We start from the raw sequence: 54,953 nt of genomic DNA, 5'->3' as shown, positions 1-54,953 counted from the left end.
TTTTCCCGGATGAGGCGCGTGACGCGCGACTGCACCTCGGTGTTGGTGATGGGCTCGGAATTGACCAGTGCGACGATGTATTCGGCCGAGCGCTGCACCGGCGCGGCGGTGGAAGGCGCGGTGCGCGGCGCCGGCGGCGCCAGCCGGGGACCGGCGCGCATGATGTCGGTGATGCCGCTGCCGCCACCGGGATGCAGGCCTTGTGCGCCCGAGGCCGCGGCCAGTGCCGCTAGGCAGCCCAGGGTCAGGATGGAACGGATGTGTTTCATGGCGTTGCTCAATCGTCTCAGTCGTAATTGGTGAAGCGGCTCGGCCCTTCGGTGGGCTGGCGAAGGGGCTGGTAGCGCTGGATGTTGGTCCGCAAGGTCTGCATCGGGCTCGACCCGATGCTGGAGAACCCGACGAATTCGAGCTGGAACATGATGCGCGTGTTGGCCGTCACCGTGCCGGTCGTGATGCGCTGCAGCACCACGCGTCCGATCCAGCAGCAGCCGTCGTACTCGAAGCCGAGCACGCCGTCGGTGAGTTTCTTGTCCTGCAGGCTGTAGTTGAGCCGGCCGACCGCGTACCAGCGCCCGCCGCCCTGGCCCTTGCCCGGGCCGAGGTCCTTGCCCTTGTCGCCCCACAGGTCGTTGAGCGGCCACTGCCAGCCCACGTCGAAGGACTTGTTGCCGTCGGTGGCGAGGGGGGTGGTGGGCGCCTGGTAGCGGAAGGCCGCGCTCAGGTTGCGGTACGGACCCGGGTTGTAGCGCGCGGTGATGGCCGAGCGCTCCGACTTGCGCGTGTCGGGGTTGTACTGGACGACCGTGTCCAGGCTCCACTTGGGCGTCCAGTTGATCTGGGCGCCCAGCAGCAGGTCGCTCGCGCGGTCGGTCACCGGCGTGCCGCCCGGCAGCGTGACCCTCTGGTCGCTGAAGCGCAGCCGCTGCGCAACGCCGAAGCGCGCCGCCTCGACGCCGGTGTCGGGGTCGATCAGGCGCGAGGTGACGCCGAGCGTGAGCGTGTTGGTGTCGGAAATGCGGTCGTTGCCCGAGAAGGCGTTCTCGGTGTAGATGGTCGCGAAGCTGAAATCGTTGGCCGCCGAATCGTAGTTCGGCAGCATGCTCTGGTTGCGGAACGGCGTGTAGACGTAGTAGGCGCGCGGCTCCAGCGTCTGACGGAAGGCACGGCCGAAGTAGTTGGCGTCGCGCTCGAAGATCAGGCCGCTGTCGAGGCTGAAGGTCGGCACCGTCCGGTTGCTCGAGGTCGGGAAGAAATACAGCGAATTCGGGTTGTAGGGCACGCCGTTGACGTACTGGGTTCCGTTCACGGTGAGCCTGGGAACGTCCGACTGCGGCAGGTAGTAGTTGTACGAAGCCGTGTTCAGCTGCAGCTTCGGGATGACGAAGGAGCTCGGTGTGATGAACGGCCGGCTGATGGTGGCAATGGCCAGGGCGCGGTCGCCGTCGGGCTGCGACTGCTGGTTGATGTCGAAGCCGGGCTGGCCGGCCAGGATGGTGTTGACGCGAAAGCGCGTGTAGTCCAGGTTCAGCGAAACGTCGAAGCCGTGCCAGTCGTACTTGTTGTAGTTGGCCGTGATCTGCGGCATCCGGTCATAGGACGGAACGATCGGCGACAGGCTGTATTGCAACGTCTGGTAGCGCAGCGCACGGATGCCACCGTTCCAGTCGCCCTTGCTCCAGTTGAGCGAGGCGTCGTTCGACAGCTGGCGCTGTGCCAGCGTGGGCGTGCGCGTGAAGTCGCGCCAGTAGTCGTTGTCGCTGACCCGGTTGATGTTGATGCTGGCCGAGAGCGAATCGAGCCCCAGCGCCTTGGCATTGAAATCCTGGTGGTGATTGGCCCAGATGCCCCAGCGCTTGCTGCTGGGCGGCGCGCCGAAGCTCAGGGCCGAGGCCTGGATTTCGCCGTTGGCGAGCTGCTGCAGCTGCGCGGCGCGCGTTTCGTTGTAGCGCTGGCCCACGAGGCGGTCGCTGCCCATCAGGTCCAGCCGGATGCTGCCGCTGTATTCCTTCTCGAGGTAGCGGAATTCCGAACCCAGGTTGAGGCCGCGCTTGCTCATCAGTGTGGGCGTGAACGTGGCGTCGCGGTTGGGCGCGATGTTCCAGTAGTACGGCTGCGAGATCTCGATGCCGTTGGTGTTGTCGACGCCGATCGTGGGCGGCAGCAGGCCGCTCTTGCGCTCGTTCGACAGCGGAAAGCTCACGCTCGGGATCGGCGGCGTGCTGATGCCCATGAAGCTCAGCCGCGCGTCGGTGGCCACGCCGACGTTTTCCTCGGTGTCGGTGGTCAGCGTGGCCGCGGACAGCAGCCAGGCCGGCATCCAGCCCGGGAAATCCTCGCGGCGGCAGGTGGTGTACGTGGCGGTGCGGGCCACCGACACGTTGCTGTCGACGAAATCGATGCGCTGCGCCTCGCCATGCCCGCCGGTGGCAAGGAAGGAGTAGCGCACGTTGTTGAAGAAGCCTTCGAAGGTCTCGAGCTTGAGCTCGAGCTCGGGGCCTTCGTACACGTTGCCGGCCTGGTTGACGCGCACATTGCCGCGCGCCTTGGCGCGGTCGTCGGGCTGGTAGTACTCGAGCCGGTCGGCGGTGATGGCGACTTCGCCGCGACGCAGCGTGGCATGGCCTTCGACCACGGTTTCGAGGTCCTGGCGGCCCGACAGGCGGTCACCGGTGATCAGGCTGGGCAACTGGCTGCGCTCGGCGGGCGGCAGCGATTCAGTCAGCTGCGGCGTGCGCTTGAGCGTGAGCGGGCCATCGAGGCCTCCGGCCGGCTGGGCCGAGGCGCCGTGCGCGTGCAGCAGCGCCAGCGACAGCACGGCCAATGGCAGGGGCGGTCCGGAACGCCGCAAGGCAACGCGCCGCCTCATCAGGCCTCCCGCCGCATCGTTCCGGCGGAGGTCCGCAGTCTTCCCGAGGAAGGCTGCGAGTGCACAGGGTGCCAAGCGTGGGGGCTTTGGATCGTAGGCATCGGTCAGGAACGAAGGATCGTCGGGAGGACGGCGCGGCAGGCCGGCAGGTTGCAGGAGCCGGCGGCAACTCTGTTCGACCAGGGAGGACCGCAGGAGTTGCCGCGCCAGGCGGATTTGTAGAATCGATTATCCATGACAGCACCCCCGCTCCCGGCCTCCGAGCCCATCCCCTCCGCCACGGCCATTCTCTGGACAGATCCGCAGCGGGCCGCGGCGTTCCAGAACTGGCTGGCCGGCATCGGCGCCGCGCACGGCCTGCTGCCCGAGACGGTGCGCCTTGCCTCCGCCGATGCGAGCTTTCGCCGCTACTTCCGCATCGACGCCACGGGGAGCGCCGCCAGCCGCATCGTGATGGATGCGCCGCCCGACAAGGAGAACAGCGAGCCCTTCGTGCAGGTTGCCCGCCTGATGGCCGAGGCCGGCGTGACCGCGCCGCAGGTGCTCGAGTGGGACCGGACCCACGGCTTCCTGCTGCTCGACGACCTGGGCCGCGAAACCATGCTCGACGTGATCGACCCGGCCCGGCCCGACGCCAGCCGTCCGCTCTACGACCAGGCGATCGATGCGCTGATCCGCTGGCAGCTGGCTTCCAGGCCGGACGTGCTGCCGCCCTACGACCGCGCCTTGCTCGAGCGCGAACTGGCGCTTTTTCCCGAGTGGTACATCGGGCGCCACCGCGGCATTGCCGTCGAAGGCCAGCTCAAGGAGCGGCTGGAACGCAGCTTCAGGCTCATCGTCGAGAACAACCTGGCCTCGCCGAGCGTCTACGTGCACCGCGACTTCATGCCGCGCAACCTGATGGTCCGCAACGATGCCGATTTGGGCGTGCTCGACTTCCAGGACGCGGTCTACGGCCCCATCACCTACGACATCGCGAGCCTGATGCGCGACGCCTTCCTGAGCTGGGACGAAGAGTTCGTGCTCGACGTCACCATCCGGTACTGGGAAGCGGCGCGCAAGGCCAAGCTGCCGGTCGATGCCGATTTCGGCGCGTTCTACCGCTCGGTCGAATGGATGGGACTGCAGCGCCACCTCAAGGTGGCCGGCATCTTCGCCCGCCTGACGCTGCGCGACGGCAAGCCGCGCTACCTGGCGGACACGCCGCGCTTCATCGCCTACATCCGCTCCACCGCCAGCCGCTACATGGAACTCACGCCGCTGCTGCGGGTGATCGACGAGATCGAAGGCACGTCGGCGCTGACCGGCTTCGCCTACGGCAGGGTTTAGGGCTCTAGATGCCCCGCTTCCACTGCCCGGTGCCTTTGACCGCGGGTGCCACGCTCGAGCTGCCTCCCGGTCCCGCGCGCCACGTGCAGGTGCTGCGCATGCAGCCCGGGGACGCGCTCACCTTGTTCGACGGCTCGGGCGGCGAATACGCGGCAACCGTGGAGCGCATGGGGCGCAGCGATGTGTCGGTGGCGATCGGCGCCCATGCGCCGGCCGAGCGCGAAGCCATGCGCGCGGTGCACCTGGCCGTCGGCATGCCCGCCAACGAGCGCATGGACTGGCTGGTCGAGAAAGCCACCGAACTGGGCGTCGCGAGCATCCAGCCGCTGGCCACGGCCCACGGCGTGCTGCGGCTCTCGGGCGAGCGCGCCGAGAAGAAGAGGACGCATTGGGAAGCGATTGCCATTGCCGCCTGCGAGCAATGCGGCCGCAACCGCGTGCCGCGGATCCATCCGGTGCGGCCGTTCTCGAGCCCCTCGGCATGGACCGACGCAAATGCGGGCGCCGCCACGCTGCGCCTTGTCCTGAGCCTCGCCCAAGGCACGCGGGGCCTGGCCGATGCCACCGCCTCGGCGCCGGCCGGCGGCAGCGTGCTGGTGCTGAGCGGACCCGAGGGCGGCCTGAGCAGCGCCGAGGAACAGGAAGCGCTGGCATGCGGCTTTGCGCCGGTCACGCTCGGGCCACGCGTGCTGCGCGCCGAAACCGCAGCACTCGCCGCGCTGGTATTGCTCGCCGCCCCTTGAGGAATGCTTTCCGCGAAGGCTTGCCACACCCACTCCCCATCACAAGAAAAGGATCTCCACGCCATGCCTCGTTCGCCCCGCGCCCTCCGGCTCGCTCCCCTTATGCTGGCCATGCTCTGCGCCGTCCACGGCGCGCAGGCCCAGAACACCGCCGTGGCGCCCACGCCGGCACAGGTCACGCCCGAGGTGGACAAGACCTTCACCCAGCTGATGGCGGCGCCCGCGATCCAGAAGCTGCTCGACGCGGTCAAGGCCGACCATGAGCGCTCGGTCGAAGACCTCAAGATGCTGACCGAGATCGAAGCGCCGCCGTTCAAGGAAAGCAAGCGCGCCGAAGCCTTCCTGGCACGCATGAAGGCGCTCGGGCTCGCCGACGCGAGGATCGATGCCGAAGGCAACGTGATCGGCCTGCGCAAGGGCACCGGAAACGGCCCCAAGCTTCTGGTGTCGGCCCACCTGGACACCGTGTTCCCCGCCGGCACCGACGTGAAGGTGAAGGAGCATGAGGGCAAGCTCCACGCGCCCGGCATCGCGGACGATACGCGCGGCCTGTCGGTGCTGCTGTCGTGGCTCAAGGTGCTCAACGACAACAAGATCCAGACCGTGGGCGACCTGCTCTTCGTCGCCAATGTCGGCGAGGAAGAGCTGGGCAACCTGCGCGGCATGAAGGCCATCTTCCGCGACCATCTCGACATCGACGGCATGGTGGGGCTGGAGCCTTCACCCGACGGCAACGTGCTGGTCCTGGGCACGGCGAGCCATCGCTATGAAGTCACGTTCAAGGGACCGGGGGGCCACAGCTTTGCCGCGTTCGGCCAGGTGCCCAGCGCCATCCACGGCATGGGCCGCGCCATTGCCAAGATCGCCGAAGTCCGCACGCCCAGCTTTCCCAAGACCACCTTCACCGTCGGCACCGTGGGCGGCGGCACCTCGGTGAACACCATTGCGCCCGATGCCCGCATGGCCATCGACATCCGCTCGGACGACATGGCGTCGCTGCTGGAAACCGAAAAGAAGATCCTCGCGGCCATCGACGAAGCGGTGGCCGAGGAGAACAAGCGCTGGAACGTGGCGACGCTGAGCGCCAGCAACAAGCTGATCGGCGACCGGCCGGGCGGGCGCACGCCGTCCGATTCGGTGATCGTGGAGGCGGCCGTCCGCTCGAACACCGCCTTCGGCCACAAGACGCTGCTGCGCGGCGGCAGCACCGACGCCAACGTGCCGATGTCGTACGGCATCCCGGCCATCATCATCGGCGGCGGCGGAAAGTCGACCGGCTTCCATGCCCTGAGCGAATCGATCGACGTGACAGATGCCTGGAAAGGCGCGCAGAATTCGCTGGTGACAGTGCTGGGTCTGGTCGGCGTGCAAGGGGTAAGCCCCGCATTGCTGCCGAAACGCGCACCGCGTCCCAGGTAATTTGTCACGCTGCGGGCTTAAAAGTAAACAAGCTTGCTCGCCCGGGGCCCCTCGCGCTGGGAAAATGCCAGCGGTTCTGTCACACACCAAGGAAACGTCCATGGGAATGCTCGATTCGGTACTCGGCCAGGTTCTCGGGGGCGCCGCCCAACAGCAGCAGCCGCAAGGCGGCGGCATCGGCGGGCTGGGAGACCTGGGAGGCCTCGCTGGCGCGCTGGGCGGCCTGCTCGCCAACAACGGCGGCACGGGTGGCCTTGGAGGCCTGGTCTCGAAATTCGAGCAGGCCGGCATGGGCGACGTGATCGGCTCCTGGATCGGCAAGGGCGAAAACCAGCCCGTGTCCGGCGGCCAGTTGGAGAACGCGCTGGGCAGCGACACCATCGCCAGCATCGCCTCCAAGCTTGGCATCAATGCGCAAACGCTGCTGCCCATGCTGGCCACCATGCTGCCGGCCCTGATCGACCAGCTCACGCCGCACGGCAAGGTGCCGGAGCAGGGCCTGGACAACCCGAACGACCTGCTGGGTACGCTCGGCAGCCTGCTGCAGAACAGGCAGCCTTGAGCGAACTGTTTGCTCATCGGAAATTCCGGCGCCCGCGAGGGCGCTTTTTTTTTGCCTGCCGCATTTCGGCTGGCGCATCCAGGGCGATTCGCGTAGAACCGCAGCCTTCCATGCCGCAACACGCCTTCGCCGCCATTTCTCCATGAACCGCAACCTCTGGCTGCTCGCCATCTGCCAGGGCCTATTCCTGACCAACAACGTCACCTTCATTGCCATCAACGGGCTGGTCGGCCTGGGCATCGCGCCGCGCGGCTGGATGGCCACGCTGCCGGTCATGGGCTATGTGGTGGGCGGGGCGCTCACCACCGGGCTGGTGGCGCGCACGCAGCAGCACTTCGGGCGGCGCGGGTCGTTCCAGATCGGGCTGGCGGTGGGGCTGGGCTCGGCCTTGCTGTGCGCCTTCGCGGCCATCTCGAAGAACTTCTGGCTCCTGTGCCTGGCCACGCTGGTGGCGGGCTACTACAACGCCAACGCCAACCTCTATCGCTTCGCGGCCGCCGAACTCGCGGCCCCGGCCTGGCGCGAGAAGGCGGTGTCGCTGGTGATGGCCGGCGGCTTGATCGGCGCGGTGGCGGGGCCCAACCTCGCGGCCGCCACGCGCGAAGCGTTCGCGGTGCCGTTCGCGGGCGCCTACATCGCGCTGGCGGCGGTGGCGCTGGTGTCGATGGTGGTCATGCGCTTCATCGAGTTTCCCGCCACGCTCACGCGCCAGCAGGCGCTGGGCGGGCGGCCGCTGTCTCAGATCATGCGCCAGCCGGTGTTCATTGTGGCGGCCGCGGCGGGCGCGCTGGGCTTTGGCGTGATGAACCTGCTGATGGCCGCCACGCCCATTGCCATGCAAATCTGCAGCCTGCCTTTTTCCGACGCCGCGCTGGTGCTCGAATGGCATGTGATCGGCATGTTCGCGCCGGGCTTCTTCACCGGCCACCTGATCCGCCGCTTCGGCGCGCTGCCGGTGATGGGCGTGGGGCTCGCGCTGAACTTTGGCTGCATCGCCGTTGCGCTGTCGGGCGTGACGCTGCAGCACTTCCTCGTGGCCCTGTGCCTGCTGGGCGTGGGATGGAATTTCCTGTTCACGGGCAGCACCACGCTCTCGCTCACGGCCTACACCGCGGAAGAGCGCGACCGGGCGCAGGGCGCACTCAATTTCTGCGTGTTCGCGACGCTCGCGCTGACTTCATTCGCCTCGGGCGTGCTGGTCACGACGCAGGGCTGGCAGCTGCTGAACTACGGCTCGCTGGTGCCGGTGGCGCTCACGGGCGCGGCACTGCTCTGGCTCGCGCAGACGCGCCGGCGCGCGGCTGCGGCCGCGAGCGCCTGAAGCGCTTCCTCCTTCTTCAGTCCGGCGGAAAGCGCTTGCCGAGCCAGCGCTGCAGCGCGGCGAACACGGGTTCAGCCTCGAGCTCGTTGAATATCTCGTGGTACATCGATTCGAAGCACTGCGCTTCGACCATGCCGCCGGGCGCGGCGGCAGCCGCGAAGGCCCGGCTGGCGGCCGGCGCCACCAGGCGGTCGTCGCCTGCATACAGCAGCAGGGTCGGCACCGGCCAGTGCGCCGCCGCCTGCTGCACTATCGCCCCTTCGTGCGCCAGAAAGCGAGCGAGCCGGCTGCCGATGCGGTCGTGCGTGAGCGGATCGTCGCGGTAGGCCTGCACCACCGCCCGGTCGTGCGAAAGAAAGTTGTCGTCCAGGCCGTTGCCGACGCGCAGCCCGGGCGCAATGCGCGGCAGCACCGCGAGCAGCGCCTTCTGGAACCAGTTCAGGCCCGGGTCGAGCCCTGGCGAGGACAGCACCAGCCCGTCGACCGGCCGCACACCGCGCGCCACCAGGCTGGCCGCGACCAGCCCGCCCAGGCTGTGGCCGAGCAGCAGCAGCGGCAAGCCGGGGTTCTCGCGCCGCGCATCGTCGATAACCAGCGCGAGGTCTTCGACCAGCCGCAGTTCGCCGGGCAGCACGCCGCGCGCACCGGACGATCCGCCGTGGCCATGATGGTCATGGGCCCACACTGCGAAGCCCCATGCGTGCAGGCGCGCCGCAAGTGGGTGATAGCGCCCGGCATGCTCGCCGAGCCCATGCACCAGCACGACGACGCCGCGCGATGCGCCGGCCGCCGGAAGGCGGCGCAGCAGCAGTGTTTCGCCGTCCGGCGTGGGCAGCGAAACCCGCTGCGGCAAAGGCAGCAGCTGCGCCGCCGCCGGGCTCAAGCGGCCGCCGGCTCCGCAGCCGCGGCGCGGTGCGCGGCCGGCAGCGCCGCAATCACCTCGGCCACCGCAGCCGTGAGCTTCTTGGCGTAGGGCACGTGCAGGAATTCATTGGGGCCATGGGCATTGCTCTTCGGACCCAGCACGCCGCAGACCATCATCTGCGCCTTGGGGAAGCCGGCGCTCAGCATGTTCATCAGCGGAATGGTGCCGCCCTGGCCGATGTAGCCGCAGGATGCGCCGAAATGCGCCCGCGAGGCCTTGTTGAGCGCATCCTCGAACCACGGCGTGATCGTCGGCGCATTCCAGCCGGTGGCGCCGCCGCCGCTTTCGAAGGTCACGCGTGCCTGGTAGGGCGCGTTGTCCTCGAGCAGCGTCTTCAGCTGCTGCACCGCTTCGGCCGCATCGACCAGCGGCGGCAGGCGCAGCGACAGCTTGAACGCGGTGTAGGGGCGCAGCACGTTGCCCGCGTCCTTCAGCGCCGGAAAACCCTCGGCGCCGGTCACCGAGAGCGTGGGCTTCCAGGTGCGGTTGAGCAGCGCCTCGACCGGATCGGTGGTGGTCGGCAGCGCGAACACGGTCGAGCCGCCGCAGTCGTAGTGCGCCCACGGGAAACGCTTGTAGACCTCGTCGCCCAGGATCGCCGCGGTGGCCCTGGCCTGCGCCAGGCGGTCGGCCGGCACTTCGCAGTGGAAGCTCGCGGGCAGCAGGCGGCCGGTGGCGCTGTCCTCGAGGCGGTCGAGCACCTGCCGCATGATGCGGAAGCTCGAGGGCACGAGACCCGACGCATCGCCCGAGTGGATGCCTTCGGTCAGCACCTCGACCTTGAGCGTGCCGCTGGCCATGCCGCGCAGCGAGGTGGTGAGCCACAGCTGATCGTAGTTGCCGGCGCCGGAGTCGAGGCAGATCACCAGTTCGACATTGCCCAGCCGCGGACGCAATGCGTCGACATACGGCAGCAGGTCGTAGGAGCCGCTTTCCTCGCAGGTCTCGATCAGCCCGACGATGCGCGGATGCGCCGCGCCCTGGTTCTTGAGCGCCTGCAGCGCGGCAATGCTGGCGTAGACCGCATAGCCGTCGTCGGCGCCGCCGCGGCCGTAGAGCAGGCCGTTCTCGTACTTGGGCGTCCAGGGGCCGAGGTCGTTGCGCCAGCCGGTGAATTCGGGTTGCTTGTCGAGGTGGCCGTACATCAGCACGGTCTCGCCCATGTCAGTGCCGGTGGCCGGCACTTCGAAGAACAGCACCGGCGTACGGCCTTCGAGGCGCACGATCTCGAGCTTCAGCCCCTCGACCTTCTGCGCCTCGACCCAGGCCGCCGCATTGCGCAGCACGGTTTCAAGGTAGCCGTGGGCCGACCAGTCCTTGTCGAAGCCGGGCGACTTGGCGGGAATCGCGATGTAGTCGGTGAGTTGCTTGAGGATGTCGCCATCCCACTGGGCGGTGACGTCGGACAGGGCACGCTCGGCATCGAGCAGGCCGGTGGGCATTTCGCGGTGCAGGGGGGCGTTCATCGGGTTCTCCGCGGGGAAGGAAAAAAACGCATTTTGCGCCCTTGGGCGAGCGCGCGTAGAGTGCGGCGATCTCAACCCGGAGCGCAATGTGAGCAAGGCAGCATCGACTCGGATCAAGGTGGGCATCGGCGGCTGGACCTACGAGCCCTGGCGCGACAATTTCTATCCCAAGGGGCTCGCGCAGGCAAAGGAGCTGCGCTATGCAAGCCGCCAGGTCAGCGCCATCGAGATCAATGGCACCTACTACAGCACCTTCAAGCCCGAGACCTTCCGCAAATGGCACGACGAGGTGCCGGAGGACTTCATGTTCTCGATGAAGGCCTCGCGCTTCGCCACCAATCGCAAGGTGCTGGCCAGCGCGGGCGATTCGATCAAGCGCTTCATCGACAGCGGCGTGAGCGAACTCGGCGACAAGCTCGGCCCGATCGTGTGGCAGTTCATGCCCACGAAGCCCTTCGATGCGGAAGATTTCGAGGCCTTTCTCGAGCTGCTGCCCAAAAAGGAAGGCAGCCGCGCGCTGCGCCACGTGATGGACGTGCGGCACCCGAGCTTCATCACGCCCGGCTACCAGGCGCTCGCGAAGAAGCACAAGGTCTCGACCGTGTTCACCGACGCGGACAAGTTTCCTTCGTTCGAGGAGCCCGAAGGCGACTTCGCCTATGCGCGGCTCATGATGGCCGACGCCAAGCTCAAGACCGGCTATGCGCCGAAGGCGCTCGACACCTGGGCCGAGCGCGCGCGGCAATGGGCCGAAGCACCCAGGAAGCGCGACGTGTTCGTCTACTTCATCAACGGCGCCAAAGAGAAAGCACCGGCCGCGGCCGGTGCCTTGCTGGAGCGCCTGGGTTGGAAGCCGCCTGAAGAGGCGGCCTGAGCCGAAAGAGCCTGATCGGTCAGGCTGCGGCTTGCAGCGACGGCTTGGCGCCGAAGCTGATTTCGCCGGACAGCTGGCCGCCTTCCTCGATCACGATCTTGCCGTAGCGGATCTTGCCGGTGACCTTGCCGGTCGAGTGGATCACGAGCTTTTCGCGCACCGTGAGGTTGCCGTCGAACACGCCGCGGATCTCGGCGATGTCGATCTCGGCCGAGCCCTTGAACTCGCCCTGTTCGGCGATCTGCATCAGGCGCGAGTCCATGGTTGCTTCGACCAGGCCTTCGACCACGAGCGTGTCGCAATCGGTGATCTCGACGCCCTTGAGCTTGATGTTGGGGCCGACGGTGAGCTTGCTGCCGCCTTCCTTGGCCGGCGCGGTCGCTGCAGAGAGGCCCCCTTGCTGCGCGGTCAGCGACGAAGGATTGACGGGCGAGCCCGAGAGATTGGTGCCCGAGCCCACCAACGGCGCGGGACGAGAGGTCAACGAGTCGGTGTCACGATCACGCTTGCCGAAAAAGGGGGACTGTGTGGCCAATGGGGAGCTCCTCAACAAAACGACTATCGTAAGAACCCGCTCGCGGCCTGCGGCACTTCATTGCGCAATAAACGTAACCGAATAAGTCCCGCAGCACGCCGCCAATGCCGCTTCCCCGTGCCCCGGCCACCGAAAAGATGACCCGATCGAACACCGCACCTGCCGCCCGGACCCTCGCGATCTCCTCGACCATCGATTCGCGCTTCGACAAACCTGCGAGCGGCTGGCGGCGCCGGCTGTTCACGGTGATCTTCGAGGCCGACACGCGCGCGGGTCTGCTGTTCGACCTCGCCTTGATCGCCGTGATCGTGGCCAGCGTGCTGGTGGTGATCCTCGACAGCGTGCAGTCGATCCGCGAACAGTGGCGGCCCGTGTTCAACGCGCTCGAATGGATGTTCACCATCCTGTTCACGCTCGAATACATCGCGCGGCTCGCCTGCGTGAACAAGCCGCTGCGCTACGCGCTGAGCTTCTATGGCGTGATCGACCTGCTCGCGCTGCTGCCGACCTTCCTGGTGGCGCTCGCGCCCGAGCTCGCCTACCTGATCGACGTGCGCGTCCTGCGGCTTTTGCGCGTGTTCCGCATCTTCAAGCTGTCGCGCTATTCGGTGGAATACCGCGCGCTGGTCTCGGCCGTGGCCGCGAGCCGGCGGAAGATCACGGTGTTCGTGGGCTTCGTGATGCTGGTGGTGCTGGTGATGGGCACGCTGATGTACGTGGTGGAAGGCCCGCAGCACGGCTTCACGAGCATTCCGGTGGCGATCTACTGGGCCATCTCGACCATGGCCACGGTGGGCTTCGGCGACCTCGTGCCGAAGACGGATCTCGGCCGCGCGATTGCCTCGGTGATGATGCTGCTGGGCTGGGGCGTGCTCGCGGTGCCGACCGGCATCGTGACGGCCGAGATGGCCCGGCGCGGGCCCGACGACGACATGGCAGGGCCCGTAGCGCTCGCATCGCGGGGCGTGCTGGCGATGACACCGCCCTCGGCCGTGGCCGTACCGGTGCGCCGGCTCACGCCTGCGGCCAGACGGCGCGCCCTTGCGCAGCATCGTCGAGGCGGGCGATGAAGGCATTCGCGTCGGGCTCGGGCAGCGTGAATGTGAAGTCCACCGCATCGCCGTGCCGCACATCGACCAGCGAGGCGCCGGCCACGGCAGCGATCTCGCGCCGCACCAGTCCTTCGAGCGCATAGGGCACGGCGCATTGCAGCAGCCGCTGGCGCACCAGCGGCACCAGCGCGGCCCCGACGCAGGCCTGCGCCACCGCGTCGGTGTAGGCCCGCACGAGTCCGCCCGCGCCCAGCTTGATGCCGCCGAAGTACCGCACCACCGTGGCAAGCACGCCTTCGAGCTGCTGGTGCCGCAGCACCTCGAGCATGGGTCGCCCGGCCGTGCCGCCCGGCTCGCCGTCGTCGTTGGCGGCCGACTGGCCACCCGCCATCAGTGCCCAGCAGACATGCGCGGCGGCGGGGTGCTCGGCGCGAAGGGATGCCACCACGGCCAGGGCCGCGGCCCGGTCGGCCACCGGCTGCACGCAGCCGATGAAGCGGCTCTTCTTGACCAGCAGTTCGCTGTGTACCGGTTGCGCAAGCGTGAAGCTCATGGAGCTGCCGTTTTCAGTCGGGGCGCGGAAGCGCTCAGCGCTCCCGCTCGAACTTGAACACGGCCGTGCCCGCGCGTGCATTGGGCAGCCAGCGCACGCTGCGGCCTTCCTGCACGCCGAAGGCATCGAGCACGCTCAGGCTGTTCTTCTGCGCCAGCACCTCGAAATCCTTGAAGGTGCCGACCCGGATGTTGGGCGTGTCGTACCACTGGTAGGGCAGGCGGCGCGTCACCGGCATGCGGCCGCGCGCAATGCTGATGCGGTTGGGCCAGTGCGCGAAGTTGGGAAAGGCCACGATGCCGATGCGGCCCACGCGCGCGGTTTCGCGCAGCATGATCTCGGCGTTTCGCAGATGCTGCAGCGTGTCGATCTGCAGCACCACGTCGAACGAGGCGTCGTCGAACATCGCCAGGCCTTCGTCGAGGTTCAGCTGGATCACGTCGACGCCGCGGCGGATGCACTGCAGCACGTTGCCGTCGGCAATTTCCACGCCGTAGCCGCTGCAGCCGCGCTCACGCTGCAGCAGGTCGAGCAGCGCGCCGTCGCCGCAGCCGAGGTCGAGCACGCGCGCGCCCTCGGGCACGAGGTTGGCGATGAGGCGCTGGGTCTCGATGTCGCTCACGATGCACTCCCTTCGGCCAGCACCTCGTGCGCCACGCGCTCGAAGTAGGAACGCACCACGCCCATGTAGCGCACGTCGTCGAGCAGGAAGGCGTCGTGCCCGTGCGGTGCGTCGATTTCGGCGTAGCTCACGTTGCGGCGGTTGTCGAGCAGCGCCTTCACCAGTTCGCGGCTGCGCGCGGGCGAGAAGCGCCAGTCGGTCTTGAAGCTCACGAGGAGGAACTTGGCGGTGGCGCCCGCGAATGCCGCGCTGAGGTTGCCGCCATGCGAACGCGCGGGGTCGAAGTAGTCGAGCGCGCGCGTGATCAGCAGGTAGGTGTTGGCGTCGAAGTATTCGCTGAACTTGTCGCCCTGGTAGCGCAGGTAGCTCTCGATCTGGAATTCGATCTCCTGCGTGGAGTAGCGGTAGTCGAGCGCCGCCGCCTCGCCCTCGACCGCGCTGCGCAGGATGCGGCCGAACTTGGCGTTCATGACGTCGTCGCTCAGATAGGTGATGTGGCCGATCATCCGCGCGATGCGCAGGCCGCGCTTGGGGATCACGCCGTGCTCGTAGAAGTGGCCGCCGTGGAAGTCGGGGTCGGTGACGATGGCGCGGCGCGCCACTTCGTTGAAGGCGATGTTCTCGGCCGTGAGGTTGGGCGCGCTGGCCACCACCACGGCATGCCGCACGCGATCGGGGTACTGCAGCGTCCACGACAGCGCCTGCATGCCGCCCAAGCTGCCGCCCATCACCGCCGCGAGCGTGCGGATGCCGAGCGCGTCGAGCAGCGCGGCCTGCGCATCGACCCAGTCTTCGACCGTGACCACCGGAAAATCCGCGCCATAGACGCGGCCGGTGGCGGGGTTGACATGCATCGGGCCGGTGGAGCCGAAACAGGAGCCGAGGTTGTTCACGCCGATCACGAAGAAGCGGTCGGTGTCGACCGGCTTGCCCGGACCCACCATGTTGTCCCACCAGCCTTCCGACCGCGCCTGGCCTTCGTAGGTGCCGGCCACGTGGTGCGAGGCATTGAGCGCATGGCAGACCAGCACCGCGTTGCTGCGCTCGGCGTTCAGGGTGCCGTAGGTTTCGTAGGCGAGCGTGTAGCTGCCGAGCGACGCGCCGCTGCGCAGGGCCAGCGGGCCCTCGAACTGCATCGACTGCGGAGTGACGACCAAGGGAGGTGACGACATCAATGAAAAACCCGGCCTCGCCAAAAACGAGCCGGGTTGCTTGTTCGCCAACTTGACTGTCTTTAGCTGAATTTATTAAGCGCCCGCAAGCTGAAGCAAATCGGCGCAGCCGGCAGTATATCGCCCCGCCGCGCTACCAGCCGACGACCATCACGAGGCCGAGCACGAGGAAGATCGCGGCCGAGACGCCGTGCACCAGCTTGATGGGCACGCGCCGCACGATCTTCTCGCCGAGCCACACCACCGGCGCGTTGGCCAGCATCATGCCGAGCGTCGTGCCGGCGACCACCCAGAAATACTCCTGCGTGAAGCGCGCGGCCAGCATAACGGTCGCGATCTGGGTCTTGTCGCCCATTTCGGCCAGGAAGAACGCGACCAGCGTGGTGACGAAGACCCCGTGGTGGGTGGCCGCGGGGGCGTCGTCCTCGTCGAGCTTGTCGGGGATCAGCATCCATGCCGCCATGGCGATGAACGAGCCGCCCAGGATCCAGCGCAGCACGTCGGGCCCGAGCCAGTGGGTGATCCAGTTGCCGACCGCGCCGGCCAGTGCGTGGTTGACGATGGTGGCCGCGAAGATCCCGAGCACGATCGGCCAGGGTTTCCTGAAACGCGCCGCAAGCAGAAGAGCCAGCAGTTGGGTCTTGTCGCCCATTTCGGCGAGCGCAACCACGCCGGTTGCAACGAGAAAAGCTTCCATGAAAGAGAGGGGTTCCTTGGGCCGAAGGACGCAATTGACCGTGCAACACCTTCGGCCATATTCCCGAAGTTGCACGGTCAAAGGTCTCGCCAGGTGTGTCCACTGCACGCGCCATGTCCTGTGTGGGGCAGGACAAGTCTGTTGACGCGGGCCCTTCTCGCGATGGAAGGCGGCTACTCCCCAATGACGGGTGGGATTCTACCTGCTGCGCCGCAGCCAACGGCCGGTTTTGTAAGCGTGCGCTAGCTTTCCCTAAATTTTTCGAGGCCCTACAGGATGCAGCAAATTACTGCTTGCATTTCACGTATTTCACCCATAATGCACGAGCCTCCCTCTTCATTTTGCCGGGGAGGAAGTTCGGTGATCGGTCAGTTTCGCGCGACTCGACGGCTCTCGTTTGAGTGATGCTTTCGGGACTCCATCGCTTTTCTTGCTATGTGTTTATAGGAGTCCCTTGATGGGCAACAAACTGTATGTCGGCAACCTGCCTTACTCGGTGCGCGACAGTGATCTCGAACAGGCTTTTGGACAATTCGGCGCGGTGACCAGCGCCAAGGTCATGATGGAACGCGACACGGGCCGCTCGAAGGGCTTCGGCTTCGTCGAGATGGGCAGTGACGCGGAAGCGCAAGCAGCCATCAATGGCATGAACGGCCAGCCGCTCGGCGGCCGCAGCGTCGTCGTCAATGAAGCACGTCCCATGGAAGCACGCCCCCCGCGCAGCGGTGGCGGCGGCTACGGCGGCGGCGGTGGTGGTTATGGCGGCGGTGGTGGCGGTGGCTACGGCGGCGGTGGCGGTGGCTACGGCGGCGGTGGTGGCGGCTACGGTGGTGGCGGCGGTGGCCGCTCCGGCGGTGGCGGCGGCTATGGCGGCGGTGGTGGTGGCCGCTCCGGCGGCGGTGGTGGTGGCGATGGCGGCTTCCGCAGCCCCTATGGCGCCGGCCCCCGTGGCGGTGGCGGCGGTGGCCGCTCCGGCGGCGGCGGCGGCTACGGTGGTGGCGGCAACAGCGGCTACTGAGCGCTGCAGCCAGGCACGGACAAGTAAAAAGGGCTCCTCAGGGAGCCTTTTTCATTGGGGCCGCCGCCCCGGTGAATTCATCAGCTTTCGCCGCTGCGCTTCTTGCGGGCGCGGCCCTGCACGGCGCGGTCGAGCAGCGCGTTCGGCAGCATGCGCATCAGCTTGGCGACCACGCCCATCTGCCAGGGAATCACGCGGTAGCTGGTGCCGGCCTCGATCGCGCGCAGCGCCTGGTCGGCAAAGTCCCGGGCCTTCATGAGAAAGGGCATGCCGTAGCGGTTGCCCTGGGTCAGCGGCGTGTCGATGTAGCCGGGGCACAGCGTGACGACCTTGACGCCGCTGTTGTGCAGTTCGCCGCGCAGGCTCTCGCAGTACGCGACCACGCCCGCCTTGCTGGCGCAATAGGCGCCGTGCCCCGGCAGCCCGCGAATGGCCGCGACGCTCGCGATGCCGACCAGCCGGCCGCTGCCGCGCTGCCTCATCGCCGCCACGAAGGGATGGAAGGTGGCCATCAGGCCCACGTTATTGGTGGCGAAGGTCCGGGCCATCACCTCGATGTCCTCGCGCTGTGCCGTGTCGATGCCCACGCTGATGCCGGCGTTTGCAATCACCACGTCGGGCAGGCCCTGGCGTTCGATGCAGGCGGCGCCCGCGGCCACGATGCTGTCGGTTTGCGCCACGTCGGCGCCATAGACCTGGTAGCGGGCGGGGTCCAGCTGGCGCTCACCGGCCCAGGATTCGATTTCCGCGGTGCGCCGCGCCACCAGCGCGAGGCGGTAGCCCGCCTCGTAGAAGCTGGCGGCCAGGGCCTGGCCGATGCCGCTCGATGCGCCGGTGATGAAGACAAGCGGGGAGGGGCTCATGCGCGGGTTCAGCGCGGCTTGCCGGCCGCCGAGGGAATCAGGACGCCGCGCACCCGGCCGGTCAGGTTGGCAACGCCGCTCAGGTTGTCGTAGTCGAGGTTTTCGGCGGTGAACTGGTCGGCGCCGCGGATGAGCGTGACCGGCTTGTTCGAGGTCACGCGTTCGGTGTCGAGAAAGGCGTGCAGGAAATCGCCGCGGAACTCCAGCCGCGGCGTCGACTTGCCGTTGGGCCCCACCACCGGATCGCGGATGACGATGGCGTTGCCGAAGAGCTGGATCTCGCTGCCGTCGGAATTGGAGATGCCGCGATTGGCGGTGGCGTGGGTCGTGAAGCCCTGCGGCGAAACCGAGCGCATGCGCACGTCGTCGACCTCGACGGTGTCGGTGTCGGGGTAGTGCCGGCCTTCCTTGCCATGGAGTTCGCTGCGCAGGTCGCCGTTTGGCAGGAAGTTCTTGATCACGAAGCCGCGCATGAAATAGTCGGGCTCGTGCGTGGGCGCGGCCTTGGCCGTGGGTGCGAGCAGCTTGGGCGCGTTGCGCACCAGCCAGTAGGTGCCGAGCGCAACGGCCGCCGTGAGAATGATGGGCAGGTAGATCGTGGCGCGGTCGAGCACGTCGCGCAACAGGTTCCAGGCACGCTTCATTGCCTGGGACCCCGGGCGGCGTCGAGCAGGCGGCGGTATTGGCCGCAGGCCGTCAGCAGCAGATCGCAGAATTCGCGCGCCGCGCCTTCTCCGCCGCGTGCGCGGGTGACGTAGTTGACCGCCTCGCGCACTTCGGCATGCGCATTGGCGGGCGCGGCCGCAAAGCCGACGCGCGCCAGCACGGGCAGGTCGGGCCAGTCGTCGCCGATGGCCGCGGCCTGCAGCCAGCTGAAGCCGAGCTCCTCGAGCATGGCCTGGGCCGCGGGCAGCTTGTCTTCGGTGCCGTAGCGCACGTGCTGGATGCCCAGCGCTTCGAGCCGCACGCGCAGCGGCTTGGAGTCGCGGCCGGTGATCACCGCGGGCGTGATACCCGCCAGGCGCAGCAGCTTGAGGCCGTAGCCGTCCAGGATGCTGAAGCGCTTGAGGGTTTCGCCGTGCTCGGTGAAATACACGCCGCCGTCGGTCAGCACGCCATCGATGTCGAAGAACGCGATGCGCACGTCCTGCGCCGCGAGCAAGGTCTCGGCCTGAAAGTCGATCGGCATCAGATGACCTTCGCGCGCATCAGGTCGTTGATGCTGAGCGCGCCGATCAGGAGCCCCTGGGGGTCGACGATGAGCACGCTGGTAATGCGGTGTTCTTCCATCAGCTCGGCCGCCTCGACCGCCAGCGCCTCGGCGCGCAGCGTGCGCGGGCCGGGGTGCATCACGTCGGCGGCGGTGAGGCCGCGCAGGTCGCCGCCGGTCTCCACCTGGCGGCGCAGGTCGCCGTCGGTGAAGATGCCGATGGCACGGCCTTGCGCATCGACCACGGCGGTGGCGCCCAGGCCCTTGGAGCTCATCTCGCGCATCAGTTCGCTGAGCGTTGCGGTGGGCGCCACGCGCGGCACCTCGTCGCCCGAGCGCATCACGTCGCTCACGTGCGTGAGCAGCTTGCGGCCGAGCGCGCCGCCGGGGTGCGAGCGCGCGAAGTCTTCGGAGCCGAAGCCGCGCGCGTCGAGCAGCGCCACCGCCAGCGCGTCGCCCATGGCCATCTGGGCGGTGGTGCTCGCGGTGGGGGCGAGGTTGAGCGGGCAGGCCTCCTTGGCCACGCCGGCGTCGATCACGATGTCGGCGTGGCGCGCGAGGGTGGAGTCGGTGCGGCCGGTCATGGCGATGAGCGGCACGCCCTGGCGCTTGACCACCGGCAGGATCACGGTGAGTTCGTCGACCTCGCCGCTGTTGGAGATGGCCAGCACCAGGTCGACCGGCTTGATCATGCCGAGGTCGCCGTGGCTCGCTTCGGCCGGGTGGACGAACATGGCCGGCGTGCCGGTGGAGGCCAGGGTCGCCGCAATCTTGCGGCCGACATGGCCGCTCTTGCCCATGCCCATGACGACCACGCGTCCGCGCACGTCCAGGATCTTGCGCACGGCGTCGACGAAACTCGGACCCACGCGCGACTTGAGGCCGAGCACGGCATCGGACTCGATGTCGAAGGTGGCGCGCGCTCGCGCCAGGATTGCGTCGGCGTCGACCACGGGGGGCAGGGGAGCTGAACTCATCGGCGGATTTTACGGGCCGGCCGGCGCGCGCCGCCGCTCGATACAAGCCGCACGTTCGGGGCATGGACATTGCTCTAGCATCCGGCCATGTCCTCGTTCGATCTCACGCTGATGTATTTGCTGGCCGCAGTGCTCGGCGTGGTGGTCTGCCGTTCGCTGAAACTGCCGCCGATGCTGGGCTATCTGTCGGCCGGCGTGCTGATCGGGCCGCATGCGCTGGCATTGGCGCAGAACTCCGAAGCCATCCGCCACCTCGGCGAGTTCGGCGTGGTGTTCCTGATGTTCGTGATCGGGCTGGAATTCAGCCTGCCCAAGCTGCGCGCCATGCGCAAGCACGTGTTCGGCCTGGGCCTGCTGCAGGTGCTGCTGACCATGGCCATTGCCACCGCCGGGGCGCTGCTCATCGCCTCGCAGCTCCCGCCGGCCTGGCGGCTCGGATGGCAGACGGCGCTGGCGCTGTCGGGCGCACTCACGATGAGCAGCACCGCGATCGTCGTGAAGCTGATGGCCGAGCGTCTCGAACTCGAAAGCGAGCACGGCAAGCGCGTGATGGGCGTGCTGCTGTTCCAGGACCTGGCGGTGGTGCCGCTGCTGGTGCTGATTCCCGCGCTCGGCGCACCGCCCGAGGCCCTGGCCAAGGCCATCGGCCTGGCGCTGGTGAAAGCCACCCTGCTGATCGGCGTGCTGCTCTACGGCGGTCCGCGCATCATGCGCTGGTGGCTCACGCTCGTTGCGCGCCGGCGCAGCGAGGAGCTCTTCATCCTGAACGTGCTGCTGGTCACGCTCGGCCTGGCCTGGCTCACCGACCTGGCCGGCCTGAGCCTGGCGCTGGGCGCCTTCATCGCCGGCATGCTGGTGTCGGAAACCGAATACAAGCACCAGGTCGAAACCGACATCCGGCCGTTCCACGACGTGCTGCTGGGCCTGTTCTTCATCACGGTGGGCATGTCGCTGGACTGGCACATCGTGGTGGAGCGCTGGGCGCTGGTGGCTGTGCTGCTGGTGCTGCCGCTGGCCTTCAAGCTGGCACTGGTGACGGTGCTGGCGCGGGTGCTGGGCGCCACCGCGGGCGTCTCGCTGCGCACCGGCCTCTACCTGGCGCAGGCCGGCGAATTCGGCTTCGTGCTGCTGGCGCTGGCGCAGGAGCGCAGCCTGCTGCCGCCGTGGCTGGCCAACCCGGTGCTGGCCTCGATGGTGCTGTCGATGCTCGCCACGCCCTTCATCGTGATGTACACCAACGCCATCGTGCGCAAGCTGGTGGCGAGCGACTGGCTGCAGCAATCGCTGCAGATGACCAGCATCGCGCGCAAGACCATCAATACCGCCAAGCACGTCATCATCTGCGGCTACGGGCGCTGCGGCCAGAACCTGGCGCGCATCCTGGAGCATGAAGGCATTCCCTACATGGCGCTGGACCTCGACCCCGATCGCGTGCGCCAGGCCGCCGCGGCGGGCGATTCGGTGGTGTTCGGCGACGCGGCGCGGCTGCAGGCGCTGATGGCGGCCGGCCTGGCCCGCGCCAGTGCGGTGGTCGTGACCTATCTCGATGTGCCGGGCGCCATGAAGGTGCTGGCCAACATCCGCTCCCACGCGCCGCAGGTGCCGGTGATCGTGCGCACGCAGGACGACCTCGACCTCGAGAAGCTGCAGGCGGCCGGTGCGACCGAGGTGGTGCCCGAGGCCATCGAGGGCTCGCTGATGCTCGCGAGCCATGCGCTGGCGCTGGTCGGCGTGCCGATGCGGCGCGTGATCCGCGTGGTGCAGGACCAGCGCGACGCGCGCTACAACCTGCTGCGCGGCTACTTCCACGGCGCGGACGACGACAACGCCGACGAGCTCGACCACGAGCGGCTCAACACCTTCACGCTCACCCCCGGCGCCCGCGCCGTCGGCCAGACGCTGGCGCGGATGGCGCTCGAAACCCTGGGCGTGCGCGTCGCCAGCCTGCGCCGCCACGACGGCCAGAACCAGGTGTTCACCGGCGACACGGTGCTGACCGACGGCGACACGCTCGTGCTGTGCGGCAAGCCCGCCGCCCTGGCCGTGGCCATCGAGCGGCTGCAAAAAGGCTGAGCCGGTGCGCCGGAGCGCGTACGCTCAGTTCACCAGGGTGGGATTGCGCTTTTCTTCCTCGAGGCGCTGCTGCCGGCGTACGGCTTCGCACTGCGCATGCGGCTTGTGTTCGGGCTTGAGGCACTGCGCAGCCATGCATTGGGCCTTCGCGATGAAGTTCCGGTCGCCGCAGAGGGCCAACGGATCGGCAGGCGCCGCCGCTGCCGGGGACGAAGGTGCCGCAGCGACGGGAGCCGGTGCGGGTTCGGTCGCGCCAGACTGCGAAGGTGCCGCCGGAGCGGGCTTGCGCGGCTTGGCCGCGGCGGCCGGCGGCTTGGGATTGGCAGCGGCCGGCGCGTCCATCGCCGAAGCCGATGCCGCCGCGCCCGCGGCGGGCATCTCGGCGGCAGGTGCCTCAGGCGCGGCTGCGGCCGGCTCGGGCAGCAAGGCGGGCGCAGGGGCCGGCATGGGAGCCACCGCGGCCGGAGGAGTCTCTTCGGACGGCTTGCCGGTTCCGTAGCCGTACCAGCCGGCGGTGATCATGAGCAAGCCCACCGCCAGCAGCGCCCCCCACAGCCACATGCCTCGGGAGCGCGAAGGCTTCTTCTGCGCCTCGGCGCCGGCGGACCGCCGCGTCCTGCTCCCGGAAGAAGAAGAAGAAGAAGAGGACTTCTTCCTCGCACGCCCCTCCCGCGGCCGCGAAGGCAGCCGCTCGGAAGACCCCGGCGCAATGATGACGGTCTTGTCCTCGTTCGGCAGGCTCGCGCTCGCGGAAGAAGCGGCGGAAGCCGCGTAGGCGCCGGTTTCGAACAGCCCGCCCGGAATGGTGGGCGCGCGCAGTTGCGCGGGTGCCGTGGCGGCCCACTCGCGCTCCGATCTGCTGCCGGGGGCCGGAAGCGGCGCCATCGGCGCGGGTGCCGCAGGCGCCAGCTTGCCGCCGCAGCCGCGGCAGAAATTGGCGCCCGCGCGGTTCTCCGCGCTGCACACCGGACAGATCAAGGCCATGACGACGGACTTCTAGGAGAAAACGATTTCAGAAAAAACTGGCGGCGAAGAGCCGTCGAGGCCGAATTCGAGGCGCGAAGCGGCAGGCCGGCGCTCAGGTCACTGCAACGCGCTTGGACCGGTGAGCCATGCGTTTGGCGATCACCGCGCCGAGCCCCATCGCGATCTCCAGGGCCAGGTTGGGCTGCCGGTTCGACATTTCGGCGAAGCGGATCGCCGTGAGGCGCCACACCCGGCCCGCGCCGGTGACCACCACATTGGCGGAATGCGGCTGGCGCGAGAAGAAGGAGCCCTCGCCCACCACCGATCCAGGCATGAGCACGGCCAGCTTCATCTGTTCCTTGCTGCTCACGCGATGCACGCTGATCGCGCCGCTCTCCAGGAAGTACACCGACCGGTCGTGCGTGCCCTGTTCGATGAGAACGTCGCCCACACCCGTCTCGATGGGCTGCAGGTAGCCCGCCAGCGTTTCCCACTGCTGTACGTTGAGCGTCAACGCGAAGGCGTCGGTGCTGCTGTTGTTGTCCGCGATTGCGCGGCTCAGGTTCTGGATGGACATGCTTTTCTCAACCCCCGCATCTGTGCCGGAGTATCCGCGAAGGGCGCGGTTTTCGACTACAACTCTTTACGTTTTTCGGACGGGCTGTCTCTATTTGCCGATACAGAAGCGAGAAAAGATGACCCCGAGCAGGTCGTCGGCGCCGAACTCGCCGGTGATTTCATTCAGTGCGTTCTGCGCGAGGCGCAACTCCTCGGCCAGCAGGTCGAGCAGTTGCGCCTGCGCCGCCAGATGGTCCGCGGCCAGCGCCAGGTGGATCTCGACCTGGCCCAGCGCCTGCACATGGCGCGCCCGCGCCAGGTAGACGCCCTCGGGCACCGCCTGCCAGCCGGCCATGGCCAGCAGCTGTTCTCGCAGCGCCTCGATGCCGACGCCGGTCTTGGCGGACAGGGCGATGCCTTGGGCCGCGCCCGCCGCATCCGGCACTGGCGCGGCATCCTGCTTGTTCCAGACATCGAGCACCGGCACGCTCGCGGGCAGCTTCTGTTGCAGCCCGCGCAGGATCTCGGCGTCGGCGGCTGCGTAGTCGGGCTGGCCGGCACGCGTCAGGTCGTGCAGGAACAGCACGGCATCGGCGCCCTCGATCTGGCCCCAGGCGCGGGCCACGCCGATCTGTTCGACCTCGTCGCTGCTTTCGCGCAGGCCGGCCGTGTCCACCACATGCAGCGGCACCCCGTGGATCTGGATGGTCTCGGACACCACGTCGCGCGTCGTGCCCGCCACCGCGCTCACGATGGCCAGCTCGGCGCCCGCCAGGGCGTTGAGCAGCGAGCTCTTGCCCGCATTGGGCTGGCCCGCAATGACCACCTTGATGCCTTCGCGCAGCAGCGCGCCTTGTCTTGCGCGCTGCTGCACGGCCGCGAGCTGCGCCTGCAGCTTCGCCAGCTGCCCGGCCGCATCGGCCTTTTGGAGAAAGTCGATTTCCTCTTCCGGAAAGTCGAGCGTCGCTTCCACCAGCATGCGCAGGTGGATCAGCGCATCGCGCAGCGCGTGGATCTCGCGCGAAAAGGCGCCCGACAGCGAACGCCCCGCGCTGCGCGCGGCCGCCTCGGTGCTGGCGTCGATCAGGTCGGCAATGGCTTCGGCCTGAGCGAGGTCGATCTTGCCGTTGAGAAAGGCGCGCTGGCTGAACTCGCCCGGCTCGGCCACGCGCAGGCCGGGCAGGCGCGGCCGCCCGGTGGCCGGATCGGCCTCGGCAGCGGCCTCCAGGCAGCGCGCCAGCAGCAGCTGCAGCACGACCGTTCCGCCATGGGCCTGCAGTTCGAGCACGTCTTCGCCCGTGAACGAATGGGGCGAGGGAAAGTGGATGGCCAGGCCGTGGTCGACCGGTTCGCCGGCCGCATCGCGGAAGGGAAGGTAGGTGGCTTCGCGCGGCTTCAGCGGCCGGCCGCAGAGCGCGTCGACCAGCGGCGCGAGCCGGGCGCCCGACACCCGCACGATGCCCACCGCTCCGCGCCCCGAGGCGGTGGCGATGGCGACGATGGGATCGGTGGTGCGGGCGAGCATGGTGCGGATTCTTTCAGCAAAAAGGGCCGCTGACGCGGCCCTTCGGGGATGGCTCGGAACGCGGGCCGGCTACTTGGTGCCCAGCACGCCCAACCGTTTGTTGATGAACCACTGCTGCGCGATCGACAGCACGTTGTTGGTGATCCAGTACAGCACCAGGCCGGCCGGGAAGAAGATGAACATCACGCTGAACGCGAGCGGCATGATCCACATCAGCTTGGCCTGCATCGGATCGGGCGGCGTCGGGTTGAGCCAGGTCTGGAACAGCGAGGTGAGCGTCATCACGATCGGCAGGATATACCAGGGGTCCGGTGCCGACAGGTCGGTGATCCAGCCGATCCACGGCGCGTGGCGCATTTCGACCGACGACAGCAGCACCCAGTACAGCGCGATGAACACCGGGATCTGGATCACGATCGGGAAGCAGCCGCCCATCGGATTGACCTTCTCGGTCTTGTAGATCCGCATCATTTCCTGCTGCATTTCCTGCGGCTTGTCCTTCAGCCGCTCACGCATTTCCATGATCTTGGGGTTGATGGCCTTCATCTTGGCCATGCTCGCGTAGGCCTTGGCATTGAGCCAGTAGAAGGCCGCCTTCAGCAGCACCACCAACGCCACGATGGCCCAGCCCCAGTTGCCCAGGATGCCGTGCAGCTGCGTGAGCAGCCAGTACAGCGGCTTGGAGATGATCGCGAAGATGCCGTAGTCCTTGACCAGGTCCAGGCCGGGGGCGATGGCTTCGAGCTTCTTTTCTTCCTCGGGACCGGCGAACAGCGCGCTGTTCACGACCTGCGTGGCACCCGGAGCGATCTTCGGCAGCGTCGCCACCATGGCGACGGTGAAGAGGTTGTCGCCCAGGTCCTTCACGCGGAATTCGCGGCGCAGCTGTTCGCTGGCCGGGTCGCCCTTGAGCAGCCAGGCCGACGCGAAGTAATGCTGCACCATGGCGATCCAGCCGTCGTTGGCAGGCGGCGGCGGCTCGATCTTGCCCTTGGCAATGTCCTTGAAGTCGAGCTTGTGGAACTTCTTCTCGTTGGTGTAGGCGGCCGGGCCGGTGAAGGTGTTGGTGCCGAACATGGTGCCGGCGGCCACGGTGCCGTGGCGCAGCAGTTGCATGTAGAGCTGCGCATCGCGCGGCTGGTCGCTCACGTTGACGACTTCGTGGCGCACGCCGATGGCGTAGTCGCCGCGCTTGAAGACGTAGGTCTTGACGTATTTCAGGCCGCCGACCGGCGCGCTTTCGAAGCTCACCTCCAGCGTGTTCTGGCCTTCGGCCATTTCGCGCGGACCCGCCTTGGGCGCCATCGGCGTCAGGTGGTTGGGGAAGCGCTCGCCCGAATCGACGGGGTTCAGCAGGCCGGTCTGCGCCACGTAGCGGGTGGCCGGCGAGGTGTTCTCGAACAGCACCACGTGCTTGGTGCGGTCGGCCTCGTCGTACTTGAGCAGTTCGAGGTAGTTGACCGTGGCGCCTTCGCTGTCGATCACGGCCTTGAACAGGTCGGTGGTCACGTTGACCTGCTCGCGCGGCGCGGCCGCGGCGGCCTGCGTGGGCACGGCGCCCGCGCTGCCGCTGGCGGCGGACGCGCTGGGCACGCCATTGCTGGCAGCGGGTGCGGCGGCGCCCGCCGGGGCGGAGGCCACGGCGGCCGGCTTGCTCGAGGGCAGGAAGGTCGGCTTGTTGCCGTTGAAGACCTGCCATTGGTCCCACAGCAGCACCAGCGAGAAACCAAAAATCACCCACAGGATCGTGCGGCGGATATCGTTCATGACGAAGACTTCTTGTCGGAGGAGAGGAGAGACGAAAACAGTGAGCCTGACTTGTCAGTACGACACTGTGATGCCGGTGGAACCGGATCGTGCCCGCCCTGGCACCAGGGCTGGCAGCGCGCGATGCGGTGCAGCGTGAGATAGCTGCCCTTGAGCGCACCGTGCACTTCCAGCGCCTCGATCGAATACACGGAGCAAGTCGGCGTGAAGCGGCACGACTGGCCAAGCCAGGGGCTCAGCAGCAGGCGATAGCCCTTCACGAGGCCGATCAGCAGGCGTTTCATGAGGAGGAGGGAGAAGAGGGCGAGGCCGGAGGCACCGGCGCACGCGCTGCGCGCGCCAGCAACTGCTGGAGTTCAGCCCGAACGGCACCCTTGAGCTTGTCCGAAGAGGCGCTCACGAATTCCTTGCGGTCGAAACCCGCGCGCAGACGCACCACGTGCGCAGCACGCGGCAGGCCGGCGTCGGGCGCGGCGCTCACGGTGTAGATCTGGCGCTTGATGGCGTTGCGCGTGACCGCGCGGCGCGCCCAGCGCTTGGGCACCATGGCGCCCAGCCAGACATCGTCGGACGCGAACAGCGGCTGTGCGCTCGACGAAAGATCGAGCGCACAGCGATGCAATGCGAAATGAGCAGTGCGCGCCACGGTGGCACCTGCGAGGACGGCCTGGAATTGCGCGCGGGTCTTGAGCCGCTGCATGGAAACCGAGCCGAGTCCGCCGTTACGGGTCGGGCCGGAAGCGCTGGCTGCAGGAGCTGGCGCTGGCGGTTCGGCTGCTGGCAACGGCAGGCGGGCTGCCGTCAGACGGCCAGGCGCTTGCGGCCCTTGGCGCGGCGTGCGTTGATGACGGCACGGCCGCCGCGGGTCTTCATGCGGACCAGAAAGCCGTGGGTACGGGCGCGGCGGACTTTGGATGCTTGGTATGTGCGTTTCATGATGGTTCCTGATTCCCTGTTTCCGCAGGCGAAAAAGCCGCGGGCGCCGGAGAGCGTGTTTCGGATTGGCCCCCGAAAGACGCAATGAGGTTTTCAGGGAAACCCGCAATTATCGCAAACATTCGGCCCCTCAACAATCTTCGACTGGATTTGCGGGCCTTTCGCCGCCGCCGGCAGCGTGTGGATAAGGTTTTGACAAGTTAGAATGCCGAGCGCCTTCAGCAGAGAATATCCACAATACATATACCAAAAAATGCCCGAGGGTCTCACCATTTTTTCAAGCGCCCATGTCCACTGACGGCATCGGCGAAAGCCTCTGGCAAGCCTGCGTCGACCAGCTCGCGCAAGAGCTGTCCGAGCAGCAGTTCAACACCTGGATCAAGCCCCTGACAGCGCAGGTCGCGGACGACCTTTCGCGCATGACGGTGTTCGTTGCCAACCGCTTCAAGCTCGACTGGATCCGGGCCCAGTACGCCGGCAAGATCGCCGCCATGGCCGAGAAGATGTACGGCCAGCCGGTAGCCGTTGAGTTAGCGCTTGCTCCGCGAGAAGCGCCCGTGCGTTCTGCCCCGGTTGCCGTGCTGGCCGAAACCGACGTGCCGCGCGACGTGGCCGGCCCGGGCGAGGAGCCCGCCAACGCCGGCTTCAAGAACCGGCTGAATTCGGGCCTCACTTTCGACACCCTGGTGGAGGGCACGGCCAACCGCATGGCGCGCGCCGCCGCCATGCACGTGGCCGGCATGCCGGGCCACCTGTACAACCCGCTGTTCATCTACGGCGGCGTCGGCCTGGGCAAGACCCACCTGATGCACGCGGTGGGCAACCGGCTGCTGGCCGACCGCCCGGATTCCAAAGTTCTCTACATCCATGCCGAGCAGTTCGTCTCGGATGTGGTCAAAGCCTATCAGCGCAAGACTTTCGACGAGTTCAAGGAGCGCTACCACTCGCTCGACCTGCTGCTGATCGACGATGTGCAATTCTTTGCCAACAAGGACCGCACGCAGGAAGAATTCTTCAATGCGTTCGAGGCCCTCCTGGCCAAGAAGTCGCACATCGTGATGACCAGCGACACCTATCCCAAGGGCCTGGCCGACATCCACGAGCGGCTGGTCTCGCGCTTCGATTCGGGCCTGACGGTGGCGATCGAGCCGCCCGAGCTCGAAATGCGCGTGGCCATCCTGATCAACAAGGCGCGCGCCGAATCGGCCGAAATGCCGGAGGAAGTGGCCTTCTTCGTGGCCAAGAACGTGCGCTCCAACGTGCGCGAGCTCGAAGGCGCGCTGCGCAAGATCCTGGCGTATTCGCGCTTCAACCAGAAGGAGATCTCGATCGCCCTGGCGCGCGAGGCGCTGCGCGACCTGCTGTCGATCCAGAATCGGCAGATCTCGGTCGAAAATATCCAGAAGACGGTGGCCGACTACTACAAGATCAAGGTCGCCGACATGTACAGCAAGAAGCGCCCGGCCAGCATTGCGCGGCCGCGGCAGATCGCGATGTACCTGGCCAAGGAGCTCACGCAGAAGAGCCTGCCCGAAATCGGCGAGCTGTTCGGCGGGCGCGATCACACCACGGTGCTGCACGCGGTGCGCAAGATCTCGGGCGAGCGCCAGCAGCTCACCGAACTCAACCAGCAGCTGCACGTGCTCGAGCAGACGCTCAAGGGCTGATCCCGGATGTCATCAGGCATGCCCCTCGCAACAGCGGAGAATGGCGTCTCAATGGCGGATTCAAAGAGATAAGAGAAGAGGAAGAAGACATGATCGTTTTGAAGGCTACCCAAGACAAGGTCCTCGCCGCGCTGCAGTCGGTGGCTGGCATCGTGGAGCGGCGCCACACGCTGCCGATCCTGGCCAACGTGCTGATCCGCAAGACCGGCGGCCAGCTGCAGCTGACCACCAGCGACCTCGAGATCCAGATCCGCACCACGGCCGAGCTCGGCGGCGATGAAGGCAACTTCACCACCACCATCGGCGCGCGCAAGCTGATCGACATCCTGCGCACCATGCCGGCCGACCAGACCGTGAGTCTCGAATCGAGCGCGAGCAAGCTGGTGCTCAAGGGCGGCAAGAGCCGCTTCACGCTGCAGTCGCTGCCGGCCGAGGACTTTCCGCTGGTGCAGGAAGCCGCCAACTTCGGCCCGGTCTTCAGCGTGCCGCAAAAGACGCTGAAGGACCTGCTCTCGCAGGTTTCCTTTGCCATGGCCGTGCACGACATCCGCTACTACCTGAACGGCATCCTGTTCGTGGCCGAAGGCAAGCAGCTGAGCCTGGTGGCCACCGACGGCCACCGCCTGGCGTTCTCGTCGGCCACGCTCGACGTCGAAGTGCCGCGCCAGGAAGTCATTCTTCCGCGCAAGACCGTGCTCGAGATGCAGCGCCTGCTGTCGGACGCCGAAGGCGCCATCGAGATGCAGTTTGCGAACAACCAGGCCAAGTTCAGCTTCGGCGGCATGGAGTTCGTCACCAAGCTGGTCGAGGGCAAGTTCCCCGACTACAACCGCGTGATTCCCAAGAACCACAAGAACAGCGTCACGCTCGGCCGCGCGCCGCTTCTGGCCAGCCTGCAGCGCACCGCCATCCTGACGAGCGAGAAGTTCAAGGGCGTGCGCCTGAACATCGAGCCCGGCACGCTGCGCATTGCGTCGAACAACGCCGAGCAGGAAGAGGCGCAGGACGAACTCGACATCGACTACGGCGGCGACGCCATCGAGATCGGCTTCAACGTGACCTACCTGATCGACGCGCTGTCCAACATGGACCAGGACATGGTGAAGCTGGACCTGGCCGACTCCAACAGCTCGGCCCTCTTGACCATCCCCGAGAACGCATCCTTCAAGTACGTCGTGATGCCGATGCGAATCTAGAAGCCAGAAAACACAGCGCCTTGCGCAGACAGCCCGCGGCCCTCCGCGGGTTTGCGCTTTCAAGAGGCAGGAAAAACCGGCTCCGAGAGCCCGAGAAATCCCGTGAATGCCGTGAGAGATAGAGGAATATCCGAATGAGTGCAGAAGAGAACAAGCCCGAAGTACCCCACACCGAGCCGGTCTACACGCCCGAAATCGAGAGTGCGGTACCGATCGAGATCACGCCCGCCGACACCAGCTACGGCGAAGGCTCGATCACGATCCTCGAAGGGCTCGAGGCGGTGCGCAAGCGCCCCGGCATGTACATCGGCGACACCTCCGACGGCACGGGCCTGCACCACCTGGTGTTCGAGGTGGTCGACAACTCCATCGACGAGGCGCTGGCCGGGCATTGCGACGACATCGTCGTCACCATCCACAGCGACAACTCGATCTCCGTCACCGACAACGGCCGCGGCATTCCCACCGGCGTGAAGATGGACGACAAGCATGAGCCCAAGCGCTCGGCCGCCGAAATCGCGCTCACCGAACTGCACGCGGGCGGCAAGTTCAACCAGAACAGCTACAAGGTGTCGGGCGGCCTGCACGGCGTGGGCGTGAGTTGCGTGAACGCGCTGAGCGTGAAGCTGCGCCTCATCGTGCGCCGCGAGGGCAAGATCCACGAACTCGAATTCAGCCGCGGCTTCGTGCAGAACCGCCTGCTCGAAACCGTGAACGGCGTCGAGGTGTCGCCGATGAAGGTCATCGGTGACACCGACAAGCGCGGCACCGAGGTGCACTTCCTGCCAGACACCGAGATCTTCAAGGAAAACGCCGATTTCCATTACGAGATCCTGAGCAAGCGCCTGCGCGAGCTGAGCTTCCTGAACAACGGCGTGCGCATCCGGCTGCTCGACGAACGCACCGGCAAGGAAGACGACTTCTCGGGCACCGGTGGCGTACGCGGCTTCGTGGAGTTCATCAACAAGGGCAAGACCGTCCTGCATCCGAACTCGTTCTATGCCGCTGGCGAAAAGCCGGCCGACACCTACGGCGGCATCCCGGGCACGCACATCGGCGTCGAAGTGGCGATGCAGTGGAACAGCGGCTACAACGAGCAGGTGCTGTGCTTCACCAACAACATCCCGCAGCGTGACGGCGGCACCCACCTCACGGGCCTGCGCGCCGCGATGACCCGCGTCATCAACAAGTACATCGAAGAAAACGAGTTCGCCAAGAAGGCCAAGGTCGAAGTCACCGGCGACGACATGCGCGAAGGCCTGTGCTGCGTGCTGAGCGTGAAGGTGCCTGAGCCCAAGTTCTCGAGCCAGACCAAGGACAAGCTGGTGTCCAGCGAAGTGCGCGCGCCGGTGGAAGACATCGTCGGCCGCCTCTTGACCGACTACCTGCAGGAGCGCCCGAACGACGCCAAGATCATCTGCGGCAAGATCGTCGAGGCCGCCCGCGCCCGCGAGGCTGCGCGCAAGGCCCGCGAAATGACGCGCCGCAAGGGCGTGCTCGACGGCATGGGCCTGCCCGGCAAGCTGGCCGACTGCCAGGAGAAGGACCCCGCGCTGTGCGAGGTCTATCTGGTGGAGGGCGACTCCGCCGGCGGCTCCGCCAAGCAGGGCCGCGACCGGAAGTTCCAGGCCATCCTGCCGCTGCGCGGCAAGATCCTGAACGTGGAGAAGGCGCGCTACGAGAAGCTGCTCACCAGCAACGAAATCCTCACGATGATCACGGCCCTGGGCACCGGCATCGGCCGTGCCGGCGCCACCAGCGCGGGCGGCGGGGCGGACGACTTCAACGTCGCCAAGCTGCGCTACCACCGCATCATCATCATGACCGACGCCGACGTTGACGGCGCCCACATCCGCACGCTGCTGCTCACCTTCTTCTACCGGCAGATGCCGGAGCTGGTGGAGCGCGGCCACATCTACATCGCGCAGCCGCCGCTGTACAAGGTGAAGGTCGGCAAGGAAGAGCAGTACCTGAAGGACGGCCCCGCGCTGGACGCCTTCCTGCTCAAGGTGGCGCTGAAGGACGCGAGCATCGAGACCGGTGGCCCCAACTCGACCACCCTCTCCGGCGACACGCTGGCCGAGCTCGCGCGCAAGCACCAGCTGGCCGAAGCAGTGATCGCGCGGTTGCGCAACTTCATGGATGCCGAGGCCCTGCGCGCCATTGCCGACGGCGTGGCGCTCGACCTCGACACCACGCCCGCGGCCGAAGCCTCGGCCGTGGCGCTGCAGGCCAAGCTGCGCGAGCTCAACACCACCGGCGTGCCGGCCGAGGTGAGCAGCGAGTTCGACGCCCGCACCGACAAGCCGCTCTTGCGCATCAGCCGCCGCCACCACGGCAACATCAAGAGCAGCGTGCTGACGCAGGACTTCGTGCACGGCGCCGACTACGCCGCGCTCGCCGAAGCCGCCAACACCTTCCGCAATCTCCTGAGCAGCGAGGGCGCCATCGTCCGCCGCGGCGAAGGCGAGCGCGCCAAGGAAGAAAAGGTGGCCGACTTCCGCATCGCGATGAAGTGGCTCATCGGCCAGGCCGAGAACGCCACCTCGCGTCAGCGCTACAAGGGCCTGGGCGAAATGAACCCCGCGCAGCTGTGGGAAACCACCATGGACCCGACCGTGCGCCGTCTGCTGCGCGTGCAGATCGACGATGCCATCGAAGCCGACCGCGTGTTCACGATGCTGATGGGCGACGAGGTGGAGCCGCGGCGCGAATTCATCGAGCAGAACGCACTGCGGGCGGCGAATATCGACGTCTGATGGCTGAAAATTCCCGACCCGGTCGGTGAAACGAAAAAAGGAGCGGCCAGCATTGCTGGGCGCTTTTTTTTCGAGCCATAAGACCCACCAACCCGCCGCGCCGAGTCGTCTCGACAGCCCTTTGTCGCCCATTGGTACTTTCACCAATAAGCCCTGTTTTGTCAGGCAAAAGTCAGCAGAAACTCTCAGAGTTGAGTTCTAAAGTATTACTTCTGCTCGCGGACCTTGCCTTGGCCTTGTTTGAGGAAAGGCGCCCAAAAGCGATCTGGAGGGTGCGATGTGCGTCACCAGCATGAATTCCGTCGTGGCTTCGGAAACGACGTATCGGGTGTGGACGGACGATCCCGCCGGCTTCTCTACCCAGAGGATCACGCCGATGCACCACAGCTTCCACGAGCATCCGCTGTTTCAGGTGCCTGAACTCGTGAAGCTCGGGATGGAACTCTCGAAGCTGGACCAATGCAGGTTCATGAACCCGGACAGGACGGTCGCGTCCAGGCTCGCGCACGACAGCCGGCCGCCCGACGGGCGCAGCATTGCGGAATTCTTCAAGCGCGTGGAGGAGCCGGGCTCGTCGGTGGCCTTCTACAACATTGAAGTGATCCCGCGCTATCAGGCCCTGCTGATGTCGGTGGTGAATTCGATGCGCGCCCTCGTCGAACGCGAGCAACCGGACATCTTCAGGGTGAACGGATTCGTTTTCTTCTCCGCCCCGCCTTCCGTCACGCCCTTTCACATCGATCGCGAGAACAACTTCTGGCTGCAGTTGCATGGCCACAAGATCCTCAACGTCTGGGACCACCGCGATCGCAGCATCGTGCCGGCGGATGCGGTGGAGGATTTCATCGTCACGCAATCGCTCGGGAAAGTGCGCTTCGACGAAGCGTTCTTGCCGCGCGGGTTGGAATTCGATGCGCAGCCCGGGGATGCCGTCTATTTCCCGAGCACCTCGCCTCATATGACGAGATCCACGGTCGACCGGACTGCCGCCCCTGGCGATCGCCTGTCGATCTCCATCGGCGTGACTTTCTACACCGCGGCGACGCGCAAGGTGGCCCGCATTCACCAGGTGAACCGGCTGATGCGCAAGTGCGGAATGTCTCCCTCCTATCCGAGCGAGTCGCCCCATGCGGACGCCGCCAAATCCGCCGTCGGCGGCCTGGTGGGCGCCTGCCGCGCGCGGCTCGGCACAGCGCGCGCCCAGTTCATCTGCATGACCTCCGCGCGGCGAGTCAAGCACACGCCGCCGCCGGGCTCCTATTGAAAGCCGGCCTGCCCGCTCGAAACGGGGCAGCGCCGCCTTGCCGGCCGGCCGGCCCGGCTCATCAGATCGACCGGTGCACGCGAACCGTGCTCCTGCCGCCCCGGCCACCTTGCACCATGCGTGCGACGCGTGCCAAGCCGCCGGTCCCGCTGGCCGCGCGGCCGACCAGCGCACCGCCGGCGGCGCCCGCCAGCAGGCGTCGCGGCAGCGAATGGCTGCGCCCCGCGGTCAAGAGCAGCAGGAGGCCGGCACCAAGCACGGCAAGGTGCTCGCCGGGGAAGCCGCGCCGCTGCGCGTCCATTCTTCGCATGGCTTCGATCCTGGATCCGATGGTCATTTGAAGCTCCTTTTCTGTACGAACTTTCTTCATAGCGAGCGGTTCGGTGCACCTCTGTAGGCGCCGAGGACGTGCACCGCGTCGAATCGGGCCCACAGCGCGGCACTCTCAGGGTTTTCATAGAGAAGAACCCCCGAAAGGGCGCCGACGCCCGTCACACGTCTGTCATCAGCTATTAAAACAATAGCGTTCAGTACTTCCCCGAGGATCCTTCCTCGTAAACGCTATATCTAGCCCGACTCTTGCTAAGCAAAATCCTCGACGGATTTCACGTCACCCCATGATCGAGGACTCGAAGCAATGAACCTTATGCGTCTGCGGCAGCCGGTGGCTGCATTGGTACTGGGCGGCACAGCAGCATTCTTCGGGACGATGACATCGGCCCATGCGTTCTCGAACCCGCCCATCCAGATGGCGCAGGGCGTCGAATACATGTGCGGCGGCACGAACAAGGCCGAGGCGGCCTTCATGCAGATGGTCTCGCCGCGCTGGGCAGCCACCATCGAGTTCGGCATCAACGACAGCGCGCAGCGCGGCAATTTCCCGGTGCGCGCGGCGGTCCAGGTGCGCGAGAAGTACACGGGCCGCCCCGTGATGGAAGCGCAGTCGCACGGGCCGTACATGCTTGCGCGGCTGGATCCGGGCGCCTACGACGTGAACGTGACGCTCGGCGGCCTCACGATGACGCAGACGCTGACGGTGATTGCGGGCGTGCCGGCCCGGGCGGTGTTCATGTGGCCGTCGAACTTCGACATGGCCTCGGTGATGCCGCCGATGCCGCAGGCACTCGCGCAGACCTCGGCGGCGCGCTGAGCTTCCCCTCTGTCTTCTTTCCCGGCGCCGGCCGGGTCCGGCCCTTTCCGTTAAGCCTTGCCTAAGCCGTGCGCCGCACAGTGGCGCCGTGGCTTTCCCCGGCCACGCAGACTGGCAAGCAAGAAAGGACCAGACCATGATCCCCCGGATTTCATCGCAGACGCGGCCCCTGGCGGCCGCCATGCTGTGCGGCGCCGTTCTTCTCGCGGCGCTTTCCTCTTCGGCGCACGCAACGTTCAACCCGCCGATCCGCATGACGCACGGCATCGAATACATGAGCGGCGGCATCGGCAGCGACGAGGCCAAGCTGATGGAGACGGTGGCGCCGCGCTGGCCGGCCACCTTCGAATTCGCGATCAAGGACCACAAGGGCGCCGAGTTCGCCTCCGACGTGCGCGTGACCGTGCGCGACAGCCACGGCACGGTGCTGCTCGACAACGTGGAGTCGGCCGGTCCGTTCATGGTGGCGCGGCTCGACCCGGGCACCTATGAAGTGGAGGCTCGCTTGCGCGGAAACACGCTCAAACAGACGCTGCAGATCAGGCCCGGCACGCCCGCTCGGGTGGCATTCGTGTGGCCGGCGGGCACCGATATGGCTTCTGCCGGCACGCGCGCGGTGCAGTGATCGGCGAGCCCCGGCCCGGCGGCGGCGTGCCGGAACGGGGGCTTTGCCGCTCACGCCGATCGCAGCGCACGCTATCCGGCTGCCCGGCGCTATAGAAAAAATAGCGGGGCGCTGGCCGGAGACCGCCTTGAATGCACGGCATGCGCCTTGCAGATGCCGTGTCCCGGGCCATGCCCGTTCCCATTGCCCCCATGCCGATACGTTCCCTGAGCGTGCTCACCGCGCTCCTGCATGTCTACATTGCGCTGCGCCTGCTGCCAGCGCTGGCCATGCTCACGCCGGCCTGGCCGCTCGCGCTGGCCGCGCTCGCCATCTCGGCCTTGACGATCCCGCTGCCTTTTGTCTCGCGCCGCGCCGGACGCAAGGCCTCGACGGGCGAACTGCTCCAGTGGACGGGCCTGATCAGCATGGGCTGGTTCTCCTCGCTGTTCGTGTCGACGCTGCTGCGCGACGCGGGGTTGCTGCTCGCCTGGCTCGCGAGCGTGCTGTTCGGCGCACCGGTGCCCTGGCATGTCGTGCTGCCCTGGAGCGCGATGGCCGTGCTGGTGCTGGCCACGCTGGTGTCGATGGTCGGCTTCCTCAATGCCCGCCGCACCGCGGACGTGAAGCGCGTCGAGGTTCCGATCCGCGGGCTGCCCGCGGCGCTCGAGGGCTTCACGATTGCGCAGCTCAGCGACATCCACGTCGGTCCGACGATCAGGAGCGCCTACATCCAGCGCATCGTCGACGCGGTGAACCGGCTCGGCGCCGATGCCATCGCGATCACCGGCGACTTGGTGGACGGCAGCGTGGCCGAGCTGCGCGAGCACATTGCGCCGCTGGCCGGCCTGCGCGCGCGCCACGGCACCTTCGTCGTCACCGGCAATCACGAGTACTACGCGGGCGCACATGCATGGATCGACGAGCTGCGCAGGCTGGGCCTGAAGGTGCTGCTCAATGAGCACGTGGTGCTGCAAACGCGCAACGTGCGGGGCGCCCAGAACGACGAAGAGCTGTTCGAGAGCCAGCTGGTGCTGGCGGGCGTGACCGACTACACCGCCGGCCACTTCGACGCCGCGCACGCCAGCGACCCGCACCTGGCGCTGTTCGATGCGCCGCCGCTGGTGCACACGCGGGTGCTGCTTGCGCACCAGCCGCGCAGCGCGACGCTGGCGGCCCAGGCCGGCTACCAGTTGCAGCTGTCGGGCCACACGCACGGCGGCCAATTCTTTCCGTGGAACCTGTTCGTGCCGATGCAGCAGCCCTTCACCGCCGGCCTGCACCGGCTGCACGACATGTGGGTCTACGTGAGCCGCGGCACCGGCTACTGGGGGCCGCCCAAGCGCTTTGGCGCGCCGTCCGAGATCACGTTGTTGACGCTGGTGATGGCGCGCGGCTGAACGCGCCGGCGCGCTCAGCCGCGCAGTTCGGCGGCCAGCCGCCGGGCGTTCGAGGTGGCTGCAGCGTGGATCGGCTTCAGCCCTTCGCGCGCAATGCGCACCGCCGCGCCCGAAAGCCGGCTGGCCGTGCCCGCCGCCCGGGCCGTGGCTTGCACGAAGGCGTCGCTGCGCTCCGCAGCCTGCGCGGGGGTGACGCTGCCGGCCATTGACAGAAAGGCCCCGGCACTCAGAAGCCATTGCTGCAGCGCGCGGTTCGCCAGCGAGACATGGCTGCTGTGCCATTGCCTGACCATGGCGGCCCCCGATTCACCCGCGGCGGCGAGTTTTTCATTTCCCATGAGTTGAAACTCCGCGAGATCGGCCGCGCTGGGCGCGAGCCCCGCCTTGGCCATGCGCCCGGTGCGCATCTGGATCACGGACCCGGAGGACAGCAGCATCTCCTGGGTCTTGAGGGCCACGTCGACCCACAGCATCAGCGGGTTGGACAGGCGAGCGACGGAGGTAAGGGATGGCATGGGCGATCTAGGAGGACGGATGAGCCCCACTATAGACGCGAGGCGCAGCAATTGCTGCACCGCAACAAAATCGACTCCGCATTTCTGTTGAACAAGTCCTACTTTCCGACATGGCAATAGCCTCGACCCAAGGCGCGGACCGCAGCGGAAAGTAATTATTTCTTTTCTTTCCTTTCATTATTTGCAGATAACAACCACATCATGAAAGCACACAGGTCCGCGTCCCTCGGGGCCGCCGTGTTCGCAGGCGTCCTGAGCCTGCTGGGCGCACCGGCTCATGCGTTCGAAGACAGCGCGCGCGGCTTTTATTTCGAGGGCGGCCATGCGCCGCATGGCGACAAGGGCGGCACCGAGTCGGCCACGGTGGGCGTGACGCTGCCGTGGTCGCCGCGCCAGCCGGTGCACGAAGGGGCGCTCACTTCGTACTGGGACCTGTTCGCGAGCCATTGGCATGCGCCGGCCCTGGGCAGCGGTTCGCGCAACTACACCCAGATCGGCGCGATCTACACCTGGCGCTACCGCTTCGACAGCGGCAGTTCGCCATGGTTTGCCGAAGGCGGCGTCGGCGGCACGGTGATGGACCACCTCTACAGGACGCCCGACCGGACCTTCAGCACCGCGTTCCAGTTCACCGAGGTGCTGGGCGTGGGACGCAGCTTCGGCGAGAACGGCAAGCATGAACTGACATTGCGGCTGCAGCATTTTTCGAACGCCGGCATCAAGAAACCCAACCCGGGCGAAAACTTTGTCCGGCTGCGCTACACCTATCACTTCTAGCGCTTCAACGGCGCGGTATGCCGCCAGCGCCGCGCGCGCAGTTCAGTGACGAAGTAGGCCACCGTGGCCACGCCCAGCGGCAACAGATAGTAGAGACCGCGGTAGACCAGCAGCACGCCCAGCAGCCGGCCTTGCGCCACCTCATGCGAGAGCAGGGCAAGGAACACCGCCTCCAGTACGCCCAGGCCCGCCGGCACGTGCGTGACCACGCCGGCCACGGCGGCCACCAGCAGCACCGCGAGCACCGTGTGGTAGGCCACCGCGCCCTGCAGCAGGACCCAGATCACGCTGCCGATCAGCGCCCAGTTCAGGCACGACATGGCCAGCTGCAGCCAGGCCATCCGAAGAGAGGGCACCTTGAACGGATAGTGGCGCAGCCGGAACACGTGCCCGCTGGCCAGGGCGCACAGCACGAAGTAGCCCGCGGCCAGCAGCAGCAGCACCGCGCCCAGGATGCGCAGCCCGCCATTGCCGACCTTCCATTCGGCCGGCAGCGCCAGTGGCCAGAAGCAGAAGGCCAGGCCGGCCACCACCAGGTAGCCGAGCCAGTTGGTCAGCATGCTGAAGCCGAGCACGCGCGTGATGGTGCCGTTGGGAAGGCCCAGCCGCGAGTAGAGCCGGTAGCGGAACGCCACGCCGCCCACCAGCGAACCGAGGTTGAGGTTGAAGGCATAGCTGATGAAGGTCACGCCCATGACGGTGCGGGCGCCGAGCGGATGGCGCGTGAGATGGCGGCCCAGCAGGTCGTAAGTGCTGTAGGTGGCAAAGCTGCCGGCCGCCAGCGCGCCGGCCAGCCACAGCGTGGCCGCGGGCAGCGCGCGCATGGCATCGAACACCTCCTGCCAGTCGATGGAACGCGCCTGGCTCACGAGCAGCCAGGCGATCAGGCCGAAGAAGGCCCAGACCGCGCTGCGCCGCAGCCAGGGCCACCAGGGCCGGCGTGCGAGTCTCGCGGTGCGTGTGGTCACTGGGCGGCCTCCATGCGCTTTCGGAACGGCCGGTGGGCGCTCATGCCGCTTCCGTCGGCGTGGCCCCGTTGTCGCCGGCAGCCTCGCGCTTTTCGCGTTTTTCGCGCTTCTCTGCAAGCTCGGTGGCCTCGGCCGGGGTGAGGCGCGGCACCTGCCGCGGCAGCCAGCCCAGCCACGACGGATACCAGCGCAGGAAGTGGAAGATGAAGAAGCTGCGCGCCAGCCGCCAGCCGCTCCATCCGGTCTCCAGGTCGGCCACGCCGATCTGCTGGCAGCTCTCGCGCATCAGCTTGTCCATGCGCTCCCACAGCAGCTGGTTGAAGGCCTTGCCGCGCGCGAACACGTTGGCCTCCAGGTTGAGCGACAGGCTCAGCGGATCGAGATTGCTCGAGCCGACCGTGCTCCACTCGTCGTCCATCAGCGCGACCTTGGCATGCAGCGGGCGGTCGCAGTATTCGTAGATGCGCACGCCCGCATGCAGCAGGTGGTGGTAGAGCATGGTGGCGGCCGTCTTGACGATCGGCATGTCGGGCTCGCCCTGCAGGATGAGCCGCACATCCACGCCGCGCCGGGCCGCACGGCGCAACTCCTTGATGAGCCTGTAGCCGGGAAAGAAATACGCGTTGGCAATCACGATGCGCTTGCGCGCGGCGCGGATCGCGGCCAGGTATTCGCGTTCGACGTCGCCGGTGTGGCGGCGGTTGTCGCGCGTGATGAGCACCGCCTCCACATCGCCGACAGGCTCCCGGTCGACGGGCGGCGCCTGCTTGAGCCGGCGTCGGAACCAGCGCGGCCCCTTGTCGCCGAGCGCGATGGCGCGCAGCACGAACTGGTGGATCTGCGCCACGACGGGCCCGCGCAGCTCCACCGCGTAGTCCTGCTTGGCCTTGGGCCCGAAGTCCAGCAGATGGTCGGCCGAATAGTTGATGCCGCCCACGAACGCGAGTTCGCCATCGACCACCACGATCTTGCGGTGCATCCGCCGAAACACGTTGAGCCGCTGGCCGAGGATGCGCTGCCCTGGATCGAACACCCGCACCCGCACGCCCACGGCGCTCAACTCCGCGATGAATTCGCGCGACAGGTCCGGCGAGCCAAAGCCGTCGACCATCAGGTCGATCTTCACGCCGCGCTGGGCCGCCGAGCGCATGGCGGCATGCAGCGCAAGGCCCACCTTGTCCTCGAACAGGATGAAGGTCTCGATGATGACTTCGCGCTGCGCCTCCCGAATGGCATCGAACACGCGCGGGAAGAACTCCTCGCCGTTCTCGAGCAGCGCAATGCGGTTGCCGCCCACCCATCGGCCGACGTTATCCATGGCGTTCACCGCAGGTCATGGGTGGGGCCCGCTTCAAAGATCGATGTTCGCCACCAGCGGCGCGTGGTCCGACAGGTGCGACCAGGGCTTGCGCGGCAGCACCACGGGCGCGTGCACGCCCGCGTTGCGAACATAGATGCGGTCCAGCGGCAGCAGCGGAAAGCGCGCCGGAAAGGTCTTGGCGGCCGAGCCGTTCGCATGCACGAAAACCTCGCGCAGCGCGGCGCCTTCCTCCAGCACCTGGTGGGCACGGCCGCGCCAGTCGTTGAAGTCGCCCGCGACGATCAGCGGCGCATCGGCCGGCACCTCGTCGCGCACGATGTGCAGCAGCAGTTCCAGCTGCTGCTGCCGGTGCGCCTCGGCCAGGCCGAGATGCGCGCAGATCGCATGGACGTCGACCGTGCGGCCCGGCAGCCGCAGCACGCAATGGAGCAGGCCGCGCTTTTCGGGCCCGGCCACCGACACGTCGTGGTTGCGGAAATGCACGATCGGAAACTTGGACAGCACCGCGTTGCCGTGATGGCCCCTCGGGTACACGGCGTTGCGCCCGTAGGCGAACTGCGGCCACATGGTGTCGGCCAGGAACTCATAGTGCGGCGCCTCGGGCCAGTTGTTGACCTTGCGCGAGTGGCGCGAATGGGTGCCGAGCACTTCCTGCAGGAACACCACGTCGGCTCCCACCGTGCGCACTGCGTCGCGCAGCTCCGGCAGGATGAACTTGCGGTTGAGCGCGGTGAAGCCCTTGTGGGTGTTCACCGTCATGACCTTGAGCGAAGTCGGCGCTGCGGCGGCAAGTGGAATCGGTGAGGAAGACATCGGTGTTGTGGTTGTACGTTGCCGCGCCCGGCGCGCCTGTAGGAACGCGCCACCTTCTTTGCCGCCTTTCACCAGGCGACGGCCGGCTCCTACAGGCAGGCCTGCCACACCCCGACACGGGGCGCATGGGGGGCCTCCTACGGTGGTTTTCAGGCTGCGGGAAACAAGCCAGCGGTCTTATTCATCATCACTTTCAAAGGAACGCACCATGAAGCACGCAATCCTTCGCGCCACGGCGCTGGCCGGCCTGATGGCCGCGGCCGGTGCCGCCATGGCGCAAGCCACATCGATACCCGCCCAGCCGGACCCGGCCGTGGGCGGCCAGGCCAGCACGCAGACGCCTGCCGGCGTGCCCAACCCGCCGCAGCGCCCCGACGCCAACATGCCGGTGTCGCGCGAAGCCGTGAAGGCCGAGGCGCGCGCCCACAATCGCAACAACACCAACAACCTGGTGCCCAAGGGCGAGGCGACCACCACCATGAACGGGCAGCCGAACGCGATGCCGCAACCCACCGGCGAGATGTCGCGCGCCGAGGTGAGCCAGCTGGCCCGCAAGCCCAAGCCCCATTTCGGTCAGCGCGGCGAGCGGCCGGACGTGCCCACCAACCCGATCGAAAGGACCGGCACGCCCCAATAGCCGTCCATGTACGAAGAAAGCCCGCGGTGCTCGAGGCATCGCGGGCTTTCTTCATGGGGGCGCCGCTTCCGGCGCCCTGATGATGGTCAGCTCTTGGCGGGTTGCCCGTCAGTGGCGCCGTGACCATGGTGGCCGCGGTGGCCATGCATGCCGACGTGCACCGTCTCCGCGTCGAAGGTCTTCTGCTGCTCGGGCGTCAGCGCCGCATAGAAGGCTTTGGTGGCTTCGGCGCGCTTGGCGAACCTGGCGCTGCGCTCGGCCTGGCGGGCCTGCATGCGCTCCAGCCGCTCGGGCGTGGTGAGCTTGGCGAATTCCGCACGGTCCATGCGCTGCGCACGGGCCCCGGCCGGCGGCTGGCTGGCCGCTGCGAACGTGTTCCACGCGCTTTCCTGTCCGGCGTTCAGCTTGAGCTTTTCCTTCAGCGCGGCAAGCCGCTTGGCGCGGTGCTCCTGCATGCGCTCCATGCGCTGTGCCGGGTCCATGCGCTTGTGCTGCGCCTTGGGTGCTGCGCTGCCCTCGGCCTGCGCAACGGCGGCGGTGGGCGTGGAAGTCGAAGTGCCGGATGCCGCCGGAGCCTGTTGTGCAAAGGCGCCCGAAGAGGCGAGGGCGGCCGAGCCCAGAAGGCTGGCCCAGACGATGCGTTGGCGAAGAGAGATCATGAGAAGTGCTTCCTTTCGAAGAAGCCCGCCGCCAATGGGCAGCAGGTGAGACGAAGTGTGGAAGACCTCTGTATCGGCGAGGTGAGCCGGAAGTGAGCGTGCGTAAAGAATCATGAACGCGCAGGCTCTTCGCGCCCGCGGCGTGGCTTACTTGGGCCTTGGCGGCTTCAATCCGCGATCGGGCCGCTGCAGCTTGCCCGCGCGCAGTTCGCCCACGGCCAGTGCCACGGCACGGGCCACGTTGCGCACTTCCTCCTGCACGCCTTCATCGGCATCGAGGCTGTCGTGGCTGGTTGCGTAGGGCTCGTAGTAGCCGATGTAGCGGTCGAGCCGGGCCTGCGCGCCCGCGTCGACCAGGCCCATCCAGTCGAGCCAGTCCGACAGGTTGCGCCGCACGCTCTCGGCGCCGGCCACGTCGCCGTGCACCACCAGCCCGTAGACCCGTCCCGCCAGGTGCTTGGGATAGCCCCAGCCCTGGAGCTCGAGGGCCTTGGCTTCATCGGGCTTCTTGCCGTGGGTGCTGGTGGGGTCGGGGTTGCCGCCGTCGGCGCATACCAGCCGGTCGGTCATGAGCTTGAGCGGACTGGCGGACTGGTACCAGTGCGTGGGCGTGAACAGGATCACGCCGTGCGCGGCCACCCAGCGCTCGTAGATCTCGTTCATCCAGTCGCCGGTCTGGCGCATTGCATGGTTGGGATAGCAGCTGCAGGGCCAGTGGCACAGCGGCATGGCGGTGGACACGCAGCCCTTGCAGGGATGGATGTGGCGCCCGTAGTCGGAGGCGAGCAGGCTCAGGTCGAGCACGTCGACGTCAATGCCGCAGCCATCGAGCACTTCGCGCGCGAGCTGCAGCAGCCGCCAGCTCTTGGAGATCTCCCCCGGGCAGGTGCCGTCGTTGCGCGGCGAGCCGTTGACCAGCAGCACGCGCGACTTCGTCTGCGCCTGGCCCCAGGCGGCCTGCGCAGCGTTGATGCGCGCCCTGGCTTCGAGCCAGTCGACCGAAAGTTCGTAGTCGGGGTCGGCATGGCCGGGTCCGGCCTTGCGCGTGACGGGCGCCTTGCGGCCCTGTTCGTAGGCCTCCCATGCGATGAGCTCGATGCGCTGCAGCGCCTCCTTTTCGGACTGGAAGGCAGGGTCCTGGAACGGCTGCATGAAGCGCTCGTGGAACTGGTCGCGCTTCAGTGTTTCGGGTGCCTGTCCCTTGCGGACCTCGGGGGCTTTGATCGTGCGGTGGGGCATGGCGGCCAATCTATGCCCCATCCGTGCGCCCGTGACCTGCGGGCGATGCCGATTTTCGGTAGGCCTGCGACTACATCAAGCGCCGAACTTGCCGCTCTGGAAGTCCTCCATGGCCTGCCTGAGCTGCTCCTGCGTGTTCATCACGAACGGGCCGTACTGCGCGATCGGCTCGTGCAGCGGCTTGCCGGCGATCAGCAATGCGCGCGCCGGGCTGTGGTTGGTGGCCCCGGCGCGCAGCACCACGCCATCGCTGCCGGGATCGTTCGCAAGAATGGCCATGCGGCGCGTGGGCACCTCGCTGCCCGCGATCCACACCGACTCGCGGAATGCATAGACGAGCGCGTTGTGGTCGTCCGGCAGGGGATGGGCGAACTCGGTGCCGGGCGGCAGGGTGATGTCGAGGTAGAGCGGCTCGGTGTGCTCGCGCCGAACCGCACCCTCGATGCCGTGGCTCGCCCCCGCGATCACGCGCACGTGCACGCCCGCCGCGGTGGTGTATTCCGGAATCTCCTCGCTCTGGATGTCGCGATACCAGGGCTCGCGCATCTTGTCCTTGGCGGGCAGGTTGAGCCAGAGCTGGAAGCCTTCCATCAGGCCGTCCTCCTGCTCGGGCAGTTCGCTGTGGACGAGCCCGCGGCCGGCCGTCATCCATTGCACGCCGCCGTTCTGCAGCAGCCCTTCGTGGCCGGCGCTGTCGCGGTGCCGCATGCGGCCCGCGATCATGTAGGTCACGGTTTCGAAACCGCGGTGCGGATGGCTGGGAAAGCCGCCGATGTAGTCGCCCGGGTTGTCGCTGCCGAAGGCGTCGAGCATCAGGTAGGGGTCGAGCCTTTTCTGCAGCGGCTGCTGCAGCACGCGGGTGAGTTTGACGCCGTCGCCATCGCTGGTGGAAACACCGGCCACGATGTGGTCGATGCCGCGCGGCGTGGCCACGGGATCGGTCGGGTGGTTGGCGTGGTGGTTTGCATTCGTCATGCAGCCATGGTGGCACTAACCGCCCGACCGCGCCACCCGGTAGGAATTGCGGAATCTGCCTCGGCGCGCTGCTGCGGCTTCAGCGCGGCCACTGCTGGCGCTGCCAGTAGCGGTACTGCCACTGCGTCGAGAAACCGGCACGCCGGTAGAGCGCGTGGGCGGCCATGTTGTGCGCGTCGACCTGCAGGAACACGCGCTCGAAGCCGCGCTCGAGTGCGGCCCGCGCGAGGCCCGCCAGCACGCGCCCGGCCAGGCCCCGGCCGCGCTGCGACTGCTCGGTTCGCATGCCGTGCACGCTGGCCCACCCGTGGCCGAAGGCCATGGCGCCCGCCGCGACGGTCCGGCGGCCCTCGCGCACGCTGGCATAGAGCGAGCCCTGGGCGCGCGACAGCGCCCGCACGCGGTGGGCGCCGTCCACGGGATCGAAGCCCTCGCCGAGGAACAGGGTGGCCCAGGCGTCGTCGGGCGCAAGGTCGACGTCGGCCAGCGCGGCGCCGGCCGGCGCCACCTCGCGCATGCGCAGTGCGGAGCCGATCTGCACGCAGGTCGGCGAGTCGCCGACGTAGTGCCGCTGCTCCAGCTCGGACTGCAGCGCCACGAAAGAGGGCACATCGGCCAGGCGGAACGCGGGCACGAACTGGCGGCGGTCGTAGCGGTCCTCGATGCGGTCGATCGTGCGGCCTGCGACCGGTTCGCGGTGCAGCGGAACGGCCGACCTGGCGCGCTTGACGGTGCCATCGTCGAAGGGCAGCAGCCAGCCGTCGAGCTCTTCGACGGCCAGCGGCGAAACGGCGGCCACGGTGGCGCGCTCGATGGCTTCGACCTCGTTCATGGAAAAGCCTCCGGTGCGGTGAATCTGGCGGCCGCCACGCTCTTGAGCAGTGACTCGCGCTGGTTGCGGCTGATGCCGCGCACGCTCTCGGCGACCCATTTGGTACGGTCCGGGTCGATCTGCCCGTCGCGCCGCCATTGCTCGAGCACCGCCTGCGGCTTGTGCAGCATGGACGCGAGCCAGACCGCCTGCGCGGGCTCCAGGCTGCGCGCGGAGCGCTTGAAATAGCGCCGGGCGGCGGCTTCGGCGCCGCACAGGTTGCCGCCCCACGGCGCGTTGTCCAGGTAGAGCTGCAGGATGCGCGCCTTGCCCAGCGTCTGTTCCATTTCGACCGCGTAGAGCAGCTCGCGCAGCTTGCGTTCCGCCGTGCGGTCGCTGCCGGTCACCAGCATCTTGGCGAGCTGCTGCGTCAGCGTGCTGCCGCCGCGCTTGGGCTGGCCTTCCTTCTGGTTGTTGTCGATGGACGCGACGATTTCCGTCAGGTCGTAGCCGGCGTGGGTGAAGAAGCGCTGGTCTTCGGCCGCGATGACGGCGCGCGCCAGCCAGCTGTCGTTGGCCAGCTTCGACGGTGCGCCGCAACTGGTGCGCGCGCCGAGCATGGCTTCGGTGCCCAGCCCCTCGACGGTGAACTGGCTGACTGTGGGCTGCACCGTGAATGTGGCCTCGGGCAGCATGACCTGCCCGCGCAGCGCCAGCGTGCCGCCGATGCGGGCGCGCTGCAGCTCGGGCAGGTTGGGCGCGAGCACGGCATACCAGCGGGCAATCGGTGCGTCCTTGATGTCGGCGCTGAGCTGCAGGCCCCTGCCCTTGGGCGGGAGGTGTCCTTCCCATTGGCCCTGGAGCATGGCGGCCGCGTCGGCGCTGCGGGGCGTGGCCTCGATGGTGCCGGCCAGCGTGTTGCCGTCCCGCTTCACGGTGGCGACCAGGCCCTCGAACACGATCGGCTGCGCGCCGAGCGCGGCAACCTCGGCGCTGCAGGGCGCGCAGCGCACTTCGAGCACGCCCGCCGCGTCCTTCCAGGCGAAGTGCAGGGTGCCGAACCGGCTGTCGAACGCGTGCCCGTCCAGCCGCGGCGCGAACCAGGACGAGGTGGCCAGGCGCACTGCCGTCGGCACGCCCACCGCCATGCGCAGCGGGCCGGCCTCGACCGTGGTGCTCCATTCGCCCGCCGCTGGCGCAAGCACCAGTTTTACTATCAGGAAGATAGCAACGCACGTTGTCACGACAAGGGCCAGCAGCCCGTAGATCACGAATCGCAGAAACTGTTTCACAAAACTCTCATCACATCGGCCTCGCCACCGTCACAGCTTGCCACGGACCGCTCGAGCGTCCACTGGCCGCCGCCCAGTACCAGGCTGAAGTGTCGGTGAAAGCCGTGCCTTCGGCATCCACGATGCGCTCGCAAACGCGGATCTTTTGCGTGCTGTGCCGTTGCGCAACAAAACAGCGCCACAGCCGCTCCTGCACATCGCGTTCGAGGCGTGCCTGCTCGATGCGAAAACCGAGCGCGCGGTAGCAGTCGGCCGCCGGATGCAGCATGCGCGTGGGGGCATTCACCGCGCGCATCACGATCGTCTGCGTGCCGTCGGTCATGCGGCCGATGGCGCCCGGAAAGCGGTCGGCAAAGCGCTGCTCGACGTCGCCCAGCGCCAGCGGCCGCAATGGAATGCCGTCCCACTGGCTGGGCCATTCATGCGAGGCCATGGCCATCGGAGCTTCGGGCGGCGCACGCAGCGCCGCCGCGGTCGACCACAGCACGCACAGCAGCATTGCGAGCGCAAAGGCCGTCTTGTGGCCGATGCGGTTGATGAAATGGTTGGCAAACAGGGCTTCAAAGAACCGTGTCGACATGGCGGCCTCCTTGGGTGGTGATCAGGCCCGGGATCGGCTGCTCGGCGAACGGGGGCTCGGTGCGCACCGGCACCATCAGGCGCGCGATGCCGCCGCACACGGCGGCCAACACCAGCAACCCGAGCAGGTTGTGCGCCCAGGGCGCCAGCGGATGGCCTGCGCCTTCGAATGCAATCAGCATGCTGTTGCGCAGGATGTTGCCGCCCAGCACCAGCAGGCCGACCATCGGCAGCCGGCGCAGGAAGCCGCGGTCGCTGCGGCGGGCCCAGAGGGCAACGGCGCACGCCGTGAAGTAGCCGAGCCACACCATCTGCACGCCCGAGCACGGCGCATCGACGATCACCAGCCGGCCATCGACCACCAGGCTCGCGCCCTCGCGCGCCACGCTGAAGGCCGGCGCCAGCAGCCAGCGGCTCGCCTCGGCCGTGAGCACGCGCAGCGGATAGCCCGCATAGAACTGCAGCGACGACAGCAGCGGCAGCGCGAGCACCGCCAGGCCGGCCACCGGCAGCGCGGCCACGCGCCGCGGCAGGAAGGCCAGCAGGCCGCATGCCAGCGCCAGCACGGCCACCAGGCCCGTGGCGAGCGGCGGCAGCGCGGGCAGGGCGCCGAGTCCGGTGCGCAGCACGGTCGCCAGCACCGTGCCGGCGCCCGCCAGTGCGAGCCAGCCCAGCTGCGGCGCGGCCCGCAGTTCGCGCCGGCAGCGCCATGCCAAGGCGGCGAGGGCGGCCAGCGCCAGCAGGCCCAGCGGATCGTCGGAGCCGTCGCGCAGCCGCCGGACCATCCAGGCCCAGGTCGGCGCGAGTGCGGCGAATTGCAGTGCGAGCCAGCCGGCGGCCGGTGCGCGGTCGACGTGGATGCCCCAATCCACGATGCGCGGATGGCGATGGGCGAGTGCGGCCAATGACATTTTTCTTTTCCTGGCTCAGGCCGTGAAGCGGCGCGGATCGTTGCGGCGCGCGCGGCGGCGCAGCATCGCGAGCATCGACAGCACCACGGCAATGGCCCCCAAGGTCTCGGGCTCCGGCGTGCTGGGCACCTCGGCGCCGAGTGCGAGTTCGCTCACGCCCTGCGGCAACGGCAGCGGCTGGTTCACGCCCACGCTGTTCTGCGGCGCGGGGTTGCGCACCACCTTGTCGACGGCGATGAAGCTGGTGTACTGGGTCAGCAGGCTGTACTTCAGGCCGAGCTCGGTGATGCGCTCCTTGAAGGCGCTGCCGCCCTCGAGCGTCTCCTGGTCGCTCAGGCTCTGGATGCGGTGGCGCGCCCACAGCGTGCGCAGCGCGGCGGTGTCCTGGCGCAGCTGCGGGTCGATGCGCAGTTCCTGGCGGTACGGGCCATTGGCACCCTGGCCTTCCACGATGACACGGCCCCTGGCTTTGCCTTCCGAATCCGCGCGCCACTTGCCGAACACGATCACCGGGCGCTCGCCCAGCACGTCGGGCAGCGCCTGCGGCTCCACGTCGTACACGTCGAGCCCGCCGAAAGTCACCTTCACGTTGGTGAGCACCGGCGACTCCACCATGCGGCGGAAGCGCGCGGCCTGCTCGGGCGCCTGGATCGGGTCGGTGATGATGAAGGGCTCGCCCATGCCGGCGCGCGCAATGCCTTCCATCAGGCTGCGGTTCACCGACGAACCGATGCCGAAGGCGAACACATTGGCCTTCGAAAGATTCTTGCGCACCAGTTCGAAAGCCTCGCGCTCCACGCTCACGTAGCCGTCCGTCACCAGCACCACGGTGCGCGAGACCTTCTCTTCCTTCGGTTCGGCGTAGACGCGCTTGAGCGCGGGAATCAGCTCGGTGCTGCCGCTGCCGCTGTAGTTCTGGATGGTGGCCAGCGCCTGCTCGATGTTGGCGCGCGTGGCCGGCACCGAGCGGGGAGAGAGCATCTTGTTGCTGCCCGAGAACAGCAGCACGTTGAAGGTGTCGCTCGGCCGGAGGCCGCCGATCAGGCGTTCGAGCACGGTCTTGGCGGTGTCGAGCGGAAAGCCGTGCATCGAGCCCGAGATGTCGACCACGAAGATGTAGTCGCGCGGCGAAATGGCGCTGGCGGCCACGGCCTTGGGCGGCTCGACCATCGCGAGGAAGAAGTTCTCGGCGCCGCCGCCGGTGTCCTGGCCCTTGTAGAGCATCAGGCCCGATTCGATCCTTTCGCCCGCAAGGCGGTAGTCGAGCACGAAGTCGCGGTTGTCCGCGGGCCGGCCGTCGGGCGCGAGTGCGATGTCGGCGTGCCGGTCTTCGTCGCTCTTCTTCACCTCGATGGTGTGGGACGACGAGCGCACCTCCTTCAGCCCCATGGGCGTGTCGATGCTGGCCTTGAGCCTGAAGCTGGTGTTCGGCGCCACATCTGCGCGCAACGTGGGCTGCGCCACCCACTTGGCCTGGGCGTTCTCCGACTGCGGGCTGTTGTAGCGCGGGCCCACCACGGTGGGAAAGACGAACGCATAGTTGCCCGACTGCGGCACCAGCAGTTCGGTGTAGCGCAGCTCCACCTTCACGTCGTCGCCCGGCAGGATGTTGGCGACGTTCATCTGGAACACGTTGGGCAGGTGCTGCTCGAGCAGCGCAGCGGTCTTGCCTTCCTTCTTGGCGGTGTCGTACTCGATCTGCGCCTGCTGCTTCTCGCGGATCTGCGCGGTGATCAGGCGGTCGGCCAGGCGCACGTTGAGGCCGCTGACCGCAGCCTTGGTCGAGCCCGGAAAAACATACTTCGCCTCGATGGCGCGCTGGCCTTCGTTGCGGTAGGTCTGCGTGACAGTCACGTCGGCAATGACGCCCGAGATCTTCACCGCCACCTCGGTGGCCTTGAGCGGCAGGCGGTCGACCGAGGGGTCGTCGCTCTTCACGAAGAAATACGGGCTCTCGGTCTTCAGCCGCGGGCCCGGTGCTTCCTGGGCATGCACGGGGTTGAGGCTGAGCGCGACGAAGCCCGCCGTGGCCAGGCTCACGGTGGCGAGCCAGAGCCAGCGGCCGGGACGGGTGGAGGTGTGGGCATCCATGGCGGTGTGGTGTTGGTGTCCGTGCGAACTTGCACAGCCGCAACTGTCGGCACCGCGCGAGAAGGAAATTGGAAGGCTGCTTGAAGTCCGGCCACCGGATGCCGCGTTGTGTGAAGCCTGTGTGAAGTCCGCCGGCGGCCGCGCTTCACACGCGCTTCGGATGGCGCGGCGAGCATCGCGGCTTCGACAACCGACGAGGAGAAAAAACATGTTCCAGTTGCTCAAGGCCCTGCAGGGTTCGATGCTGGTCAAGGTGGCCGGGCTGCTGATGCTCACGCTCCTGCTGTGCATTCCGCTGGCCGAGATCAATGCGATCAACCGGGAGCGCGGCCACAGCCAGCGCGAGGCGGCCGAGGAGCTTGCCGCCACCTATGCGGGCCCGCAGACCGTCGTGGGCCCGCTGCTGCTGGTGCCCTACGTGGAGCGCTGGATGGAGCCGCTGCGCAATGCGCAGGGCCAGGTGATCGGCCAGGAGGCCCGCAGCAAGGAAATGACCCACGTGATGTTTCCCGACAAGCTGTACATCGAGGGGTCGATGGCACCGCACGAACGCTACCGCGGCATCTTCAGGATTCCGTTCTATACGCTCGACGCCACGCTCGGCGGCGGCTTTGCGGCTTTCGATTCCCGATCGGTGGCGCACAGCGAAACCGATTCGCGTATCGAGTTCAAGGCACCATTCATCGTCTTCGGCGCAAGCGACCTGCGCGGGCTCGATGGTTCGCCTTCGATCGCGATGAACGGCGAGGCTTTGGGTTTCAGGCAGCGCGTGCCTGGCCTGGCAGACGATGCTCCGCTGGCCGACGGCATCCACGCACCGCTCACCGGCGCCGCGCTCGCCGCATGGGAGGCGAGGGCACCGCTGCCCTTCGAGATGAAGCTCGGCCTGGTCGGGCAGGACACGCTCTCGATGGTGCCGATTGCCGACGAGACCACCGCCCACCTGAAGTCGCCCTGGGCGCATCCGAGTTTCGGCGGCCGCTTTCTCGCTACCCAGCGCGAAGTGACGCCGCAGGGCTTCGATGCGCACTGGCGCGTGTCGTCGCTCGTGACTTCCGCACGCGAGCAGGTGCGCGCCGGGCTGTCGGGCCGCGGCGATGCCGCCAGTGCCGCCACGGCTGCTGCTGTGGCTGCAACCAACCATGCGCAACGCAACCTCGGCCCGCTGCAGACCTTCGACGTCTCGCTCGCGCAGCCGGTCAACGTCTATTCGATGAGCACCCGCGCCGGCAAGTACGGCGCGCTCTTCATCGGCCTGGTGATCATGGCGGCCTTCATGTTCGAGCTGTTCCGCAGGCAGCGCATGCATCCGGTGCAATACGGGCTGGTCGGCCTGTCGATCGCGCTGTTCTTCCTGCTGCTGCTGGCCCTGTCCGAGAAGCTGGCGTTCTGGCTGGCCTATGCCAGTGCGGCCGGCGCGAGCGTGCTGCTGCTGGGCATCTATTTCAGCGCGGTATTGCAAAGCTGGAAACGCGGCGCGGGCTTCGGGGCCTATGTCGCGGTACTCTATGGCGCGCTTTACGGCCTGCTGGCATCGGAAAGCAATGCCCTGCTGCTCGGCGCCCTGCTGACATTCGGCATGCTGACGGTGCTGATGCTCGCCACGCGCAAGGTCGACTGGTATGCACTGTCGGCCGGGAACCCCCGAACGCCCGAGCCGGTCTTACCTGAGGCGGCCGCGTCCGTGTAACCAACGCTACGGACTGTTTTTTTCCTTACCTTTTTGCCATTGATTCCCATGGACGATTCTTCTCCTTCCACCGAGCCCGCGCGCTCGCAGCGTTCAGCGAAGCTGCGGCGCGCGGCGCGGTGGAGCGCCATCGCGCTCGGCTGCGGCGCGCTGGTGCTGCTGGTGGCCGCCGTCGTCGCGGTGGCCGCCATCTATCCCCGGCTGCCCGACATTTCCGAGCTGGCCGACTACCGGCCCAAGCTGCCGCTGCGCGTATACACGGTCGAAGGCACGCTGATCGGCGAGTTCGGCGAAGAACGCCGCACGCTCACGCCCTTTGCGAGCATTCCCAAGGTCATGAAGGACGCCGTGCTCGCCGTGGAGGACGCGCGTTTCTACGACCATGGGGGCGTCGACTACAAGGGCTTCGCACGCGCGGCCGTGGCCAGCCTGAAGGGCGGCCGCAAGCAAGGCGCATCGACCATCACGATGCAGGTGGCGCGCAACGTCTACCTGAGCTCCGAACGCACGCTGAGCCGCAAGGCCTACGAGATTTTGCTGGCCCTGCGCCTGGAGCAGCAGCTCAGCAAGGACCAGATCCTGGAGATCTACCTGAACCAGATCTACCTGGGCAACCGCGCCTATGGCTTCGCGGCCGCATCGGAAGCGTATTTCGGCAAGCCGCTGCAGAACGTCACGCTGGCCGAAGCTGCCATGCTGGCCGGCCTGCCCAAGGCGCCCGGCGCGAACAACCCGGTGGCCAATCCGCGGCGCGCCCGCGCACGCCAGCTCTACGTGATCGACCGCATGCAGGAGACCGGCTTCATCACCGCCGAGCAGGCGGCCGAAGCCAAGAAGGAAGAGCTGCACTTGCGCGATGCCGCCGATCCGGAGCGGCTGCATGCCGAATACGTGGCCGAGACGGTGCGCCAGATGATGTACGCGCAGTACGGCGACAGCATCTACACCAGCGGCATGAAGGTCTACACCTCGCTGGTCGCGGCCGACCAGGCAGCCGCCTACAGGTCGCTGCGCAAGGGCATCATGGACTACGAGCGGCGCCAACCCTATCGCGGTCCCGAGCGCTTCGTCGATCTGCCGGCCGATCAAAAGGAAGCCGACGAGGCGGTGGACGAAGCGCTGGCCGAACATCCCGACAACGGCGACGTGATGGCCGCGGTGGTGCTGGAGGCCGGCAGCAAGGAAATCAACGCGGTGCGCGCGAACGGCGAAACCATCCAGATCACCGGCGAAGGGCTGCGGCCTGCGCAGTCGGGCCTTGCGGCGAAGGCGCCGCCCCACATCAAGATCCGCCGCGGCGCAGTGATCCGAGTCGCGAAGACACCCAAGAACACCTGGGAGATCACACAGCTGCCCGAAGTGGAGGGCGCCTTCATCGGCATGGATCCGCGCACCGGCGCCATCAAGTCGCTGGTGGGCGGCTTCGATTTCGGCAAGAACAAGTTCAACCACGTCACGCAGGCCTGGCGCCAGCCGGGCTCGAGCTTCAAGCCCTTCATCTATTCGGCCGCACTCGAAAAGGGCTTCACGCCCGCGACCATCGTCAACGACGCACCGCTGTACTTCGAGCCCGGCACCCCGGGCGGCCAGCCCTGGGAACCGA

At 67.5% G+C, this 54,953-nt stretch carries 53 protein-coding genes and 1 riboswitch (2 of these 54 only partly in view); of the genes, 20 read left to right on the top strand and 33 right to left on the bottom strand.

Annotated features, from left to right (window positions below):
- Positions 1 to 269, bottom strand: the start of a protein-coding gene (locus FB547_RS01300) for a peptidylprolyl isomerase (RefSeq protein ID WP_145738978.1). Its footprint begins 1,141 nt before the window's first position; only the first 269 of its 1,410 coding nucleotides appear in the window; its start codon is at positions 267 to 269; its stop codon lies off the left edge, out of view.
- A gap of 17 nt (positions 270 to 286) precedes the next feature.
- Entirely contained in the window at positions 287 to 2,869 is a 2,583-nt protein-coding gene (locus tag FB547_RS01295) for an LPS-assembly protein LptD (RefSeq protein ID WP_145738976.1), read from the bottom strand.
- Between the two features lie 234 nt (positions 2,870 to 3,103).
- Here FB547_RS01295 and FB547_RS01290 point away from each other — a divergent pair, with 234 nt between their 5' ends.
- The 5 genes from FB547_RS01290 (at position 3,104) to FB547_RS01270 (ending at position 8,243) form a co-directional block, all read left to right on the top strand.
- Positions 3,104 to 4,198 (top strand): aminoglycoside phosphotransferase family protein, encoded by a 1,095-nt coding sequence (locus FB547_RS01290; protein WP_145738974.1) that lies wholly within the window; start codon positions 3,104 to 3,106, stop codon positions 4,196 to 4,198.
- Positions 4,199 to 4,206: 8 nt separating this feature from the next.
- Entirely contained in the window at positions 4,207 to 4,941 is a 735-nt protein-coding gene (locus tag FB547_RS01285; RefSeq protein WP_145738972.1) for a 16S rRNA (uracil(1498)-N(3))-methyltransferase, read from the top strand.
- 63 nt (positions 4,942 to 5,004) lie between these two features.
- Entirely contained in the window at positions 5,005 to 6,360 is a 1,356-nt protein-coding gene (locus FB547_RS01280) for a M20/M25/M40 family metallo-hydrolase (protein ID WP_145738970.1), read from the top strand.
- A 100-nt stretch (positions 6,361 to 6,460) separates the two neighbouring features.
- Entirely contained in the window at positions 6,461 to 6,922 is a 462-nt protein-coding gene (locus FB547_RS01275) for a YidB family protein (protein WP_209500338.1), read from the top strand.
- Between the two features lie 142 nt (positions 6,923 to 7,064).
- Positions 7,065 to 8,243 (top strand): MFS transporter, encoded by a 1,179-nt coding sequence (locus FB547_RS01270; RefSeq protein ID WP_145738966.1) that lies wholly within the window; start codon positions 7,065 to 7,067, stop codon positions 8,241 to 8,243.
- A gap of 16 nt (positions 8,244 to 8,259) precedes the next feature.
- On the opposite strand, the gene FB547_RS01265 is transcribed toward FB547_RS01270, so the two are convergent.
- Together FB547_RS01265 and FB547_RS01260 are read right to left on the bottom strand one after the other, a co-directional pair.
- On the bottom strand, positions 8,260 to 9,126 hold the full coding sequence (locus FB547_RS01265; RefSeq protein WP_145738964.1) for an alpha/beta hydrolase: 867 nt from the start codon (positions 9,124 to 9,126) through the stop codon (positions 8,260 to 8,262).
- Positions 9,123 to 10,634: a M20 family metallopeptidase gene (locus FB547_RS01260; protein WP_145738962.1), complete on the bottom strand. Its 1,512-nt coding sequence runs from the start codon at positions 10,632 to 10,634 to the stop codon at positions 9,123 to 9,125. Before FB547_RS01260 ends, FB547_RS01265 begins: the two co-directional genes overlap by 4 nt.
- A gap of 88 nt (positions 10,635 to 10,722) precedes the next feature.
- Between FB547_RS01260 and FB547_RS01255 the strand changes: the two genes are divergently transcribed.
- Positions 10,723 to 11,508 carry a DUF72 domain-containing protein gene (locus tag FB547_RS01255; protein WP_145738961.1) on the top strand — a complete coding sequence of 262 codons (786 nt, stop codon included), beginning with the start codon at positions 10,723 to 10,725 and terminating at the stop codon, positions 11,506 to 11,508.
- Positions 11,509 to 11,527: 19 nt separating this feature from the next.
- Here the strand turns inward: FB547_RS01255 and FB547_RS01250 are convergent, their stop codons facing one another.
- Positions 11,528 to 12,043 carry a polymer-forming cytoskeletal protein gene (locus FB547_RS01250; protein WP_055807343.1) on the bottom strand — a complete coding sequence of 172 codons (516 nt, stop codon included), beginning with the start codon at positions 12,041 to 12,043 and terminating at the stop codon, positions 11,528 to 11,530.
- Positions 12,044 to 12,180: 137 nt separating this feature from the next.
- Here FB547_RS01250 and FB547_RS01245 point away from each other — a divergent pair, with 137 nt between their 5' ends.
- Positions 12,181 to 13,113, top strand: coding sequence for an ion transporter (locus tag FB547_RS01245; RefSeq protein WP_145738959.1), 933 nt, complete (start codon positions 12,181 to 12,183; stop codon positions 13,111 to 13,113).
- Here FB547_RS01245 and FB547_RS01240 read toward each other — a convergent pair.
- The 4 genes from FB547_RS01240 to FB547_RS01225 all read right to left on the bottom strand — a co-directional run bounded on the left by FB547_RS01240 (position 13,058) and on the right by FB547_RS01225 (position 16,139).
- Positions 13,058 to 13,648: an IMPACT family protein gene (locus FB547_RS01240; protein WP_145738957.1), complete on the bottom strand. Its 591-nt coding sequence runs from the start codon at positions 13,646 to 13,648 to the stop codon at positions 13,058 to 13,060. The two genes, FB547_RS01245 and FB547_RS01240, sit on opposite strands and share 56 nt — an antisense overlap.
- Before the next feature lie 34 nt (positions 13,649 to 13,682).
- Positions 13,683 to 14,270 carry a methionine biosynthesis protein MetW gene (metW, locus tag FB547_RS01235; protein ID WP_145738956.1) on the bottom strand — a complete coding sequence of 196 codons (588 nt, stop codon included), beginning with the start codon at positions 14,268 to 14,270 and terminating at the stop codon, positions 13,683 to 13,685.
- The gene (locus FB547_RS01230) at positions 14,267 to 15,442 is read right to left on the bottom strand and encodes a homoserine O-acetyltransferase (RefSeq protein WP_145738955.1); all 1,176 of its coding nucleotides are present in this window, start codon (positions 15,440 to 15,442) and stop codon (positions 14,267 to 14,269) included. The genes metW and FB547_RS01230 overlap by 4 nt, the downstream gene beginning before the upstream one ends.
- Positions 15,443 to 15,575: 133 nt before the next feature.
- Positions 15,576 to 16,139, bottom strand: a complete 564-nt coding sequence (locus FB547_RS01225) for a TMEM165/GDT1 family protein (RefSeq protein ID WP_145738954.1) — start codon at positions 16,137 to 16,139, stop codon at positions 15,576 to 15,578.
- A 17-nt stretch (positions 16,140 to 16,156) separates the two neighbouring features.
- Positions 16,157 to 16,333: riboswitch (yybP-ykoY riboswitch) on the bottom strand.
- Positions 16,334 to 16,596: 263 nt separating this feature from the next.
- Between FB547_RS01225 and FB547_RS01220 the strand changes: the two genes are divergently transcribed.
- Positions 16,597 to 17,157 carry an RNA recognition motif domain-containing protein gene (locus tag FB547_RS01220; RefSeq protein ID WP_145738953.1) on the top strand — a complete coding sequence of 187 codons (561 nt, stop codon included), beginning with the start codon at positions 16,597 to 16,599 and terminating at the stop codon, positions 17,155 to 17,157.
- Between the two features lie 80 nt (positions 17,158 to 17,237).
- Here FB547_RS01220 and FB547_RS01215 read toward each other — a convergent pair whose 3' ends face one another.
- From FB547_RS01215 to FB547_RS01200, 4 genes are read right to left on the bottom strand one after another with little or no spacing between them, the layout of a single operon-like run.
- Positions 17,238 to 18,020: an SDR family oxidoreductase gene (locus tag FB547_RS01215; protein WP_145738951.1), complete on the bottom strand. Its 783-nt coding sequence runs from the start codon at positions 18,018 to 18,020 to the stop codon at positions 17,238 to 17,240.
- A gap of 8 nt (positions 18,021 to 18,028) precedes the next feature.
- On the bottom strand, positions 18,029 to 18,664 hold the full coding sequence (lptC, locus tag FB547_RS01210) for an LPS export ABC transporter periplasmic protein LptC (protein ID WP_145738949.1): 636 nt from the start codon (positions 18,662 to 18,664) through the stop codon (positions 18,029 to 18,031).
- A complete protein-coding gene (locus FB547_RS01205) occupies positions 18,661 to 19,209 on the bottom strand; it encodes a KdsC family phosphatase (protein ID WP_145738947.1) in 549 nt (182 codons plus the stop codon). The genes lptC and FB547_RS01205 overlap by 4 nt, the downstream gene beginning before the upstream one ends.
- The gene (locus tag FB547_RS01200) at positions 19,209 to 20,207 is read right to left on the bottom strand and encodes an SIS domain-containing protein (RefSeq protein ID WP_145738945.1); all 999 of its coding nucleotides are present in this window, start codon (positions 20,205 to 20,207) and stop codon (positions 19,209 to 19,211) included. Before FB547_RS01200 ends, FB547_RS01205 begins: the two co-directional genes overlap by 1 nt.
- Positions 20,208 to 20,294: 87 nt before the next feature.
- Between FB547_RS01200 and FB547_RS01195 the strand changes: the two genes are divergently transcribed.
- The gene (locus FB547_RS01195; protein ID WP_145738943.1) at positions 20,295 to 22,280 is read left to right on the top strand and encodes a monovalent cation:proton antiporter family protein; all 1,986 of its coding nucleotides are present in this window, start codon (positions 20,295 to 20,297) and stop codon (positions 22,278 to 22,280) included.
- Positions 22,281 to 22,304: 24 nt separating this feature from the next.
- Here the strand turns inward: FB547_RS01195 and FB547_RS01190 are convergent, their stop codons facing one another.
- From FB547_RS01190 to rpmH, 7 genes are all read right to left on the bottom strand, one after another.
- Positions 22,305 to 23,264: a hypothetical protein gene (locus FB547_RS01190; RefSeq protein WP_145738941.1), complete on the bottom strand. Its 960-nt coding sequence runs from the start codon at positions 23,262 to 23,264 to the stop codon at positions 22,305 to 22,307.
- Positions 23,265 to 23,358: 94 nt separating this feature from the next.
- Entirely contained in the window at positions 23,359 to 23,823 is a 465-nt protein-coding gene (locus FB547_RS01185; protein ID WP_145738939.1) for a Crp/Fnr family transcriptional regulator, read from the bottom strand.
- Positions 23,824 to 23,913: 90 nt separating this feature from the next.
- On the bottom strand, positions 23,914 to 25,329 hold the full coding sequence (gene mnmE, locus FB547_RS01180) for a tRNA uridine-5-carboxymethylaminomethyl(34) synthesis GTPase MnmE (protein ID WP_145738937.1): 1,416 nt from the start codon (positions 25,327 to 25,329) through the stop codon (positions 23,914 to 23,916).
- Positions 25,330 to 25,398: 69 nt separating this feature from the next.
- Positions 25,399 to 27,096, bottom strand: a complete 1,698-nt coding sequence (gene yidC / locus FB547_RS01175; protein ID WP_145738935.1) for a membrane protein insertase YidC — start codon at positions 27,094 to 27,096, stop codon at positions 25,399 to 25,401.
- The gene (yidD, locus tag FB547_RS01170; RefSeq protein WP_015868039.1) at positions 27,093 to 27,380 is read right to left on the bottom strand and encodes a membrane protein insertion efficiency factor YidD; all 288 of its coding nucleotides are present in this window, start codon (positions 27,378 to 27,380) and stop codon (positions 27,093 to 27,095) included. The genes yidC and yidD overlap by 4 nt, the downstream gene beginning before the upstream one ends.
- Positions 27,377 to 27,796, bottom strand: a complete 420-nt coding sequence (locus FB547_RS01165; protein ID WP_145738933.1) for a ribonuclease P protein component — start codon at positions 27,794 to 27,796, stop codon at positions 27,377 to 27,379. The genes yidD and FB547_RS01165 overlap by 4 nt, the downstream gene beginning before the upstream one ends.
- A gap of 101 nt (positions 27,797 to 27,897) precedes the next feature.
- Positions 27,898 to 28,032: a 50S ribosomal protein L34 gene (gene rpmH / locus FB547_RS01160; RefSeq protein ID WP_007834827.1), complete on the bottom strand. Its 135-nt coding sequence runs from the start codon at positions 28,030 to 28,032 to the stop codon at positions 27,898 to 27,900.
- Positions 28,033 to 28,319: 287 nt separating this feature from the next.
- Here rpmH and dnaA point away from each other — a divergent pair, with 287 nt between their 5' ends.
- The 4 genes from dnaA to FB547_RS01140 all read left to right on the top strand — a co-directional run bounded on the left by dnaA (position 28,320) and on the right by FB547_RS01140 (position 34,918).
- Complete coding sequence (gene dnaA, locus FB547_RS01155; RefSeq protein ID WP_012745166.1) at positions 28,320 to 29,699, top strand: chromosomal replication initiator protein DnaA; 1,380 nt, start codon at positions 28,320 to 28,322, stop codon at positions 29,697 to 29,699.
- Between the two features lie 89 nt (positions 29,700 to 29,788).
- A complete protein-coding gene (gene dnaN / locus FB547_RS01150) occupies positions 29,789 to 30,895 on the top strand; it encodes a DNA polymerase III subunit beta (RefSeq protein ID WP_012745167.1) in 1,107 nt (368 codons plus the stop codon).
- 134 nt (positions 30,896 to 31,029) lie between these two features.
- Positions 31,030 to 33,654 (top strand): DNA topoisomerase (ATP-hydrolyzing) subunit B, encoded by a 2,625-nt coding sequence (gene gyrB, locus FB547_RS01145; RefSeq protein ID WP_145738931.1) that lies wholly within the window; start codon positions 31,030 to 31,032, stop codon positions 33,652 to 33,654.
- A 376-nt stretch (positions 33,655 to 34,030) separates the two neighbouring features.
- Positions 34,031 to 34,918, top strand: a complete 888-nt coding sequence (locus FB547_RS01140; RefSeq protein ID WP_261380198.1) for a cupin domain-containing protein — start codon at positions 34,031 to 34,033, stop codon at positions 34,916 to 34,918.
- 61 nt (positions 34,919 to 34,979) lie between these two features.
- Here the strand turns inward: FB547_RS01140 and FB547_RS01135 are convergent, their stop codons facing one another.
- Positions 34,980 to 35,255, bottom strand: a complete 276-nt coding sequence (locus FB547_RS01135) for a hypothetical protein (protein ID WP_145738927.1) — start codon at positions 35,253 to 35,255, stop codon at positions 34,980 to 34,982.
- Between the two features lie 300 nt (positions 35,256 to 35,555).
- Between FB547_RS01135 and FB547_RS01130 the strand changes: the two genes are divergently transcribed.
- From FB547_RS01130 to FB547_RS01120, 3 genes are all read left to right on the top strand, one after another.
- On the top strand, positions 35,556 to 36,068 hold the full coding sequence (locus tag FB547_RS01130) for a hypothetical protein (RefSeq protein ID WP_145738925.1): 513 nt from the start codon (positions 35,556 to 35,558) through the stop codon (positions 36,066 to 36,068).
- Positions 36,069 to 36,204: 136 nt separating this feature from the next.
- Positions 36,205 to 36,693: a hypothetical protein gene (locus tag FB547_RS01125; RefSeq protein WP_145738924.1), complete on the top strand. Its 489-nt coding sequence runs from the start codon at positions 36,205 to 36,207 to the stop codon at positions 36,691 to 36,693.
- A gap of 131 nt (positions 36,694 to 36,824) precedes the next feature.
- Positions 36,825 to 38,072: a metallophosphoesterase gene (locus tag FB547_RS01120; protein WP_145738922.1), complete on the top strand. Its 1,248-nt coding sequence runs from the start codon at positions 36,825 to 36,827 to the stop codon at positions 38,070 to 38,072.
- A 14-nt stretch (positions 38,073 to 38,086) separates the two neighbouring features.
- On the opposite strand, the gene FB547_RS01115 is transcribed toward FB547_RS01120, so the two are convergent.
- Positions 38,087 to 38,587, bottom strand: coding sequence for a polyhydroxyalkanoate granule-associated phasin (locus tag FB547_RS01115; RefSeq protein ID WP_145738921.1), 501 nt, complete (start codon positions 38,585 to 38,587; stop codon positions 38,087 to 38,089).
- A gap of 201 nt (positions 38,588 to 38,788) precedes the next feature.
- Between FB547_RS01115 and FB547_RS01110 the strand changes: the two genes are divergently transcribed.
- A complete protein-coding gene (locus FB547_RS01110; RefSeq protein ID WP_145738919.1) occupies positions 38,789 to 39,364 on the top strand; it encodes an acyloxyacyl hydrolase in 576 nt (191 codons plus the stop codon).
- Here the strand turns inward: FB547_RS01110 and FB547_RS01105 are convergent.
- From FB547_RS01105 to FB547_RS01095, 3 genes are read right to left on the bottom strand one after another with little or no spacing between them, the layout of a single operon-like run.
- Complete coding sequence (locus tag FB547_RS01105; protein ID WP_145738918.1) at positions 39,361 to 40,332, bottom strand: lysylphosphatidylglycerol synthase domain-containing protein; 972 nt, start codon at positions 40,330 to 40,332, stop codon at positions 39,361 to 39,363. The two genes, FB547_RS01110 and FB547_RS01105, sit on opposite strands and share 4 nt — an antisense overlap.
- Before the next feature lie 40 nt (positions 40,333 to 40,372).
- A complete protein-coding gene (clsB, locus tag FB547_RS01100; RefSeq protein ID WP_145738916.1) occupies positions 40,373 to 41,650 on the bottom strand; it encodes a cardiolipin synthase ClsB in 1,278 nt (425 codons plus the stop codon).
- A 33-nt stretch (positions 41,651 to 41,683) separates the two neighbouring features.
- Positions 41,684 to 42,466, bottom strand: a complete 783-nt coding sequence (locus tag FB547_RS01095) for an endonuclease/exonuclease/phosphatase family protein (RefSeq protein WP_018903409.1) — start codon at positions 42,464 to 42,466, stop codon at positions 41,684 to 41,686.
- Between the two features lie 208 nt (positions 42,467 to 42,674).
- Here FB547_RS01095 and FB547_RS01090 point away from each other — a divergent pair, with 208 nt between their 5' ends.
- Positions 42,675 to 43,103 (top strand): serine/threonine protein kinase, encoded by a 429-nt coding sequence (locus tag FB547_RS01090; RefSeq protein ID WP_145738914.1) that lies wholly within the window; start codon positions 42,675 to 42,677, stop codon positions 43,101 to 43,103.
- Between the two features lie 86 nt (positions 43,104 to 43,189).
- Here the strand turns inward: FB547_RS01090 and FB547_RS01085 are convergent, their stop codons facing one another.
- From FB547_RS01085 to FB547_RS01050, 8 genes are all read right to left on the bottom strand, one after another.
- Positions 43,190 to 43,762: a Spy/CpxP family protein refolding chaperone gene (locus FB547_RS01085; RefSeq protein ID WP_145738913.1), complete on the bottom strand. Its 573-nt coding sequence runs from the start codon at positions 43,760 to 43,762 to the stop codon at positions 43,190 to 43,192.
- 147 nt (positions 43,763 to 43,909) lie between these two features.
- A complete protein-coding gene (locus FB547_RS01080) occupies positions 43,910 to 45,001 on the bottom strand; it encodes a flavodoxin family protein (protein ID WP_145738911.1) in 1,092 nt (363 codons plus the stop codon).
- Between the two features lie 75 nt (positions 45,002 to 45,076).
- The gene (locus FB547_RS01075; RefSeq protein WP_145738909.1) at positions 45,077 to 45,976 is read right to left on the bottom strand and encodes a pirin family protein; all 900 of its coding nucleotides are present in this window, start codon (positions 45,974 to 45,976) and stop codon (positions 45,077 to 45,079) included.
- 79 nt (positions 45,977 to 46,055) lie between these two features.
- Entirely contained in the window at positions 46,056 to 46,808 is a 753-nt protein-coding gene (locus FB547_RS01070) for a GNAT family N-acetyltransferase (RefSeq protein WP_145738908.1), read from the bottom strand.
- On the bottom strand, positions 46,805 to 48,079 hold the full coding sequence (locus FB547_RS01065) for a biosynthetic peptidoglycan transglycosylase (RefSeq protein ID WP_145738906.1): 1,275 nt from the start codon (positions 48,077 to 48,079) through the stop codon (positions 46,805 to 46,807). The genes FB547_RS01070 and FB547_RS01065 overlap by 4 nt, the downstream gene beginning before the upstream one ends.
- Positions 48,080 to 48,089: 10 nt before the next feature.
- Positions 48,090 to 48,659, bottom strand: a complete 570-nt coding sequence (locus FB547_RS01060; RefSeq protein WP_145738904.1) for a hypothetical protein — start codon at positions 48,657 to 48,659, stop codon at positions 48,090 to 48,092.
- Positions 48,640 to 49,569, bottom strand: coding sequence for an exosortase Q (gene xrtQ, locus FB547_RS01055; protein WP_145738902.1), 930 nt, complete (start codon positions 49,567 to 49,569; stop codon positions 48,640 to 48,642). Before xrtQ ends, FB547_RS01060 begins: the two co-directional genes overlap by 20 nt.
- Before the next feature lie 15 nt (positions 49,570 to 49,584).
- Positions 49,585 to 51,660 carry a VIT and vWA domain-containing protein gene (locus FB547_RS01050; RefSeq protein WP_145738901.1) on the bottom strand — a complete coding sequence of 692 codons (2,076 nt, stop codon included), beginning with the start codon at positions 51,658 to 51,660 and terminating at the stop codon, positions 49,585 to 49,587.
- A gap of 208 nt (positions 51,661 to 51,868) precedes the next feature.
- Here FB547_RS01050 and creD point away from each other — a divergent pair, with 208 nt between their 5' ends.
- A complete protein-coding gene (gene creD / locus FB547_RS01045; protein ID WP_145738899.1) occupies positions 51,869 to 53,350 on the top strand; it encodes a cell envelope integrity protein CreD in 1,482 nt (493 codons plus the stop codon).
- Between the two features lie 48 nt (positions 53,351 to 53,398).
- Positions 53,399 to 54,953 carry the 5' portion of a penicillin-binding protein 1A gene (locus tag FB547_RS01040; RefSeq protein WP_145738898.1) on the top strand. It continues 839 nt past the right edge of the window, so only the first 1,555 of its 2,394 coding nucleotides appear in the window; its start codon is at positions 53,399 to 53,401; its stop codon lies beyond the right edge, outside the window.

This window comes from Variovorax beijingensis (genome assembly GCF_007828835.1).
GTDB classification, from domain to species: domain Bacteria; phylum Pseudomonadota; class Gammaproteobacteria; order Burkholderiales; family Burkholderiaceae_C; genus Variovorax; species Variovorax beijingensis_A.
The sequence above is the reverse complement of the archived record's forward strand: the minus strand, read 5'-3'. Positions and strand labels throughout refer to the sequence as shown.

What these genes read in the sequence shown, in the direction of transcription:
- FB547_RS01190 (WP_145738941.1), bottom strand. Translation starts at nt 23,264, where the DNA reads ATGGCCTTGATCTGTCCGGTGTGCAGCGCGGAGAACCGCGCGGGCGCC.
- FB547_RS01215 (WP_145738951.1), bottom strand. Translation starts at nt 18,020, where the DNA reads ATGAGCCCCTCCCCGCTTGTCTTCATCACCGGCGCATCGAGCGGCATC.
- FB547_RS01205 (WP_145738947.1), bottom strand. Translation starts at nt 19,209, where the DNA reads ATGCCGATCGACTTTCAGGCCGAGACCTTGCTCGCGGCGCAGGACGTG.
- FB547_RS01195 (WP_145738943.1), top strand. Translation starts at nt 20,295, where the DNA reads ATGTCCTCGTTCGATCTCACGCTGATGTATTTGCTGGCCGCAGTGCTC.
- FB547_RS01280 (WP_145738970.1), top strand. Translation starts at nt 5,005, where the DNA reads ATGCCTCGTTCGCCCCGCGCCCTCCGGCTCGCTCCCCTTATGCTGGCC.
- FB547_RS01290 (WP_145738974.1), top strand. Translation starts at nt 3,104, where the DNA reads ATGACAGCACCCCCGCTCCCGGCCTCCGAGCCCATCCCCTCCGCCACG.
- mnmE (WP_145738937.1), bottom strand. Translation starts at nt 25,329, where the DNA reads ATGCTCGCCCGCACCACCGATCCCATCGTCGCCATCGCCACCGCCTCG.
- FB547_RS01135 (WP_145738927.1), bottom strand. Translation starts at nt 35,255, where the DNA reads ATGACCATCGGATCCAGGATCGAAGCCATGCGAAGAATGGACGCGCAG.
- FB547_RS01240 (WP_145738957.1), bottom strand. Translation starts at nt 13,648, where the DNA reads ATGAGCTTCACGCTTGCGCAACCGGTACACAGCGAACTGCTGGTCAAG.
- FB547_RS01225 (WP_145738954.1), bottom strand. Translation starts at nt 16,139, where the DNA reads ATGGAAGCTTTTCTCGTTGCAACCGGCGTGGTTGCGCTCGCCGAAATG.
- FB547_RS01125 (WP_145738924.1), top strand. Translation starts at nt 36,205, where the DNA reads ATGATCCCCCGGATTTCATCGCAGACGCGGCCCCTGGCGGCCGCCATG.
- FB547_RS01230 (WP_145738955.1), bottom strand. Translation starts at nt 15,442, where the DNA reads ATGTCGTCACCTCCCTTGGTCGTCACTCCGCAGTCGATGCAGTTCGAG.
- FB547_RS01285 (WP_145738972.1), top strand. Translation starts at nt 4,207, where the DNA reads ATGCCCCGCTTCCACTGCCCGGTGCCTTTGACCGCGGGTGCCACGCTC.
- FB547_RS01140 (WP_261380198.1), top strand. Translation starts at nt 34,031, where the DNA reads ATGCACCACAGCTTCCACGAGCATCCGCTGTTTCAGGTGCCTGAACTC.
- FB547_RS01090 (WP_145738914.1), top strand. Translation starts at nt 42,675, where the DNA reads ATGAAGCACGCAATCCTTCGCGCCACGGCGCTGGCCGGCCTGATGGCC.
- yidD (WP_015868039.1), bottom strand. Translation starts at nt 27,380, where the DNA reads ATGAAACGCCTGCTGATCGGCCTCGTGAAGGGCTATCGCCTGCTGCTG.
- FB547_RS01130 (WP_145738925.1), top strand. Translation starts at nt 35,556, where the DNA reads ATGAACCTTATGCGTCTGCGGCAGCCGGTGGCTGCATTGGTACTGGGC.
- FB547_RS01270 (WP_145738966.1), top strand. Translation starts at nt 7,065, where the DNA reads ATGAACCGCAACCTCTGGCTGCTCGCCATCTGCCAGGGCCTATTCCTG.
- clsB (WP_145738916.1), bottom strand. Translation starts at nt 41,650, where the DNA reads ATGGATAACGTCGGCCGATGGGTGGGCGGCAACCGCATTGCGCTGCTC.
- FB547_RS01110 (WP_145738919.1), top strand. Translation starts at nt 38,789, where the DNA reads ATGAAAGCACACAGGTCCGCGTCCCTCGGGGCCGCCGTGTTCGCAGGC.
- FB547_RS01115 (WP_145738921.1), bottom strand. Translation starts at nt 38,587, where the DNA reads ATGCCATCCCTTACCTCCGTCGCTCGCCTGTCCAACCCGCTGATGCTG.
- FB547_RS01260 (WP_145738962.1), bottom strand. Translation starts at nt 10,634, where the DNA reads ATGAACGCCCCCCTGCACCGCGAAATGCCCACCGGCCTGCTCGATGCC.
- FB547_RS01075 (WP_145738909.1), bottom strand. Translation starts at nt 45,976, where the DNA reads ATGACGAATGCAAACCACCACGCCAACCACCCGACCGATCCCGTGGCC.
- dnaA (WP_012745166.1), top strand. Translation starts at nt 28,320, where the DNA reads ATGTCCACTGACGGCATCGGCGAAAGCCTCTGGCAAGCCTGCGTCGAC.
- FB547_RS01080 (WP_145738911.1), bottom strand. Translation starts at nt 45,001, where the DNA reads ATGCCCCACCGCACGATCAAAGCCCCCGAGGTCCGCAAGGGACAGGCA.
- FB547_RS01200 (WP_145738945.1), bottom strand. Translation starts at nt 20,207, where the DNA reads ATGAGTTCAGCTCCCCTGCCCCCCGTGGTCGACGCCGACGCAATCCTG.
- creD (WP_145738899.1), top strand. Translation starts at nt 51,869, where the DNA reads ATGTTCCAGTTGCTCAAGGCCCTGCAGGGTTCGATGCTGGTCAAGGTG.
- FB547_RS01120 (WP_145738922.1), top strand. Translation starts at nt 36,825, where the DNA reads ATGCACGGCATGCGCCTTGCAGATGCCGTGTCCCGGGCCATGCCCGTT.
- dnaN (WP_012745167.1), top strand. Translation starts at nt 29,789, where the DNA reads ATGATCGTTTTGAAGGCTACCCAAGACAAGGTCCTCGCCGCGCTGCAG.
- FB547_RS01245 (WP_145738959.1), top strand. Translation starts at nt 12,181, where the DNA reads ATGACCCGATCGAACACCGCACCTGCCGCCCGGACCCTCGCGATCTCC.
- FB547_RS01095 (WP_018903409.1), bottom strand. Translation starts at nt 42,466, where the DNA reads ATGTCTTCCTCACCGATTCCACTTGCCGCCGCAGCGCCGACTTCGCTC.
- FB547_RS01275 (WP_209500338.1), top strand. Translation starts at nt 6,461, where the DNA reads ATGGGAATGCTCGATTCGGTACTCGGCCAGGTTCTCGGGGGCGCCGCC.
- rpmH (WP_007834827.1), bottom strand. Translation starts at nt 28,032, where the DNA reads ATGAAACGCACATACCAAGCATCCAAAGTCCGCCGCGCCCGTACCCAC.
- FB547_RS01185 (WP_145738939.1), bottom strand. Translation starts at nt 23,823, where the DNA reads ATGTCCATCCAGAACCTGAGCCGCGCAATCGCGGACAACAACAGCAGC.
- FB547_RS01050 (WP_145738901.1), bottom strand. Translation starts at nt 51,660, where the DNA reads ATGGATGCCCACACCTCCACCCGTCCCGGCCGCTGGCTCTGGCTCGCC.
- FB547_RS01220 (WP_145738953.1), top strand. Translation starts at nt 16,597, where the DNA reads ATGGGCAACAAACTGTATGTCGGCAACCTGCCTTACTCGGTGCGCGAC.
- FB547_RS01070 (WP_145738908.1), bottom strand. Translation starts at nt 46,808, where the DNA reads ATGAACGAGGTCGAAGCCATCGAGCGCGCCACCGTGGCCGCCGTTTCG.
- FB547_RS01060 (WP_145738904.1), bottom strand. Translation starts at nt 48,659, where the DNA reads ATGTCGACACGGTTCTTTGAAGCCCTGTTTGCCAACCATTTCATCAAC.
- xrtQ (WP_145738902.1), bottom strand. Translation starts at nt 49,569, where the DNA reads ATGTCATTGGCCGCACTCGCCCATCGCCATCCGCGCATCGTGGATTGG.
- lptC (WP_145738949.1), bottom strand. Translation starts at nt 18,664, where the DNA reads ATGAAGCGTGCCTGGAACCTGTTGCGCGACGTGCTCGACCGCGCCACG.
- yidC (WP_145738935.1), bottom strand. Translation starts at nt 27,096, where the DNA reads ATGAACGATATCCGCCGCACGATCCTGTGGGTGATTTTTGGTTTCTCG.
- gyrB (WP_145738931.1), top strand. Translation starts at nt 31,030, where the DNA reads ATGAGTGCAGAAGAGAACAAGCCCGAAGTACCCCACACCGAGCCGGTC.
- FB547_RS01085 (WP_145738913.1), bottom strand. Translation starts at nt 43,762, where the DNA reads ATGATCTCTCTTCGCCAACGCATCGTCTGGGCCAGCCTTCTGGGCTCG.
- FB547_RS01295 (WP_145738976.1), bottom strand. Translation starts at nt 2,869, where the DNA reads ATGAGGCGGCGCGTTGCCTTGCGGCGTTCCGGACCGCCCCTGCCATTG.
- FB547_RS01165 (WP_145738933.1), bottom strand. Translation starts at nt 27,796, where the DNA reads ATGCAGCGGCTCAAGACCCGCGCGCAATTCCAGGCCGTCCTCGCAGGT.